Source organism: Mesorhizobium sp. M5C.F.Ca.ET.164.01.1.1, from assembly GCF_004792125.1.
In the GTDB taxonomy this organism is placed as follows: Bacteria; Pseudomonadota; Alphaproteobacteria; order Rhizobiales; family Rhizobiaceae; genus Mesorhizobium; species Mesorhizobium wenxiniae.
Genome location: NZ_SRTG01000002.1, coordinates 397,242 through 454,912 on the forward strand (window position 1 = coordinate 397,242; position 57,671 = coordinate 454,912).

Sequence of the window (57,671 nt, forward strand, 5' to 3'; positions counted from 1 at the left end):
GGAAGTGGGTGCCATTGCTGGTCGACGGGAGCTGGAAATGGTTCGACCCGGAGGTGGCCAAGGCGATCGCAGCCGAGAACGTGGCGATTGCGAACTTCGGTGAGGCAGAAGCAAAGGCTGCGCAGAGCGCGGCACAGCTCGACGTCTATGCGCTGGACTCTGAATTCAAGAACGCCATGGAGGGTGCCGAGTCAACGCTCGACGAGGCGTTGGCGCCTTATGGACTGGATTGGAAGCCGCCCGAGCCGAAGGGCACGCTGGCAGATGCGCAAAGCCGGTTGACCCTCGCCAACAACGCGCTTGAAAGCGCCAGCACCGCCCGGGCCGAATACGAGCAGGGCCAGACGTCACTTCTCGAAGCGATCGACAAACAGGCAGACCTGCCGACGCTCAGCGATCCCAACCAGACGGCTGTCAGCAGCCCGGATGGCCCCAGTGCCGAGGAAACCAACCAACAAGGAAAGGCCGCGCACGCGGAGGTCGCCGAGCTCTTTACAAACGTTTCGCTACACACCGCCAACGGCAACAAGGCCACGATCGACCTAATGATCAGCTCGACCGAGCTGGAGCTGAAGCTTACCGATGCCAAACCTGGAAGCCCCGAATACACGGCCATCGAAGAGCGGCTTGAAGGTCTGCAAACGCTCCAGGGGGCCGCGGCCAATCAGGTGACCCTGGCCGAGGCATATCAGGAGTATGGGGTTGCACAGGCAGAGGCGGCGGACCTTGCCGTAACCATGGAGCCTCTCAAGCAGCAACTGCTTGCGCAGGCGCAGGAAAGAAACCCGCACCATTTCGATTGGGAAGGGTATACCAATGGACGTGGTGAGTTTACCGGCAAGATAAAATCGCAGGACATAGTAGAGGAGAACGGTCAGCTCTATGTCGTTACCGTCTATGAGAACGACACCTTCACCGACGAGAACGGTGATGACACGAACGTACATAAATCAGCCCTGACATACGACCTCAACGACGAGGATATCAGGGAAGATTTCCGTAACGATCCACTGAACAAGCAGTGGCAGGAGATGCTGGCCTCGACACAGGACATATCGTCGGCGCCGGTATGCACACCCAACGGCACGGGATCGCAATCGGCGCTGGACGCGGCCAAGTCGAAGGTTGTCGGCGTGCAGGTCGATCAGCTTGATGCCGGGCTGAGAGATGCGAAGACGGCGCTCGTCGACGCGACGACGGCACGCGACCAGGCGATCACCGACTACGGGCCGGGAACCGTAGAGGCGCCCGCTGGCACGCTCAAGCCGGGCGAGACGGCGGTGAAGATCACGGTGAATGGCCGCGACCTGTGGGTCGCACCGGAAGTTGCCGCGGCCTACGAAGAGCAGGGGCCGGGCGCAATCGGCGACAGCGGCAAGTGGGTCCAGATCGAGATGGACGGCCAGAAGCTGTGGGTGCACCCCGAAGTTGCGGCCGCGGAAATCGATCGAGGCCAGGCGGAGACCGAAAAGAACCAATTGGAGGACTGGGAAGAAAACGTGCGGCCGGCGATGGTGGCTGGGCGCGACTGGTACGCTTTTTCCGCAAGCCACCCCAAGCTTCTCGAATACGGTTCCGCCGAGCATGAGGCGAAACTCAAGTACGAGTATTTTGAAGAACACAAGGACCAGGCGCTGGCTGGATATCAGGTCCAGTTCGAGAACCTCTACGAGGCCGGCTACACCGGCGAATACGAGACATACACGCCGGACCAACTCAGCACTGCCGTTGGTCAGACCCTCGGGCTCGACGCGCCGAGTGAAGACGTCCAAAAGGTCACCGAAGAAATCACCGACCGCGCCGGCGACGACGCCGAGGTCAAGATCGTGCCGGTTTTCTCCCTCGACGGCGGGAAGGAATCGACGACGGCTTTGTTCGCGATCAAGAGCGGCGGCGACGAAATCGGCTATGTCGACAGTTCTGGTAAATATTACAGCAGCTTCGATGAATTCCAGCACGAGAACCGCATCTTCAGCGACAAGGGCAATCTGGTCCTGGCCAAGGGCGGCGACATGTCGCTCGGCGAGGATGGTTTTTCGCTCGACGAATTGGAAGTGGCCGACGCGCGCAAGGTGGATTTCTGGGACAAGGCTACCGACATCGGCCTTGGCATCGTCGCCGGTGTCTCCACTATCGTCTCGTTCGTGCCGGGCGGCCAATGGGCGATTCCCATCGCGATCGGCTCCGGTTCGATCCTTGGCGGCAAGGCTCTGATCAAAGAGGGTGATCACCTCCTGCAGGGCGGCGACTTCGACAGCCAGTCGGCCTGGAATGTCGCGACCGGCGTAACCGCATTCCTGCCCGTGGGCGCGGGTGCCCTGCGAACATTCGGCTTGGCAAAGACAAGCCTGTCCGGATCCCAGGCTTTCGCGGGCGGCTTCGGGATGACCCGCATGAAGGATGCCAGCTGGGGCATCGGCAGATTCCAGGTGAACGTAAAGGAGGCCTCTTATGCTGGTAAGGTCTCGGAGTTTATGCAAGGCGGCAACAGGCTGACCACCGCTGCGTGGCGCCTCGATGCCGGCGCCGTGGTTACCGGTGTTCCGTTGCTCGGCAAATCGGTGGAAGATCTCGCGGCGCATGGCGGCGAGATGTCCCTGCTCGAGCTCGCGAACGCAGTCGTGGGCATAGGCGTCGGCACTGTCGGCACAGGCCTGGGCGGCCGCTCGTTGTTGTACAACATGCCTGGAACGGGCGGTACACGGAGCGGAACTTTTCCTGGCGGACCCGATTCGGGGCCGCAACCGCGGGCCGTCTACGAGATGGGCCCCGACGGTGTCTACAGGCCCACCGGCGAACAGGTCATGCCGGATCCAGATGAGATCATCATCGATGGCGACGTGGTCGGCGAAACGTCCGGCCAGCAGGGACCTGGCTTCGGTGCCCCAGAAGGTTTCCGCAACGCGGCGGAGGCCGGAAATCCCGGTCAGCGCGCGCTGCCGGCCGGCGAGTCCGATGGTCCGAACCCGCCGCCACCCACGGGCGGCAACGATGATCCATCAGGCGGCGGCCAGCCGTCGCGGTCGATGGTCGTGCATGAGCAGGGGCCCGACGGCGTCTATCGCCCGACCGACAAGCTGGTCTTCCACGATCCCAGCCACCCCGTCGTCGAGGGGACGGTTATCAACGTCCACGATGAAGGGCCGAGCGCCCCGGGCGAGCGCGGCGATCCCGAGAATGCCAGCGACCGAGACGCCCAGGCAGCGCGTGAGCAGAATGTGCGCCCCCCCGCCGACGGCGATCCGATTGTGGTTCCGCCGGTCCGCGGCGACGGAACGACGCGCCCGGCCGAGAGCGGCTTGCGGCTCGTCTGGGACCCGGCGACCAAGACGTTCACCGGCATGCCAAGCCCCAATCCCGCGGAATACGTCTACACCAGCGGCAAGGATCCGCAGCAGACGGGCTACCTCGACGGCGCACGCCCTTCTGACCCGGCCGTGCTGGCCACCCCGGACGAGCTCCTGCTCCAGTCCGAGACGGAAATACGCGGGGCGGAAGGCACCCGCCCGTTGATGCGCTACACTCTCGGCAACCGCCATACCGGCGAGATGCTCGTCGATTTCAACCTACCGGAAGGGCAGAGGGTTGTCGCCATACCCGAACCCAAGGCGATCACGGCCGCGCCGGAGCCGGTGCCGGCTCCTGTCGAGCTCGACCCTTCCTTGCCGGTGCTTTATCTCGGCGCCGACGGCCGCTGGACAGCCGATCCGAACGCCCGCACGCAGCCGCCGGCCGTGACGGAAACCGGGCATCCCAGTCCGGCTCGGCCCGACGGCACGCCGATCATCAACGATTTCTCGTCAAACCCGTACAGCTTCGGGCAGACGTTCAATGCCGTCAAAGCCGGCCTGCGGCGCATCGGCACGCGTTACCTGAATACTGAACCCCGCTATGACTATCCGAAGCTCGGCGAGTTGGTCGACAGCATCTATCACCGGCCGGTTCCGCAGGACGGCGTCACCGCCGGACAGGACATCTATGTCGAGGCCGGCGGCGAATATCTCCCGGCCAAGGTCATCGTGGCCGGCCCACAGGCGAGCATGACCCGCGACACCGTCCTGCCGGGCGAGCATGCGACGGATGCCGGCTACCTCAGTTCCGGCCCGACCGTCGAACGCGCCAAGCGCGGGTCCATAACCACACCGAACGGCCAGCTCAGGGTCAACACGCCGGCACGGGAAGTCCATACGTTCGATCCTGCCGACAATCCGGAAGTCAGCCATCGCTCGGCGCTCGGCGACACCCTGGCCGCGACCTTGCCGGCGCTTCCCGACGATGCGCCGACCTGGATGCCCGAGCAGGTGGAACTCGTCGGCGACTACCTCCATTCCCTCGAAGGTTCCAGCGATCCTGTCGTCCGCGATGCGGTGACCATGACCAGAGTGCAACTCGGGGGCAGGGGCTTGCCTCAGTCCGGCACGGCAATGACGCAGGCTCAGCATCATGCGCTTGGCGAAATGCTCAACGCCGACCGGAACAGTCCGTTCACCGGCTCCAAGCCGGTCGGCCAGCTTTCGATGAACGGCTTGACGACCCTCCAGGTGTTCAGCGCTCAGGGCAAGCTGCCGCATCTGTCGCCAGGAGAAGTGATCGATCAACTCGGCCTGTCGTCGGACGGCAGGCTGCCGCGCGGCGAGCAGTTCCTTACCGCCGGGGCGCTGCCAGGAGAAGCCGGCTGGACCGACGCCGGCCGTGGCATCGTCGGCGATTACCTCAAGGCTGCGTCAGGCTCCACCGATCCGAACCTTGCCGCCGCGGCAAATGCCGCCTCGCCGTTTTTCAAGGGGCGCGCCACGAAGCCCGGGAAGGCCGTGACCGCCGCGCAGCAGGATGCGCTCATGCAAGTCCTGGAGGCCGACAGCGGCAGCACGTGGGTCTACGGTCCGAAGCTTCAGCCGGAGTCCTCGTTCAAACCCGCCGGCAAGCTTTCGCCGGAAGGCCGCTACAATGCGAAGGTTCTGTCCGGCCACGAGACCTGGACACCGTATCTTTGGCGAGAGATGCGCGGTTACGCCGCCAACCAGCAGAAGTCCGCGGACCCCGCGGTCCAATCGCTCGCCCGCGCCTTGGAGAACGCGCTGCCCCCAAGCAAGCCCAAGGCCGGGACCGAAATCAACAGCGAGGTGCCTGTCCTGCTGGAGCGGTTGCTGGATGTCGACAAGGCGAGTTCGTGGCGCGTCCCGACATTCTTCACGGATGCACAAGGGGTCTGGCGGTCCGACCGCGCGACCGTTTCCTGGTTCCTGCAGGAACACGAAGCCAATGTCTTGGGTGGACCCGTTCTGAACGATATGGCCACCAATACAGTTGGCCTCGGCGGATCGATGCTCGGCATTAAGGTGCCGCTGCCCAGCCGGCAGGTCTATGGAGAACTCAGCCTGAAGAACAACGGTCCGGACGGCACTGGCTTTCTTCTTCCCGTCCACCCCAATGACGCAAAAGGCCATAAACTCTTCGCCAATGGATTCCGGCCGAATTTCGCTTATGACGATGCGGCGGCTCCCTCCGCCCAGTGGGTCGCATCGGCGCCGATGCTGTCGAAGAACACGTTCCAGAAAGAAAACGCCGCTGGCGTTTCCATATCCATCTTTGGCTTCTCTGTGAGTGGGGCCTACGTCAAACGCACGCTGCTCTATCTCGGTGGCGAAGGTGGCCGGCCGGGATATACGCACAGGGAGCCTGGCCCGCTGAGCCAAAGGGCAGCCTCCTTCTGGGAAGAAGCTGCGAGAGGTGGTGCCAGCCACTATAGCTCCGAAGGCAAGGTGCCCGGTTTCGAGGATCGTCTCCTCTACCGGAACTACAACGTCATTCCGCCCTTCGGAGGCGGCAAGGAACCCTGGCGCGGTAGCCCTGCCTTCGAGGGCGTTCCGCGCGAGACGGGCGCCGGGCCGCTCAACCGCCTGGATCGCACGGACCACGGCGCCGGTCTCGCCGTGAACTTTGGGCAATGGCCGGTAACGACGGTAGAACTCGGCACGGTGCGGAAGGACCTGGTGCCGCATACCCGTACCGCCCGCGCGCACCCCGGATCCTCCGAAGGCGCGCAAAAGGTTTTCTCCGCGCTGGAGATTTCGGATGGGCGGCTGACGCCGGACGTCCTGCAGCATCTCGACGCCTATCTCGCCGAGGTTGCTGCATCGCCGCACGGCGATTTAAAGTTCGCTGGTCAGCGCGTGTTGGATGTGTTCCCGGAATTGGGCGTGGCGCCATATCCGGACCAACTCGCCACCACCGGCGGACGGCCCGACTGGATGGGCAAGCCAGCATGGAAAGCATTGCGGCAACAGCTGGATCAGCAGGCCCGCGGCGAACTGACGCCCACGCAGGCCCACTACCTCAACCGGCTGCTCGAGCTGCACAATTCGCCGCCGGCAAACGGCTTGCCGCCGGCTGGCGAGGGCCCGATCGCTCCCCGCAGTCCGGCGCCAAGGCCGGTGCGGAATAGGCAGGATTTTGCAGCAGATGGGTCATTGGGCCGGTCATTCGCCAAGCCGCTGACGCAGGCCGAAATCGCGGCCAACCGCCAGGAGGCGGCGAGCCTGCTCGACGACATGCTCCATCAGAACCTCGGCATGCCGGAAGTCACCAAGGCCAATCTTACAGATCAGCTCAGCCGATCGCCGACGCTGATGGAACTCCTGCGCGGCGCTCACGCGAAAGGCGTACGCATCGTCAACCCGGCGCGGCACGACCTCCGGATTTTCGACGCCAACTCCGGCGACGATCTGACGGCGACTGGATCCCAATACGTCCGCGACGTGGGAGTAGTCTTTGTCGATGCTGAGACATTCCGCGCAGCCGATGCGGACAGCGATATCGTACTTGCCGAATTCGTCGACATGCTCGGCCACGAGTTGTCCCACGTTGCGGACGCTAAAATCGAGCTTCATCCCGACAATTTTCCAGATCGGCAGGCATATAAGGATGCCGTGGTCTCAGCCTATTTGAACGTCGAGGGCGAAGCTACATTTGTTCAATATGCTGCTGCCGACGAGCTTGCGGTTAACAGCGGCAAGCCTGCTGCTATCCTCGGCGCCGAGTGGAATTCGGCCCAGGCCGATATATTCGCCCGGTTCAAGGCTGGCGAGATTGGTCGATCGCAAGCCGTTGAGGAAATGGCGACGCTATTCACGGACAAGCAGCCGAGCGCTGCGGACGGAACGTACGGGGAGTTTTATGGCCGGTACGCGGATGAGCGATACGACCACTACGCGTCCACTGGTTCCCACTCCCCGGCTGAAACTCGCCATCCCGCACCAGCAAACAAGGGCCAATCCGCTCCGAACAATGGACCGCTCACCCGAGATGGCGTCAGAGCGACCCCGCTTGACCAGGTGCCAGATCTCGTCATGGGCGATTTCCAGCCGACCCAGATTCCATGGCTTAAGCGCGAGCAGGTGGCCGAGCTGACGGAACAGCAGTTCCGCGACATGGATCAGGCCGGCTTGCTGCCCTATCTGACCAAGAGCCAACTGCGCGGCATCCCGAAGGCAAAGATAGGCCAGGTCAACATCGCGGGCCTCGACGGGAAACAGATTCCTTGGCTGACCGAGGGCCACTTCCGGAATGTGACCGACCAGCAGTTCCGGGATCTCGGCAAAGCCGGTTTGACGCCTCACCTGACGAAACCACAGTTGCGGGTGATAAAAGGAGACATGGTCGAGCTCGTTGACGTGTCGAAGTTGGAAGCGCGCCAAGTTCCATGGTTCAAGCCCGGCCAGGTTGCGAAGTTCACGTCACAGCAATTCAAGGATCTGGGCGAGGCCGGATTGCTGAAGAACCTCACCGAGCCCCAGGTTCCGGCGATCCCCGAAACCATGGTCGATTCCGTGGACGTGGCGAAGCTCGATCCCAAGCAGGTGCCGTGGCTGAGCGAGAAGCAGATTCCGGTGCTGAACCGCGATCATTGGGGTGCCTTCACGATCCACCACACCGAAGCCCTGACCCAGCCGCAGATCGAAGCGGTGACACCAAAACAGTTCGGGGAAATGAGCCCCGGCCAGTTCCGCAAGTTCACGCTTGAGCAGTTCGAGTGGATGAGTGGGGATCAGACGAACGCCCTCTCCGTGCTGCAGCTGACCACTTATCGGGCGACCCATAAAAAGGCGATGACGCCGGATCAGGCCAACAGCGTTGATCTGGCCCTCAGCCATGCCAGGACGCGGGAAAACACTCAGGCACTCGCCACCTTTGGCGGCATGTCGACCACCTCCGTCATGTTGTGGAGTTCGCTGCCGCCAACCTGGACCGCCACCGCCGGAGCGGTGGCATTTGGCGTGCGAGGCGTCGTTTTCGGTGCGCAGGCGCTCTTCCCCAACGCAACCGCAAGTCACAAGCCGTTCGGGCGATTCCTCAACGCGCTCGGCGGAGCCACATTCATTGTCGCAGCGCCAGGTGCCGCGACCGGGATGATCCAAGGCAAGGATCTTGTCGTCAACAGCACGTTCACGCTCGGCAACATCGTCTATGGCACGAAGTCGATGCTGCAGTCGTTCACCGGCAGACCGGTGATCCGAAACCTGGCCGAATATCTGGCTGGACCCGGCTATGTGCTTGGCTGCGCCTTCTATACGGTGCACTCCTGGCCGGCGCCGATCGCCACAGTCGCCGGCACCATGTTCACCTTCGGCTGCGCGGAATTCTGGGCGTCGGCTATAAGGACGGACCGGATGAATCGCCGTTCAGTACCGCGAACCGATGCTGATATCGCGGCGGCGGAAAAGTCCGACAGAAAATGGGCTGCATGGGACCGGTGGACTCTGGGCATCACCTTCGGCGTTGGGATGCTTCTTTTCTCACTGGACGCCCTGCTCGCAGAGCCTTGGGAGGGCGCGAAGACGACTCCTCCACCCGATCCGAAAAAACCGGATGGCGATGCATCGTCCCAGCAACCCGATGATCCTTCGGATGTCCCGGATGAGCCGCAAACCCCGCCGGAGGATTTCCCGCAACTTGTCGTGGTCGCCGATGACGGTCTGAATTTGCGGGCCCAGCCTGACGGGGATTCGACTGTAGCGACGGTTCTGCAACCCGGGACATTCGTCGAGCAGACCGCAAAGCCTTCGACCGATCAGTCAGGAGAGACCTGGATACCCGTCGAAGGTTTTGGGCCGGACGGCGACATCCATAGCGGCTGGGTTTCCGGCGATCATGTCGAGGCTCATCCCGAGGGCAGCAGCAATCCTGAGGGCCGCACGAATCCAACGTTGGAGAAAGACGGCTACCAGTGGGTCGAAGTCCAGAATGGCGACAGCATTCGCCTGATCGCCAAGACCCATTCTGCGGATGTGGCGGAGACGGTGGTGCTCAATATGGATCATATCCTGAGCCCGGATGTGATCTTCTCAGGCGACCGCATCTACCTGCCGGCCACTTTCGTCGGCTGAGAAACCGCGGGCCTAAGCTTATCGGTTCTCGCAGCATATGCGTGCGCAACACAGCCGGCCAACTTTGCCGCCCGCTCCGCAATCGGATTGGATGGTTCGGAGGAGTAGGAGGCGGTAAACTGCAGGTCGGACGGGTGCCATTCGCATTCGACGACGCGCAGTTTACCGCTTGCGATATAGTCTTGGACGACTCCCTCAGGCAGGGAGGCTATTCCAATTCCGTTGAGCGTCATCTTGATGGAAGCGGCCAGCGAATTGGCCGGAAAGATGCGCGGCGTTTCTTCGAATTCGCCGGTGAGCTTGCGGTAAAGTTCGCTATAGGGTCGCGTGGTGCGCGCGTAGCTGATGATTGGAAACTGCATCAGGTCGTTGAGCGTCACCTTGCGTCGGTTGGGCAATTCCAATTGCGGCGAGCAGACCCAAACAAGAGGAAACGACGGCATATCGATATTCTCGATGCTGTACTCCAAGACAGGGCCCATCAGCACCGCAAGATCGAGCCGGTGCGACATGAGTTCGTTGCGAAGGGTCGTCGTTGCATCGACGACGATATCGGTCTCGACAAGCGGATAATTTGCTTTCAGCGCCTTGAGGAAATCCGGCAGCCAAGTGTGCACGATCGTTTCGGCAACCCCAAGCCTCAACACCCTCGTCGTATCTGAAGTCTCTGAAAGAGAGCTGGCCATCAGTTGCAGCCGCTCCGCTACGCGCAGAACTCGTTGGGCAGGTGGTAGCAGCCGTTGTCCCTCGGCGGTCAGCCTGACCGTGCTGCTCTGCCGCTCGAACAGCTTGGCACCAAGCGCTTCCTCCAAACCGGCAATTCGGGTGGACACCGCCGGCTGCGTGGTGTTCAGGCGTTCCGCCGCCTTTCGAAAGCTTCCAAAGGTGGCCACCAGGAGAAAGGTTTCGAGCTGCTTGATGTTGAAAGGTATCACGACGGCAGGTCACTCATTTGCGGGCTTTCGGGGAGGGTGCGACGAACCATCAATGCCGTACAATGATCTGGGCACCGATCTTCACTCGGTCATAAAGATCGATGACATCCTCGTTGGTCATGCGAATGCACCCGGAGGAGTTGGCCTGTCCGACGGTCCATGGCTGGTTGGTGCCGTGGACGCGATAAAGGGTGTTGCCGATATACAATGCGCGCGCGCCCAATGGATTGTTCGGTCCTCCCTCGACATGCGCGGGCAGGAAGCGGCCTTTTGATGCTTCTCTGGATCGCATTTCGGCCGGCGGCCGCCAATCTGGCCAGTTCTTTTTGCTCGAAATCGTGGCGCGGCCGGACCACTCCAATCCCTCTTTTCCAACGCCCACCGTGTATCGCAGTGCCCTGCCGCTCCCCAGGATGTAGTAAAGCCGCCGCTCCGTGGTGTTGATCACGATCGATCCCTTCGGTTGAGCCTCGCTGAAATGTACGATCTCCCTAGGGATTGCCGACCACTCGGGCCGGATTTCTCCATCCGAAGTCTGGTCGGGAGCGGCAGGGGAGACCAGCACATTTCTTGCCGGATCGTAAGTCCAGCTTCGTGGGTCATAACCGCTATTCGATTGGGCCTGGGCTGGCGCCATGGCGGCAATCGATGTGGCAGCTATCAGAACTGATGCGCACAATCTCCGGATAAAGCGCGGGCTGACCAGGACTTTGCGTCCCGCAACGCTGACGGGAACAGGCAAGTTCGCAAGCCGGATCATGATTGCCGCCACCAAGAACGATCCCTTCTGCCTCCAGGCGTTCAGCCGGCGATCACCTGATTCCAGCGCGCACCATATCGCTTTGCTGACGGTTCGCAACGTTTGGCACCAAATGCTCGTGCGCAATCCAATTGGACTTCCAATTCTGCGATGCGCACGATAGAGTGAATCGGCGGATCAACCATGAAACAAGCGACGCGGGCCATCGCTCGTGCGTCCCTTTGCGATAGGACCGATTTTGACGGGACGCGATACCTGCCATGCGGATCGGTGCTCGGGAGCCAGGGCTGCTTTCTTTGCTTGCGGTCTTTCGACGATCCTGGCGTTCGGCCTTGCCTCGTCGCAGGCCAACGCCGCCGAACCGCGGTGGCCTGCCGGCCCGTACAGCTATATCACCGTCGATCAGTCGGTGGCCGACGCGCTGGTCGAGCTAGGCCGCAACATGCGGACGCCCATGCGTATCAGCAAACTCGTCAAGGGGCGTTTAAGCGCCGGCATGCCGGTTGGAACGGCCCGCGAGTTTCTGCAAGAGATCTGCAATCGATATGGGTTGGTCTGGCATTTCGACGGTATCGTCATGAACGTCGCGACCGAAGCTGAAGTCCGGACGGAAATGATCCCGCTTGATGCCAATATGGCTGCCAGTGCGGAAGATCGGCTTTCGCGGCTGGGGGTCATCGACCCGAAGTTTCCTATAAAGGTGTCCAAGCAAGACGATGTTGTCTCGGTATCGGGGCCGCCGTCCTACGTTGAACTTGTCAGGAAAACGCTGGGAGTTCCTGCGGCGCCGAGCACGAAGCAGGATGATGGCAAAGTTGTTCCGGTCCGCGTTTTCCGCGGAAGGCAGGCGGAGGCGCAGAATGTTCCCTCCGGCAAACCGAACTAAGGAAGCAGGAGGGCAGGTTCATGCAAATCGCGCCGATTGGAGCCCTGGAAGCTACACTGGCAAACTTGACCACCAGCATAGCTTCGCAGCAGCAGATCACCGCCGGCACGGCAGCGCAGCCGGGTAACCGAATGGTGGGTGCCAATCAGGAAAAGCACGATGCCGCAAAGGTTACGATGCCTGAACGCGGTGATGTCGCTACACGGGCAGGCCAGCAGGTGGCGCAGGCATCTTCAGGAGCCAGTCCTGCAATGGCCGGACAATCCTCCAAACTGGAAAGGACCGAACCGGTCGCCGAACACAAGCTGTTCGACTATCTGGCCGAGGTGGAAAAGGCAGGGGGCGGGGCGTTTGAGGATCCGTCGGCATTGTTCGGCTCTGCGGTTCAGTCGCTGGAAGGAACCATGCAGCAGGTCCAGAAGGCCCTTGGCCAGGCAAATGCCCCAGCGAATGCTGAAACGGCCGCCATGCAGGATGGCGCTGGCAAGAACGCCCCATCAGCCAAGGAAGGCGAAAACGCCACCGCAAAGAATGCCGAGCAACTCCTCGAACGATCCATTTCGGTGATGTGGGCAGCCGCCAATCTCGAGGTGGTCACGAGCAGCGTGACGGCCGTCACGTCGTCCACCAGCACGCTGATCAAGCAACAGTAAGCCTACGGAGTGTTCGTGCACACGCTATCCTTGCCGCGGCGGTCAACACTATTGAATCGATGCGGCGTCCGGTGCCGCGTCGCGCTCGTTGTGGTGGGCATGCTTGTGCTCCAGGCGTGCTCGGTTGAGCTGTATTCCAACCTCAACCAGCGGCAGGCCAACGAGATCGTGGCCACGCTGATGCGTCACGGGATTCCGGCCCAACGCGAGGCCGGCAAGGACGGCAAAATGACGGTTTCCGTACAGAAGGACCGTTTCGCCGAAGCCATGGCGATTCTCGACGAAAGCGGATTGCCCAAACAGGAATTCCAGACGCTCGGCGACGTGTTCAAGCGAGACGGGCTTGTATCCTCGCCGGTCGAAGAGCGGGCGACGATGATCTATGGCCTAAGCCAGGAACTGTCGCAGACGATTTCGGACATCGACGGCGTGCTTTCCGCACGCGTTCATCTCGTCCTGCCCGAAAACGATCCGCTGAGACAGCGACTGGTGCCATCGTCCGCCTCCGTCTTCATCCGGCATCGCGCATCCGTTCCGATGAATGAGCTGATCCCGCAGGTCAAGATGCTGGTGGCCAAAGGCATCGCCGGGCTGACCTATGACAATGTATCCGTCACGCTCATTCCGGTGACCGCTGCAGTCCCCGAGCACGCAACCGGCGAGGCAGGTTTCACGACATTCCTCGGCCTCTGGCTGCATCCGGACAGCGTCGTCACCGCGATGTGGCTGTTTTACGGCATGACGGCGGCCATACTCGCCCTGGCTGCCCGGCTAGCTTACGTCCAGTTGTATCGACGGCCCGGTGTCTATGCGCTCGACGCTTCGGCAACGCCTGTGAAGAAGACATGATCCAGACCGGCCCGAAGCAAACTGCCAGCCCGGAATGGCGGACATTCATGTCCAATCCTGCAGGCTATGCGGATGCGTCCCGGCTGGCGCAATGCTTTGACGGCACGATCGGCGAGGCTGCCTGCGAGCGGATGTTGCGGTCGCATCGCCTGCATGAGCGATTGTCGAAGCTTCTGCTCGACCATTATGGACTCGCTCGCGCAGTTTCCGACGAGCCCGCCGACGAGGTGGACCGGGCGATCGCTTTGTCGTCGGGTGAGGAGTTGGAGGAACTTGCGCTTCGCGCGGGCGCGATCTACTGGGCCGGCAGTCTGGCCGCCGTCATTGATGGACGCGAGGCGGCCGCGTTGCAGGCGGCACTCGGCGCGGATCTCTGCGCTATCGCCGTCGCCAACCGCGATCTGGCCGGTCCAATGCAGCCGTTGGAGCCGATGGAAGATATCCATCGTCGTGTCTATGCCGACGGCTTGAGTTGCCTTGGCGCCTGGTGTCAGGCGATGCACGGCGATACGAGCAAGCGGGTCCGCCTCAAGCTATTGCCGCATGAGCATATTGACAAGACGACTGCCAAACCATTTTCCGAAGCTGGCCCGGCGATCGTTCGACGGGCGATGAGTTAGACGAGATGGTCGAACCGGGCAAAGCGACCACTGGCGTGCCGAGGCGTCCTAACGGTCGCATCCTGCGCGCTGCTGAGGCACGCGCCTGGCAAGATGGGCACGCCTTTCTCGACGAAGCCAGGCGTGATGCGCAGCAGTTGCGTGACGCCGCTCGTCGAGCCTATGCGGCCGAATATGCGCAGGGCTACGAAGACGGCAAGGCGCACGGCGACGCGGATGCCGCGCGTTTGGTGAGTGAGACCGCGGTCAAGGTAGATCGCTATCTTGGTGGGCTGGAAGCCGAAATCATCAATCTAGCCCTCGATGTCGTCAGGCGAGTGCTGGGAGAATTCGACGTCAGCATGCTTGTCGCCAAGGCGGCCAGGCAGGCGGTCGCTGAAATTCGCCGCGCCAAATATCTGAAGGTCCGACTTCATCCCGCTTCCGTTAAAAAAGTTCGCGACGAACTGTACGTGGTCCTGCGCGAGAGTGACTTGGGCATGACGGTCGAGATTGATGCGGATGATACGCTCGCGAGGGGCGCCTGCATCCTCTTGACCGATTTTGCCGTCATTGACGCCAGCATCGACGCACAGCTCAGTGCCTTTGCCGCTGCGATTTCATCAAAGGCCGAGGCGCCGACATGACAAGTCCCGCCATCGAGATCGAGAGCCGCCTCGCATCGATCGTTCCGAACCTGCGTTCCGGTCTGCGTGACGATGCCAGCCGACCCAGGAAAGGGCGTGTACGGCGAGCGACCGGCACGGTCATTCATGCGACGGTGGAGGAGGTTCGGATCGGCGAGATATGCGAACTCGTCGATCCCAGGACCGGCACGGCGACCAAGGCGGAAGTCGTCGGGCTCATGGACGACATGGTAATCCTTGTCCCGCTTGGCGATCTCACCGGCCTTTCAAGCCTCACGGAGGTTATTGCGACCGGAAAGACCCAAACGGTTTCCGTCGGGCCCGGCCTGCTTGGTCGGGTGATCAACGCGTTCGGCGAGCCATTGGATGGCAAGCCGCTTTCGCCGGGTGGCATTACCGGCAGCTATCCGGTCAATGCCTATCCGCCATCTCCGCTGGAGCGCAGTTTGATTTCCGAGCCTATCCAGCTCGGGATCCGCGCCCTCGATGGGCTTCTCACCTGCGCGCGGGGGCAGCGCGTCGGCATCTTCGGCGAGCCTGGTGTCGGCAAGTCGATCCTGCTTTCGGATATCGTCAGCGGCACGGACGCAGATGTTTCCGTGGTTGCTCTTGTCGGCGAACGCGGACGTGAGGTGCGCGAATTCATCGAGCATCAGCTCGGGCCGGAAGGGCTGGCGCGGGCAATCATCGTCGTCGCGACGTCCGACCGGCCGGCGATCGAGCGCGTCAAGGCCGCCTATGTGGCAACCAGCATTGCCGAATATTTTCGCGACCAGGGCAAGCATGTGTTGCTGGCAATGGACAACATAACGCGGTTTGCCCGTGCGCAGCGCGAGATTGGCCTCGCTTCAGGCGAGCCGCCGACGCGTCGCGGTTTTCCGTCTTCGCTTTTTGCAGTTCTGCCCCGATTACTCGAGCGCTCAGGGCCTGGCCGCGTCGGCTCCATTACAAGCCTCTACAGCGTTCTTCTGGAGGGCGATGGCACGCTGGATCCGGTTGCCGAAGAAATCCAGGCGCTTCTCGACGGTCACGTCTTTCTGTCCAACGAACTGGCGCAGCGCAATCATTTCCCGGCCATCGACGTGCTGCGCAGCCGCAGCCGCCTCATGGACACCGTGGTGCCGTCTGAGCACCGGTCGGATGCCGGCCGCTTGCGGGAGCTGCTCGCCCGCTACGCCGACGTCGAATTGCTGCTGCGCGTCGGTGAATACGAGAAGGGCAGTGATGCGGTGGCGGACGAGGCGGTGGCGAAGATCGACACCATCAACGCCTTCCTGCGACAGCCGTCCGCTACACACGAGACCATCGAGAGGACACGCGAACGCATGCGGGGGATCGTCAATGAAAGATCGTGACATGATCGCACGATTGCACGACCTCAGGCGCCGCGGTGAAAAGCGCGCAAACGAAGCGGTCATAAGGAGATACGCCGCTGCGCAGCGGGCCGCCGGTGAGGTTCAGAAAGCGGCCGCCACGGTCAGGGAACACCTGCAGCGCACAGCCGACGCCGAGGATGCAGCTTTCGGTTCGCTTGTTGGACAACCGGTGAAGGCCACCAGCCTTTATAGGCTTCAGGGACAGTTCGAGATCGCCGCCAGGCAAACCGAGCAGCTCCGGGAAAACGAGAAGATGGCCGGCGTCACCGAGCAACAACGCAAAGCGGAGTTATCGGCAGCCCGCAATGATCATCGCGCGAGCATGAAGGCCGTGACGAAACTGGACGGGCTGCTGGAGCACCTGACCAAACGCACTGCGCGTCACCGCCTCGCACTTGCCGAGCTTTCCGAGGAAGACGAGGGCAGTTCGCTGCGCTTACCTACACAGCGATAGTCCAATCCGTGATCGTGAATATGGAAGTGTGATGCCCCAGGCCTTGGCGTCGGCAAAAAAGAAAGCGCGCGTAGAACCGGTGAAACGCACGCGCTCGAGCGTTGGCGAGCCGCTGACTTTGGAATCTGTTGCGGCTGTGGAGGTTGAGGCATTGAACGCCTTCTACCGCCGCCGTGCTCCCGCACAGATTACGATCGCGGGAATAACCATGGCTATCGCGGCCGTCTGGCCGGCACCGAACCCTGGGGACCAGGCGCTGTGCACTATTGCGTTCACCGTCGCAGACACGGTGGGCAAATTGCGCCTGCCGCTTTCTGTTGTCGAACGCGGTCTTGCCAAGGCTGACGAGCTAGTCGACGTGAAACGACTGGCACCCGCTCACGCCGCACTGCTGCTGGAGTCCATATTCGAAGAAGATCTCGAATGGATCGAGAGCAGGCTGGGCGAGAGGATCGCTATCACCTCGATCGAACCAAGAGACACCGTTTTGGATAAGAGCGCGTTCGCGTTCGCCCTGACCAGCAGAGACGAAACCATAGATTGCGCCTTGCACACAGATAGCGTCGGCCTGGCTGTGCGGGCCGGGGGCTTTCTCGACGAGATCGGGAAAGCGAGGCCCCCGGTTCCTGCCGAATTCCCGTTGCCGGTCTGCCTTTGGCGCAACGCGCTTACAATCAGCCTTGGCGAGCTTCAAAGTCTGCAGCCTGACGATGTGGTGCTTTTCGATGACGAAGAGGAAGAGGCGGCATTCGTCATTGCCGAGCGGCTTTATGCCCCGGCCATCCTGACTGCCAGTGGGCCGCAACTGCTTGCCGCCCCGACTGCAATCGCTGGATCGAAATGGGAGTGGACCATGAATCAGAACACACCGCCGCACGCCGACCAGACATTGGAAGAGTCAACCCTGGACGAGTTGCCGGTTGCGCTTGCCTTCGAGCTCGGCCGCACGGCAATGCCTCTCGGCGAGGTAAGGCAGCTTGCGCCCGGCGCCATCGTTCCGCTCGCCAATGTGACGAAGGAGACGGTCGACATCATCGCCAACGGCAAACGCGTAGGCCGTGGCGAGATCGTGCGGATTGGGGAGAGCCTGGGCGTGCGGATCGCCCGCATGTTCGACAATGCTTGACAATTCGCCCAACCTGCTTGGGATTCTGATTGCCGTCGGCTTCGTCGGTTTGCTGCCGCTGGCAGTCGTCACCATGACCGGATTCCTGAAAATCTCGGTCGTGCTGTTCCTCATCCGCAATGCGCTCGGCGTCCAGCAGATGCCGCCCAATTTGGTCCTCTACGGCATAGCGCTCGTGCTCACGGTCTATGTCACGACGCCATTGCTGAGCGAGATGACGGGCCGGCTTCAGGAAGGGCAGGTTCAGTTCCAGACTACAGACGACCTCGCCAGGGCGGCGCAACTGGTCAGGGAACCATTACAGCAGCACCTCATCAAATTCACGCAGCCGGAAGAGCGGCAGTTCTTTCTTGACGGAACGAACCGCCTGTGGCCGGAACAGGCACGTCAAAATCTGAAAGACGACGATCTTTCGATACTAGTCCCTGCCTTTGTCGCGTCCGAGCTTACGCGCGCGTTTGAAATCGGCTTTCTGCTTTATCTTCCCTTCCTTATCATCGACATCGTTGTTGCAAACATCCTGATGACGCTCGGCATGATCATGGTCTCGCCGGTCCTCATTTCGATCCCGCTGAAACTGTTCCTTTTCGTCGCCATAGATGGCTGGTCGCGGCTGATGCACGGCCTCATCCTGAGTTACGTCTGACGCCGCTAGGAGGTTTGCATGAGCAATGACTTCATCCTGGCGAAGGTCCAAAGCGCGCTTCTGACAGTACTGTTCGCGTCGAGCCCGGCGATCATCGCGGCGATGGCCGTCGGCATCCTTGTCGGGCTTGCCCAGGCGCTGACGCAAATTCAGGACCAGTCCCTGCCGCAGACGATTAAGCTCGTCGTGATCCTGCTGGTCATCATCGTCTTCGGCCCGCTGCTTGGCCAGCAGATCGCGGAGCAGGCCTCAACGGCGCTGGACGAATTCCCCGTCGTCACGCGTTGAGGCACGCAGATGCCGGTCGAACCATTCTTCGCGTCGGTCAACGAGCTTCAGTTCTATCTTTTGGCCGGAGCTTTCGCGCTCGCACGCATGACCGGGTTCATGCTCCTGATGCCGCTCTTTTCTCGCGTGCCGCTTTCGGGCCTTTTGCGCAACGGCGTTGCTCTGGCGCTGGCGGTCCCGGTCTTTCCGATGATCGTGAACAAACTGACGAACACTGACATCGCGACGACGATGATCGTCGTGTACATGCTCAAGGAGGTCGTGGTCGGGGTAACGCTCGGGCTGGCGATGGGCATACCGTTCTGGGCGGCCGAGGCTGCCGGCGATATCCTGGACCTACAGCGCGGCTCCACGATGGGGACGCTGATCGATCCGATGATGACCCATGAGACGAGTGCCACCGGCACCTTGCTCGCCGTTATCATGGTCACGATCTACCTGGCTGCCGGCGGCCTCGAACTTTCTTTGACCAGCCTCTACGACAGCTATGGCCTGTGGCCGATCGACCAACTTCTGCCCGTGTTCAGCAAGGATGCGGCCGGAATCTTCCTCGATCTGCTGAACCGCATTCTGATGATGGCATTGACCCTCGTGTTCCCGCTCATCATCAGCATGCTCTTGTCCGACATTGTGCTGGCCTTCTTGGCGCGCGCCTCACCGCACCTCAATGTTTTTGCGCTTTCGCTGATCGTGAAGACGCTGGTGTTTAGCCTCGTCTTTGTACTCTATTCTGCTTTCCTGCTCTTCTACATGAACCGGGACCTTGGCTTCCTGCATGAGGCAGCCCGACAGATAGAAGCGATCGGCTGCCGCAGCTGTCAATGAGAACGGGAAGGTCTGCGCAAAGCGTCGGTCGTAAGATGACGCAATCGTTGGCCGGCCAATAAATACAATTTATCGTTGAGGAAAGATTCTGACAATTTGACAAGCAGCCGAGCCGCCAACGATCTTACGCCCTCCCGACTTGTCTCTGAAACGCGCATACCCCCTCGGAAGCCATGGCTCGCCTGACCACTTCACCAATCTTCGAGGACCTGCGACTGGTCGATGCGGATAGGCTGCGCAGGCTTGTCAGAATGGGCGCCTATGAGGGGCATACAGGGGGGCTGGCGCGCGGCAAGCTCCAGGCCAATGTTGTGATTGTCCCCCGCAGCTTTGCCAGCGATTTCCACCAGTTTTGCATCCGCAACCCCAAATCCTGTCCATTGGTCGGCGTGAATCGCGCCGGCAGTCCATTGATCCCGGCGCTGGGCGACATTGACATCCGCACCGATGCCCCCCAGTACAACATCTATCACTTCGGGGAACTGACCCGTCAGAGAACGGACATCATCGACCTTTGGCGAGATGATTTTGCCGCTTTTGCGCTCGGCAGTTCGCTGACCGTCGAAGCCGCACTTGCCGAAAAGGGCGTGAAACTCCGCCGCATCGGCTGCGGCAAAGCCTCACCAAAGTTCCGAACCAGAATCAGGACTTGTCGCGTCGGACCGTTTGGTGGCGAAATGGTCGTCTCGATGCGTCCGATAAGCCATTGCGATGTCGACAGGGTTCGCGCCGTCACCGCACGCTTCCCGCATGCCCACGGCTCTCCCATCCATGTCGGAGAGCCCACGGTCATCGGAATAGCCGACTTGATGGCTCCAGACTGGGGCGAAGCGGTCAAAATCATGGACGGGGAGGTCCCTGTATTCTGGGCCAGCAGCATAACCGCACAAGTTGCACTTACTCGTGCCGAACTCGCGACCTCGATCACGGTATCGCCGGGGCACATGCTGATCACCGATGTGGATGCGCGAGCCGATGCGGGCGCTTTCAAGATCTATTAGCAGTTCATCTGGCTTCGAAGTTGCGAGAGCAAGAAAGCAGGGATGCGCGACGCTCATCGAATGCGCGACCAACGCTCAAGCCTTAGCGCCTAGGTTTCGCGGCTTTCGCGCCCTCAACCACGCGAGCAATACGCGCCACACCATCTGATACGTTTCCACGACATTCCCGGCATCAGCATGGGCACGGCCGGCGCCGCCGTCCTCGTCGAGGCGTGGATTGTAGATGGCGAAACCGAGCCCGATCGCCTTTCCGCTCGCTAGGATGATCCAGAGCGCCGCCGACAGTTCGTCCCACTACAGCCCGCCCGCTACGCGGAAATCGACCGCCGGCATTATCGTATCGTCGGGACACCCGGCGTCTAGATGGATGAAGACAGCGTTCTGGAGCGATGTCATCGTGATGTAGATTCGATGGTCGGGAGACGAGCGTTACTTCGGGAAGGATGGGGAATGTCGACTTCGAACGGCAGGCTGCCGTTGTCGAAAAGCCTGTTCGAGATCGGGGTGTTTTCCGCTGCCGTCAATGTATTGCTGCTCGTACCTCCACTTTATCTCTTACAGATTTACGATCGGGTTCTGCCGTCGTCGAGCATGAACACGCTCATCTATCTGTCGCTGTTTTCGGTCGCCGGACTTGCGGTCCTTGGGATTTTGGAAATAGTCCGATCGCTCTATGCAAATCGGCTGGCCGCACGCTTTGACGCTCGATTGGGATCTGCGGCATTTCTCGCAGCGATGAATGGTCCGGGAGCCGGCTTCGGCGACGTCCAACCGTTACGCGACTTAGCGACAATCCGCACTTTCGTTGCCTCGCGTTCCTTGTTTTTCCTCTTCGATTTGCCTTTCGGACCGCTTTTCCTGGTTCTGCTCTACTTTGTTCACCCATTACTGTTTGCGATCACGCTTGTTGGTGTGGTCATCATGGTTATCATCGCGCTGCTCAATCAGGCAGTTACAGGCCGAAGCGGCAGGGAGGCTGGCGACAAGCTCGCCGCCACGATGAATGCCGCACAGACTTTTGCGCGCAATTTCGAAACCGTGCGAGCGCTTGGGATGGTCTCTAGCATCATCGAGTTCTGGGGCGATCGCTTTGCACAGTCGCTGCGCGCGTCAGACAAAGTCGCGCGAAACAATGCGTTCTATAGCGGTCTGTCACGAACGGTCCGCATCTTGCTGCAACTGGCCGCGCTTGCCGTGGGCGCCTATCTGGTCCTGGCTGACGAAATGACGGCGGGGATGATGTTCGCGGCTTCGATCATCTCGGGGCGTGTACTGCAACCCATCGACCAGATCGTCGGCAACTGGCGGCAAATCGCTGAAACCGGCCAGGCCTGGAAAAGAGTCACCGCGTTGCAAAAACAGGTCTTCGGCGAAAGGCACGCCGATGTGGAACTGCCCCCGCCGGTCGGAGCGCTGACGCTCGACCAGGTTGTCTACTTCCTGCCCAATACCGACCCTGGCGATCTTCCACTGATCAAGCGGTTGAGTTTCTCTGTCAACGCCGGCGAGTGCATTGCTATCATAGGACCCAGCCAGGCCGGCAAGTCGACGCTTGCGAGATTGATAGTCGGCGCTATCCAGCCTCGCTCTGGCGTCGTGCGGATAGACGGCGCTGACATACAGAATTGGCGGCCAGACCAACTCGGTAAGCATCTCGGCTATCTGTCGCAGGAAGTGGAACTTTTTCCCGGAACGATCGGCCAGAATATTTCCCGTTTTGAAGCTGATCCGTTCGATCGGGAGATCATAGCAGCTGCACAACGCGCTCAGGTGCACCAATTGCTGCTCGGCCTTCCCCGCGGCTACGCAACGGTAATCGGCCCGATGGGAGTGAGGCTCTCCGGCGGCGAAAGACAACGCATCGGGCTAGCCCGCGCGTTTTTCGGCGACCCTAGAATTCTTGTGCTCGACGAGCCAAACGCAAATCTGGACGCAGAAGGTGAAGCTGCCCTCGAGCGAGCGATCCTTAATGCCCGTTCAGGCAAAAGAACAGTTCTGCTCATCACGCATCGCCCGTCGCTTGCTGCGAAATGCGATCGGATCCTGATGCTTCGAGATGGACAGATCGAGTTATACGGCCCGGCCCAGGATGTGCTGCACCGATTGGCTCAAGGACAAAACAAACCCGTGACACAGTCTGCGGCCGCAAATCCCGCTGTTGGAACGGCGAACGAAAGCCGAGGCTTGCTGGATCAATCGACACCGTCCCGCCTGCAGAACTGAGCCACGGCGTTTGGGCTCGGCTGCCCCAGGACATTGTATGCAAAAGGAAGCTGAAAATTTCCGCTGGCATAGAAACATTCCCACGCAAACTGGGAAGATCGCCATCGCCGGCTACTCAGCGCTAGCAGCCCTCATTGGTGGATTTGGCGTGTGGGCAGCCACCGTGCCCATAGCCGGCGCGGCAATTGCGCCAGGTGTTGTTGCCGCTGCCGGCAAGAACATCATGATCCAACATCTCGAGGGCGGAGTCATACGAAAGATCCACTTTAAGGAAGGCGACGGAGTAAAGAAGGGAGACCCGCTTTTCGTTATCGACGCAACAACCGCCGAGACGCAGGTCAACCGTCTTGTCAAACAGTTGATATCCCAGAGAGCCAAAGCAGCGAGGCTTGAAGCTGAGCGCGACGGATTGTCCGAAATCGACATGCCTCCTGACCTGCAGCGCCCATCGGGCGGACTCGATGTCCAGGATGTTATCGCCCAGCAACGAAAGGAATTTGAGGCACGTCTGGCGCGCTATCATGCCGAGCAGGAAATTCTGCGGCAGCGGATCGAAACTTTGAAGGAATCCGTAACCGGGCTTCGGGCACAAAAGAAGGCTTCTGAAGAACAGTTGACGATCGTGCGAGAAGAAGCCGAGCGCAAGAAGCAACTGCTTGAAAAAGGCCTGACAAACCGCAGCGAGTATACCGAACTCTTGCGAACCAGTGCTTCGCTTGTCGGTCAGGCTGGGGCGATAGAATCGCAGATCGCTGGAACTGCAACGCAACTTGCGGAGGCCAGTCAACAAATCGAGAGACTAACGACATCGCGAGTGGAGGAGGCCGTCAGCGAACTGAATACGGTCCGCTCATCATTGGCCGACCTCGAAGAACAGATCAACGCTGCCCAATCCGTTCTTCAACGGACGATTGTGAAGGCCCCGACCGACGGCATCGTGGTTCACTCATCACATAATGTCGAGGGTGGGGTTATCCGGGCCGGTGAAGTCGTAATGGAACTGCTGCCCACTACTGATGAGTTGGTTGTCGAGGCACGCATCTCTTTGCAGGATATCGACTCGATCAGGCTGGGGCAGGACGCGCATATGATGTTGAGCGCGCTGAATGCACGGATTACGCCGCGAGTGCGTGGAAAAGTCATCTACATATCAGCCGACCGCCTCGTCGACGACAAGACCGGCCAATCCTTCTATGCAACAAGGATGAAGATAGACGAGGAACTTCCGATGGAGATCAAGCGAGAACAAATTTATCCTGGTATGCCTGTTGAAACCTTCATCGGAACCGGCGACCGAACCTTTCTGGATTACCTCCTGCGGCCTTTCCTAGACTCTTTCGGCAAGGCGTTTCGCGAAGAATAGCTCGTCCGCCGCGGTGATAAGTCGCCGATCCCAATTCGCGGAGACTAGTCCTTCGTGATTATTGCTCGCTCTAGCCTGGCAGCTTAGGACTGTGATGGGTCGGGGAGGTTCAACAGGAGAGCGTAAAATGTCTAAACGCGTTCCCTTTACTCCCGGTGATCTAGCGAATCGTCAATGGGGTACCGATGACATCCTTTCTGGCGATCTAGCTACCACTATCTTAATCGGCGATGCTGGCGGCAGCCTGTTCGATTTCTCGAGGGGCGGCAACGACACTTTCACGGAAAACGAACCCTCGACCTACACCCTTTACGGTGAGGCGGTTGGCAGCATGTTCAATTTTACCCGGGGCGGCGACGACACCTTCACCACGGGGCTGTCGTCCTCCACCACCACTGCTTACGGTGACGCGGGCGGCGATCTGTCGGACCACAGCAAGGGTGGTAACGATACCTTCAGCAGTGAGAGGAGTAGGCAGGTAGACAACACTTTCTACGGTGACGCCGGCGGCAACATGTTGGGCCATGCTCAAGGCGGTGACGACACTTTCCTGACCAGCACTGCACAAGGAGCTACCCACACCTTCTACGGTGATGCGGGCGGCGAAATGTCGGATCACAGTAAGGGCGGCAACGACACCTTCCAGGGCTCCAGACAGGCCACCAACACTTTCTTCGGTGACGCCGGCAGCAACATGTCCGGCCATGCGCAGGGCGGCGACGACAGTTTCACGAGCAGGACCGACTCCCTCAACATTTTCTACGGTGATGCCGGCGGCGATATGTCGGACCACAGTAAGGGTGGCAATGACACCTTCACGGGCAGCTTCTTTTCCACCGCTACTTTCTTTGGTGATGCCGGCGGCAATATGTCTGACCATGCTCAGGGCGGCGACGACCTTTACACAGACTCGGGTGGGGAGATCCCGAGCAAAACGCTCTATGGCGACGCGGGCGGCGATCTTTCCGGTTTCGCCAAGGGCGGCAACGACACCTTCACGAGCACGGGGGGGGCCCGGGTAACGTTCTACGGTGACGCGGGCGCCAACATGTCCGACGATGCTCGGGGTGGCGATGACGTGGCTGTGCTGCAAGGCACCGATAATCTGGGCTATGGCGACGCTGTTACGATGCTCGGCAGCGCCGTGGGCGGCGATGATAACCTAACCGGCGGCAATAAGAACTCCTTTCCTGATGTTGTAAACGAGTTGTACGGCGACGCATTCGCTATGTCCGGATCCGCCACGGGCGGCAACGATATCCTTACCGGGGGCCAGAACAGCGAAAGCGGCGAAGTCAGTAACTTCTTATGCGGCGACGCTCTACAAATGTCGGGTGCGGCCACTGGCGGCAACGATATCCTGTACGCTGGGAACGCGGCGCCCGGCTGTACGGTCATCAATGACATGTGGGGTGATGGGCAACTGAGCGACTTCGCTGAGGGCGGCCAAGATCTGTTCATATTCAAGGACGACGGTCCAATGACGGTCGGAACCCAAAATACCATCCACGACTTCAGCCAGGACCAAGGCGATAGTATCATGTTTAGTGGTGTGGAGGACGTGCAATCGTTCAATGATCTCACTATTGCCCAAAGTGGGACGAGCACCATCATTACAGCTGGAGTCGATCAAGTTACTCTCGAAAACTTTACGAACGTGCTGACGGCGGATGACTTTTTGTTCGCCTGAGAGCGAAAGCCTTTTCGCTCTGGAGCGGCGATCAGGAGTGCTCGATTCAACCCCAAAGGTGTGCCGGCGCTTTATCTGGCGCTGGCCGTCATGACGGCGGCCCAACCAGGGTTTCGCACATCGGATCGACCCTTCCGTGCTGTGCTCCTACGAAGTCGATTGCGACGATGTTGCGGACCTGACGATAGAGCAAGGAGCGCCTGGGCGGCTCTCGTGATGAGAATCGCCCAGCGTCATGGTCCATCTATGACCGACCTCAAGGCATTGCTGGTATTCTGGTTCCGAGTTTTGCTCCTGGTGTCGACACGGAGAATTGCATCCTGACGCTTTGGGACTGGGGTCCGGATTTCCCCCACAGGTCCCACGACTCCCACGACGTGTTAAGCTTTTGGTAACTCTCCTGAGTCGAAAGCCAAAAAATACTGGCTCCTTTTGCCCTCGATAAATGTTAGGGCTGCCATCTAGGCGAGACAAAGGAGAAAAGACCGGGATGGCCACGGTACTGAACGCCAAGGGCGTTCCAATTCCTTACAGCGGATCCTCCGTAAAGTGGTATTCGGCGACGAATTCCGGCCCAACACTTTATGGCAGCACGTCCAACGACTCGATGTATGGCGACGGCAGCGTCACCGTCACAATGTATGGCGGCAAGGGCGATGACATCTATTATCTGTATGACCCTAAAAACAAAGCGGTCGAGCGGCCCGGCGAGGGTGTCGACACCATCTCGACCTGGATGAGCTATAAGCTCCCAGCCAATTTCGAGAACCTGACGGTCACGGGCGACAAGCGATATGCTTTCGGAAACGAGCTGAACAACATCATTACCGGCGGCTCCGGCCAACAGACGCTGGACGGCTTACGGGGCGATGACGTTTTGAAGGGCGGATCGGGGGCGGATATTTTCGTCGTAAACCCCGGCAACGGCAGTGATCTGATCCTGGACTTTGGCGCGACGGATACCGTTCGCGTCGGGAGCTACGGCTTCACCTCCTTCGAAGAGGTGCGCGCCAACATGGTCCAGTCGGGAGCAAACGTCCGACTCAATCTGTCTGACGGCGAGTTTCTCGTCTTCGCCAACAAGACCATCGGCGAGTTCACCGCAAGCCAGTTCAAGCTGGCCGTGGACAGGTCGGCTCTGGAACTCACCTTTTCGGACGAGTTCGACACGCTGGACCTGTGGAATGGTTCGAGCGGCACCTGGGACTCGAATTTCTGGTGGGGGGCCGCAAACGGCAGCTCGCTCACGAGCAACAAAGAGCTTCAATGGTATATCGATACCAACTACGCCCCGACAAGTTCCGTCAATCCGTTCAGCGTTGAGGACGGTGTTCTCACGATTACCGCCGCCCGGGCTCCTGAGGCGATCCGGCCCTACATAAACAATTACCAATACACGTCAGGTTTGCTGACGACCTACGAATCGTTCGCGCAGACCTACGGCTATTTCGAAATTCGGGCCGACATGCCCGAAAAACAAGGGGTATGGCCTGCCTTCTGGCTTCTCCCGGCGGACGGTTCCTGGCCGCCGGAACTGGACGTCGTCGAGATGGTCGGGCAGGATCCGAACAAGCTCATTTTGACGGGCCACTCGAACGCGACGGGGACTCATACAAAAGTGTCCTCTACCGCCTATATCGCGGATACCGCAGGGTTCCACACATACGGGGTGCTGTGGACAGAAGACGAACTCGTCTGGTATTTCGACGACGTCGAAGTTGCCCGTGCCGCAACGCCTGCCGACATGCACGAGCCAATGTATATGCTGGTCGATCTGGCGGTTGGCGGCATGGCGGGAACGCCTGCCGACGGGCTTGCCACGCCTGCAGAAATGCAGATCGACTACATCCATGCCTATGCGTTGAACGATTGGGTTATCTAGGCGTAACACCTGACGGTGGGCTCGGCACGGACACGTTCGTCATCAGGCCTGATTTCGGGCGCGGTCATTGCCGCCTGAGACTGAACCGTGACTGATGTGAAGGCGATGTCGCATCCCCATCCATCCGAGCCGCGAACGACCCTCGCAGCGGTTCTGGCTTCCTTCCGGCGAGCGTTGGCCGGAATTGCGTTGATGAGCGGCGTCGTTAATGTCCTGGCGCTGACCGGCTCGTTCTTCATGCTGCAGGTCTATGATCGCGTCATACCTGGCCGCAGCGTGCCGACGCTCGTCGGGCTCGTCGTGTTTGCCGGCACACTTTTCGTCTTTCAGGGCGCTCTTGAGCTCATCCGGTCGCGTTTGCTGGTGCGCATCGGGATGGCGCTGGACGCGCGCTTGAGCGGACAGGTCTACGCCGCCCTCATGCGTTTGCCGTTGCGCACCAAGCTCGCCGGCGACGGCCTTCAATCGTTGCGCGATCTTGATCAGGTGCGTTCGTTTATGTCGAGCGCCGGTCCGACCGCGCTTTTCGACCTGCCCTGGATGCCGCTCTACCTCGCAATCTGCTTCCTGTTCCATTTCTGGATCGGCATGACGGCGCTGGCCGGCGTGGTCATTCTCTTCAGCCTGACATTGCTTGCCGAAATTCGCACGAGAGCGCCCGCCAGAAAGGCAAACAGTCAAGCGGCGGCGCGCAATACACTTGCCGAAGCGACACGTCGCAATGTCGAGGTTCTGCAGGCCATGGGCTTTGGATCACGCATCGCCGAGCGCTGGTCAGGAATCAATGCTGACTATCTCGACACCAATGCAACAGCGAGCGACCTTGCTGGGACACTCGGAACGATCTCGAAGATCCTGCGCATGATGCTGCAATCGGGCATCCTGGCGATAGGCGCGTATCTGGTCATCCATCAGGAAGCGACCGGCGGCATCATGATCGCCAGCTCGATCATGATGAGCAGGGCGCTCGCACCGATCGAACTGGCTATCGCGCACTGGAGGGGTTTCGTCACCGCCCGCCAGGCCTGGGCGCGGCTGACCCAGCTTTTGGTCCTGCTTCCCGAAACTGCGATAAGTGTCTCGCTGCCTGCGCCGAGATCTGCTCTGTCGGTCGAAAGTATCAGTGTCACGCCGCCGGGGGAGCGTCGTATGGTCGTGCAAGACGCCACCTTTGCATTGGAAAAGGGCGTCGGCCTCGGCATTGTCGGGCCGAGCGCTTCCGGCAAGTCATCGCTCGTGCGCGCTATTGCCGGCATATGGCTCCCAGTTCGCGGAACCGTCAGGCTGGATGGCGCAACGCTCGACCAGTGGTCGCCGGAAGAGCTGGGCAACCATGTCGGCTATCTGCCGCAGGATGTGCAACTGTTCGATGGCACCATTGCCGAGAATATCTCACGCTTCGAACCGCAAGCGCCCTCGGACAAGATACTGGCGGCTGCGCGCGCGGCCGGCGTTCATGATCTCGTCATCCACCTGCCGGAAGGCTACGAGACGCGGATCGGCGAGGCCGGATCGGCGCTTTCGGCGGGCCAGAAACAGCGGGTTGCGCTTGCCCGGGCTCTCTACGGTGACCCGTTTCTTGTTATTCTCGACGAGCCTAATTCCAACCTCGATGCGGAAGGCGAGGCCGCGTTGACGGAAGCAATTCAAGGTGTTCGCGCGCGAGGCGGTATTGCCATCGTGGTCGCCCACCGGCCGAGCGCGCTGGCGAGCCTGGATCAGGTTCTTGTGATGGCGAACGGCCGTATCCAGGCCTTTGGCCCGAAGAATGAGATCTTGAACAAGATAACTCGCCCAGCAGGCGTTCCCTTGAAAGTCGTTTCCGGACTTGAAGAGACGGCATCCTGATGGCGCAACGCACGATATTCGCGGCGGATCGAACCATTCGACGCTATCTGCTTGGCGGTGTCGCAACCTGCATCCTGCTGGTTGGCGGGGCGGGGAGTTTGGCCGCCGTCACCGAGCTTTCCGGAGCCGTTATCGCTTCGGGAAAATTGGTCGTCGATTCCAGTGTCAAGAAGGTACAGCATCCAACCGGTGGCGTGGTCGGCCAAATCTTTGTCCGGGAAGGCGATGCCGTGCAATCGGGCAAGGTTTTGATCCGCCTGGATGAGACGATCACTCGGGCCAATCTGGCGATCGTCACGAAGAGCTTGGACGAATTCGAGGCGCGCCTGGCTCGCCTTGAAGTCGAGCGCGACGGCAAAGGAAGCATCATTTTTCCAGCTTCGCTTGTGTCACGGCAGGATGCCCCCGAGGTTGGTCGGGCGATGGCCGGCGAGCAATCTCTGTTCGAATTTCGCCGACAGGCACGCGCCGGTCAGAAGGCTCAGTTGGAAGAGCGTATTGCGCAGCTTGCCGAAGAAGTTTCCGGCTTGACCGAGCAAAGAGATGCCAAGAGCCAGGAAATCAAGTTGATCGGGTTTGAGCTCGAAGGCATGCGCATACTTTGGCAACGCAAGCTGGTTTCAATCGATCGCATTACTGCGCTTGAACGCGATGCAGTGCGGCTTAAAGGTGAGCACGGGCAACTGACTGCATCGATTGCGCAGGCGAAGGGTCGTATCGCGGAAACCCGGTTGCAGATCATTCAGATCGACCAGGATTTGCGCAGCGAGGTGGCGAGCGAGCTGCGAGACGTCCAGGCAAAGATCTCTGAATTCGTCGAGCGCAAGGTTTCGGCCGAAGATCAGCTCAAGCGAATCGATATACGCAGTCCGCAGAACGGTGTCGTTCATCAGCTCGGCGTGCACACGGTCGGTGGCGTTATTTCTCCGGGAGAGCTCATCATGCTGATTGTCCCGGTGACAGACGACCTGACCGTCGAGGCGCGCGTAGCTCCGCAAGACATCGATCAATTGACGCCAGGGCAAAGCGCGACCCTGCGGCTGTCGGCATTCAATCAGCAAACAACGCCGGAGCTGAACGGTGCCGTCAGCAAGATTTCCGCCGACCTCAATGTCGATGAGAAAACAGGCGCCAGCTTTTATACGGTGCACGTAGTTTTGCCGCGCACAGAGCTTACCAGGCTCAAGGGCCTCGCCCTGGCGCCTGGAATGCCTGTCGAAGTGTTCTTTTCGACCGGCAATCGCACCATGCTGTCTTATCTCGTGAAACCTCTAGCCGACCAAATCCAACGGGCATTCAGGGAAGAGTAGCTGCGTCTCTGGACGACCCCCACGAGCTGAATTCCGGAACAAGGACGCGATTTTGCCGTTTCGCCTGAAATTGGAAGCGATCCCAGATGTCCGAGTTGACGAATGAAGAGATCGAGGGGCGGCTGACTGCCCAGCGAGAGACTCTGGCGCTGGTCGTCGCGCTGCTTGCCGGCCTCGACGCGACTTCCGAGCGAATATGGGCCGAACTGGAGGCCCGTTTTCAATTCCAGAACAATCAGGAAGACCCCGGCGCTGTGCCAAGCCGTGCATTCGCCATTGAGAGCGCGATGATGCGGGAGTTCAAGCTGATCGCCGACGAAGCGCGAGCACGCAGGGCGGAATGGAACACCGAATAGGGGTGGAACAATCCGTCTCTCCGGATCGATAGCACCAATTTTTCTGACCTGACGCGGAAACATTTCCGCCCTGCCGGTGTTAACGCACTGAGTAGGCGCGAGGCGCAGTTCCTGTCAGTGAGGCGATCCTCCCTTTGGAGTGTGATGATGCCGGCAACCGACATGACGGAGGTCGAGGAGGTCAGGATCGAGCCCGACGGGCTCATAGGGCTGCTGGGCGTGCCGCACGCTGCGCAAGGCATCGTCATCTTCGCTCATGGCAGCGGAAGTGGACGGCTCAGTCCGCGCAACAACCACGTGGCCGCCGCACTTCGGCAGGCCGGACTGGCGACCCTTCTCGTCGACCTTTTGACGTCGATCGAGGAAGGCGACAGGCGAAACGTCTTCGACATTGACCTGCTCGCATCGCGACTCGCGCTGGCGACGCATTGGGCGGCTGCGGAAGCGCGGACAGGAAAGCTTGTTCCGCTCTATTTCGGAGCAAGCACTGGCGCGGCGGCCGCGCTGGTGGCCGCCTCACGCCCGGATGCAGGTATCGCGGCTATCGTCTCGCGCGGCGGCCGGCCCGATCTGGCGATGGACGCGCTGCCGGCGGTGCTTGCCCCAACACTGCTTCTGGTCGGCAGCCTGGACGGGCCGGTGATCGGGATGAACGAGCGCGCCCTTGCCGCGCTGCAAGGCGAGAAACAGCTGATCATTATCGACGGTGCCGGCCACCTCTTCGAGGAGCCGGGCGCGATGGACGATGTGGTCAGGCACGCCACGCGATGGTTCCTCGAGCATCTCGCGCCTCCGCAAAGGCCGAGGCAATGATCCTCGAAAACCAATCCAGCACCAAGGTGCTGAGCGAGCCGGGGGAGGCCAAAGCGCTTCGCGCCATCGGGCCTCTCTTCCAACGCGGTCGGGCCTGATCATGGCAAATCACGGCACGGCCCTTCCGACGGTTCTTATCACCGGCAGCAGCGGCTTCCTGGGGCAGGCGATCGCGCGAGGCTTGATCGACCGCTATCGCGTCATCGGCCTCGACGTCGCAAAACCCAAGCATGCCCCCGCCGGGATGGAGACGATCGAGATCGATCTCACCTCCGATGAGGGCGTGAATAGGGCTGTGGAGGCGGCACGGGTGCGCAGCGGCGGTCGCATCGCTTCGGTCGTCCATCTTGCCGCCTATTACGACACGACCGGCGAGGACAACCCGAAATATGACGCTGTCACCGTGCAGGGCACGCGCCGGCTCCTGAAGGCGCTGACGGCGGTCGAGACCGAGCAGTTCGTGTTCTCCAGCACGCTTCTCGTCCATGCCCCAAGCCCGGGGAAGGGCACGAAAATCAATGAGGACTCGCCGCTCGACCCGGCCTGGGCCTACCCAAAATCGAAAGCCGAAACCGAGGCGCTGATTTCGAGGCAGCGCGGCGAAATCAAGACGGTGATCCTGCGGTTCGCCGGCGTCTATGACGAAGACTGCCGGGCGGCCTTTATTGCCCAGCAGATCGCTCGCATCTTCGAGCGCTTGCCGACCGCCTATTTGTTCGCCGGCGATATCACCGCCGGTCAGCCCTATCTGCACAAGGACGATCTCGTCGATGCGGTGGTGCGTACCGTCGACCGGCGCGCCGAACTTCCGGCCGAGACCGTGCTTCTGATCGGCGAAGAAGACACACCGTCATACGAGGAGATGCAGAAGCGCATCGGCCGGCTCATTCATGGCGAGGACTGGCGCACCTTGGTGTTGCCGAAGCAGCTGACGAAGCTGGGCGCGTGGGTGCAGACGGAGGTACTCGATCAGGACACCGACATCAAACCGTGGATGATCGAGAATTCGGACGATCATTACGAGATCGACATCTCGCGAGCCAAAACTCTGCTGGGCTGGGCGCCTAGACACAGCCTGTTGGACACATTGCCGGAGATGATCCGCCGACTGAACCAGGACCCCACAGACTGGTACGCGGCCAACAAACTTGATCCGCCCGTTGTCGCGGCTTCGGGTCCTGAGATCGAGCAGGCCGAAAGGCGACTTAAGGGACCGCTCGAACGAAGCAAGGAAGACGTCGAAGCGGCGATAAAGCGGCATCGGTCGAGGACGCTCTGGGCGCCGATGACCAACGCTGCGCTCGGACTGTGGCTGGCCACATCGCCGATGACAGTTGGCCTGTTCGACCCCGTCGCAGCCGCAATACCCCCCGCTCTGGGGCACGCTGTTGCGGAGCCACAATTCCGCAACGCCGGTCTCGGTGTCAGCGAGATCGTTTCCGGCCTGCTCGTGACGGTCTTTGCGTTGATGGGCATGTTCCGGCCCTGGCGCTGGGTGCAGTGGGTCACGGCGTCGCTCGGTCTTTGGGTGATGCTTGCGCCGTTGCTGTTCTGGACGACCAGCGCCGCGGCCTATGCCATCGACACGCTCCTCGGCATGCTGATCGTCGCCTTTGCTGTAATGATCCCGCCGACCCCCGGCATCAGCCGCCGCGCGCTGGCGGCCGACGACGACCGCCCGCTGGGCTGGACCTATTCGCCATCTACCTTCACGCAGCGGATACCCATCGTAGCGCTGGCCTTCGTCGGCCTATTCGTTTCGCGCTATCTCGCCGCCTACCAGATGGGCCACATAGATGGGCTGTGGGATCCGTTCTTCGACCCCGGCGGCGCGCCAGTGCGCAACGGCAGCGAGGCGGTGGTGACGTCATGGGTCTCGAAGGGTTTTCCAATCGCCGATGCCGGGCTCGGCGCTTTTGCCTATAGCCTCGACATCCTCGCCGGCGCGATCGGCGACCGCCGGCGCTGGCGCACCATGCCGTGGATGGTGCTCCTCTTCGGTTTGCTGATAGTTCCGCTTGGCGTGGTCAGTGTGTCCTTCATCATCATTCAGCCACCGCTGATTGGTGCGCTCTGCACGCTCTGCATTTTTCAGGCCGCCGTCACGGTGGTGTTGATTCCCTACTCCGTCGATGAGGTGCTGGCGACGATCCAGTATCTCTGGGGGGCCACGAGGGCGGGCGAGCCGTTCTGGCGTACCTTCTGGATGGGCGGACCGGCGCTGTCGGAGAACCAGACACCTCACACCGACCTCGACCGCCCTGTGTCCGAGTTGCTGAAGGAATTCGTCACCGGCGGCGTTAATTTCCCATGGACGCTGGTAGCCAGCACGCTGCTTGGCGCCTTGCTGATGACGACGCCATTGATCTTTGGCACGCAACCACCGCTCTACTTCAGCGATCACGTTGTCGGCTGTCTCATTGTCATGGTCGCAGTCACAGCCATGGCCGAAGTTGTCCGGCCGGTGCGCTTCTTCAATGTAGTGCTTGGTGCATGGATCGCGGTGTCACCCTTCGTGCTTTCCGGCGGTGGGACCACCGCGATCGTGGCGAACGTTGCGATCGGTCTGGCGCTGATCGTGCTCAGCCTGCCGCGCGGCACGCGCAGCGACCAACATTATGGCGGTTGGGATCGGGCGATTGTCTGAGTAACTCATAGCGAGCGCGCGCGTGACGAACTGCAAGAGCAGGTCAAGGAAGAGATCGAGTTCCCTGAACGAGGCTCGGCCTGACCGGGGCCGGCTAGATTTGTTCGCCGAGTAGGATCCTCGCATCCTTGGCCGCGACGATGAACGCTTGGCGCGCGACCCTGGGCGGCTTTTCGCCGCGGATAACAGCAAGGCAGGCTTCGATTGCAGCGAGCCGCGTCTTGGACGCTGGCGTCGGCCAGTCCCTCAGCAGCACTTCAGCCGCGTCGGAGACAGACAAAACAACCCTGTCGCGATCGATCCGACCGGGTTGAACGACAATTGGCTTTCTGAAACGTCTCGTACGCACGACACTCTCCAAAGCGAGGATATGCTAGCCGTGTCTGATCGTTTTCGCCACCTCAAATGCACTGGTGCGCGGCTCGAACACGTGGTCAACACCGACAGCGGTCACGAGATCCACAAGGATCAATCGCGACTCGATCCGCGAAATGGTCGACGCCGTGCGCGCCGGCAAGACAAGCCTGCAGCCCTGACAAACTTCCGCCAGGTTCGTTATTTCGCCTTTTGAAGCGGTGACACCGTGTAGATCTGATCCAGTATCTTCACCATCAGGGTATTCGCGGTTGCCTTGCCATCGGGCGACAGCGTCAGGTTTGTCCATATGATCAGCGTGACATCGTTGGCCGGGTCATGGCCCATGAAGGAGTTGTAGCCGGGCATCTCGCCGCCATGGAAATAGACCTTGTTCGGCCCGAAGGTGATCGCGGAGATGCCGTATCCGTACTTCTGGCCTTCAGGCTTGCTTGGGTCCTCTGGCTCGGGACTGTCCAGCCACTGGCGCTGATAGTCGGCATTGAGAACCTTGCCGCCGACGAGCGCGCGTATCCAGGTCGCGAGGTCGTCCGCGGTCGAGACGACGGCGCCTGCGGCAAAATACGGCGAAGGGTTTTGCCACGTGTCATCGTTCGGCTTGAGCGTTCCTGCCTTGGCCGCCGCCTGGAGATCGTCCGGATAGGGCGCATCAACCAGAGCGTATGAGGTGCCGCCGTAGAGGTAGCCGTGCGCATAAGGCTCGGGGATGGCGTTCGACGTGCTCACCGGCAGCGCCGTATTCTTCATGCCGAGCGGTCCGAACAAGCGATCCTGGAAGATGCTGGCCAAAGGCTGGCCTTCGATCTTTTCGGCGACGAGGCCGAGCAAGTAATAGTTCGTATTGTTGTATTCGAATTGGGCGCCCGGTTCGAAATGTGTCGGCCGATCGAAGGCCAGGGCGAGTACCTCCTTCGTCGTCCACACCTTGTCCGGATCATGGTCCAGGCTTTCGGCAAGTTCCGGCGCGTTGGTGAAGTTATAGAGGCCACTCCGCATCTTAAGGAGCTGGCGAATGGTTATCTTGTCACCGTTCGGGACGCCCTGAACGTATTTCGAGATCAGATCGTCGAAGCCCAGTTTCCCTTCCTGGACCAGTTGCACGATGACGGCGGCCGTCATCGTCTTGGTGTTCGATGCGGGCCGGAAATGGGTATCGGCGCGCGGCGGGTTCGTGACGCCGAGCTCGGTCGTTCCGTAGCCTAAAGCAAAGTTGCCCTGCGGAGTCTGCAGAAGAACCATGGCGCCCGGCAGCAGGAGTTCCTTAGCCGCACCTTCGGCCATTGTCTGAAGCGCGACCGGGTCGATCGGCTTGAGAGCCGGCGTAGACGCGTCCATGGCGCTGCCCGTTGCACACACCGCAGCCACGGCGCCCAGTGTTCTCGCTATCATTGTCTCACTCCCTGGCCAGATGGACGAGATGAACCGCTTCGGAAACCCTAGCCTCTGTCTGTGACCGGAAATATCAGCAACGGAGGGATGTCGCCGATGACTGGCTCTTATGAGCTGAGATCGGCGAGGGGATGACGAACCGATTGCCGGCCGGCGTGGTTGCGTGTCAGTTGCCTCTGGACTGCTGATCATCTCGTAGCGAGACCCTATCCCGTCCACGGCGAGATAGCCATGGCGAGGGGCGTTACTCGGCGCACTCGTCACCGACGTTTGGGCGGCGCCTCTCCGGAGTTTCTGCTTCTGGCGCGTTCCGGAGATGGTTCAGACCCGACTTCCGGAGTTCAACCAGCGGACTCCCGTTAGCCACAGCTCCCACGTGTCGATGAGCTCACGGCCCAGGTTCTTGCGATCTCAAGGTAATGCCACGAAGGTCCTTGATGGAAGCCCCCGGCCGCTGCCAACACAAGCAGGTGGCCAGAGCGCGCTGGCGCACTATCTCATCGCGCTCGACTGGCTCGACGAATGTATGGCGAGGTTCGGACATTGTCCGCAAAGGCTGTGAACGACTATGATCTATTTCACGGCCGACACACATTTCAGCGATCCCCGCATCCTGCGTATTGATCGTCGCCCGTTCGGCTCGCTGGCAGAACACGATCGAACGCTGATTTCGCTCTGGAACGAAACCGTCAGCCCGGACGACGAGATCTGGCATCTCGGCGATTTTGCGAGGGGATCGACCGAATTCGTTTCATCGCTACTGTCGTCTCTTCATGGCCAGAAGCATTTGATTATCGGCAACAACGATGGCGCGGCGACCATAGAGGCTGCGGGTTGGGCCCAGCACACAACATTATAAGGAGCTGACGATAGACGGCAGGTTGCTGATCCTTTGTCACTATCCTTTTCGCACCTGGAATCAGATCGGCAAGAAATCGATCGATCTGCATGGCCATTCCCACGGCAGACTGAGCCCGGTTACACGTCAATACGACACGGGCGTCGACAGCTGGGATTTTCGCCCGGTCACCCTTTCCGCGATCCTTGCAAGCGGACGGCGACGAACGGTCCGCCGGTATATTCAAGGCAAGTGATCAAAACGCAGATCATACCGGCTATTGCCTAATGGCTGGTATTCTTCGTCGCGCGGTTGAGAAGCGCTTACGGCGACTAGATCTGCCATGAACTCTGCACGCAGTTCATCCTCGTGTCCGAGATAACGGGGCGAAAAGTGCATCGGCACGGCATGTTCAACACCTGCAAGCCTGGCGATAGTGCCGGCTTCGGCTGCCGTGAGATGCCGCTTCGCTGCGGCAAGCTCGCGATCTTCCTGCAGGAAGCCCGCCTCGATAAACAACTGGTTCGCGCCGTGCGCAAGCGCAACGACACGCGCAAGATTCGCCTCATTGAAGGCGAGATCGGTCGCATAGACAATCCTCTGCCCGGGACCGGTTCTCAGGGCTCCGGCACCCAGCAGTTCGCCGACCGAGATATGCCGATCCGCGGTTGGCGCCAGCGTCGTTTTCGGATCAGCCCCGCGCCGGACCGCACGCTTGGCTTCGCTCAACCAAGGTCCGACGCGCAAACCCAATGCTTCCAGTTGCGGTTTTTGCACATTGACCCGGATCTTTTCCTGAAACGCGAATGCAAGGCATGGAACGCCGTGGTCAAGCATTGCTGCTTCGACACGGAAATCGGGATCGTCGAGCAGGACATTTCCTTCGGCTGAGGTCGAGGCAGTATCCTCCCGAGCGAAGCCCGATCGCGCTCGAAACAGGCGGCAATGATGAAATCCGCCCGGCGTCCAGTCGCAGGCCGCTATCATGAAATCGTGGGACTGTTCGTCTAGGAGATTCCACGTGTATGCGTTGAGCTTGGCTTGCACAGCCGCGGTCAACCCAGGCGGGCCGAAGAAATGCACTGTTCTATTCCTGTATAGAAATAACCGCAGGAGCCGATCGAAGCCGGCGAAATGGTCCATATGCATATGTGATACGAATACATGGCTGACGCGCAGGATTTCGCGCGGCGATAGTGGCGACAGATCACCAATGTCGAAAAGCATCGCCCGGTTGCCGAATCGGAAATCCAGAAGGAGCCCCGCATCCGAGAAGGGGTCGTTGACCAGGCGCGGCTGAATCAGCAACGTCACCGAATTCACCCGATACTGTTTTCGAATTTCGCCACTAGGCGCTCACCTCAGACACGATCTGGACCTCACGTCTACCCCTTCAATCGCGCACTCCGGTAGCGGTTCCCGACGTATATCGCTCGAAAGGACGCAGAAGACGGCGAGCCGGCCAAGCCAGGCTGAACGTTTCCGCCATCTTGCGCGTTCTCTTGGGTCGGAGCGAATCGCGGCCCGAAACTTCGGCAATCCGCGGCCACAATGAGGTAGCACCGGAACGAACTAGATGACCGAGCACAGAGGCACTCAGCCGAGCGAGGCAAAAGGCACCGTGATCGCATTCTCCGCGCCGGGCTGCGAGCCCCTCTACGCTCACGAACGGGAAGCTATGGCTGCCGTTGCCCGCACGATTGCGACTCTCAAGGGATTTGCCTTCCAGCAGGGTCTAGGCAACAGCAGCGGCAACGGCTTGTATTTCGTGCCGGACGACAGCTTGCTTGCTCCCGATGCGGCACGGCTAGGTATCAACGGGCCGCAGGATCTCTTCGGCGGCGTGGTGCCTTGGCGCTTCGCAATGACCAAGGCGATAACCCATGAACTGGTCGACGGCTTGGCCAAGCGACCGAAAGAATGGTCAACCGACTTCGGCAGAACTGTCAGCGCAGCAGTATTGCCTGGCTACACGGTATTTTCGCGGCACGATGCGCTGCGAGCAGCGGAACGTCTGCTGAGGCTCGGGCAGGCCCGGCTTAAGCCACCGCTTTCCTCGCGAGGCCAGGACCAGCACATCGTTCGCACGGTCGCTGACGTCGAGGGACTGCTCGAGCGATACCGCTTCCTCGACTTGGACGAGTGCGGTCTGGTGCTCGAAGCGGACCTTCGTGACATCGTCACGCTAAGTGTTGGCAGAACGGAGATCGACGAAATAAGGGTCGCCTACTACGGCACTCAAAGGACGACGACCGATAATGCGGGACAATCCGTTTATGGCGGATCCGATCTCATTGTTGTGCGCGGCGGATGGGAAGCTCTCGAACACCTTCAGCTCCCTCGCGCACTAGCTTTGGCAACGGCGCAGGCGAGGGCCTATGACGCGGCGATGGCTGGCTATCCTGGATTTTTCGCCTCGCGGCGCAATTACGATATCGGCCAGGGGTTCAATTCATCGGGTACCTGGCGATCCGGTGTGCTCGAAGCCAGCTGGCGTATTGGCGGCAGCAGTACTGCCGAGCTTGCGGCAATAAAAATTATGAAGCAAGACCCGGCCATCCAACTCGTCCGTGCGTCCGCAATCAAGGCGTTCGGCAATACCAGCCGGCTACCAGTGAAGGCGGACATTCACTTTCAAGGAGAAGACCCCGATGACGGGCCGATTACGCGCTATACCGTGGTCACCCATGCGACCCGGGAGCCGCCAAGGAAAGCGGCCGATTAGCATCGTAGACTTGCCCTGCGCCATCGATGGTCGCTGCACAACTCTGTGCCATTTGCGCCGGCCAATGAGCGTCAAATTTAGGATCGCAAAACGCTTAAGGGCCAGGGAACATCCGTGGGCGGCTTGAGTTGTTCCGGCATAAAAGGAGCTGCCATGCCAACCATCTACAACAAACGACAGGATTCGGAGGGCTTGTGGGAAGTCTATGACGACGAGAGCGAGGAAGCCGTCGTAGTTGACGGTTTGCCGCTCTCCGGCCTGGATGAAATCGAAGCCGACGAAGCCATTAGAAAACTCAAGCGGGGCGAGGTGACCTCCGACAACATTCCGCCGACGGCTCAGTCTGGGTGGCCTCCTACCAAAGACGGGATATGATGGGCTCAAGCTGTCTTGACTCGAACCGAGAGCGGACTGTTTCAGAGTTTCAAGATCCGGTGTTCAGAACGCACTGGCCAGCGGTAACTATCTGCGCTAAACCCTGCTGTTCATTGGCTTTGAACATTCGGCCCCAGCCAAGACGCGCTCGTTCGTATTCTGGAGGATCGCGACAATCCGTGATGCCGATCGCTGTACATTTTCGGACCAAGCCCGTCGGATCAGCGCGAGCTAGGTTGCAGGGGCCACATTTCCGGTGCATTCTCGCTGTCGTCAATGACCAAACAGTACCTTAACCACCAGTTGGAGTGCCCTTATTGCCTGACAATAAGGCTGAGGATTCCGGCCGACGCCGGTCCCGAGGACAGGATCGTTTGCGACGACTGTGGCGAATTCCTGGGTACATGGGATGATTTGCTTACCGATTTTGAGAAGCAGGGCGGACAGGATGGAGTGTTCCGTCTCGACAAGGGCCGTATCAGACGGATCGATTGAGCCTATTGCCCGGCGCGGGCCGATCGGGGGCGGGCCCGAAAGGCCGGCGCTGCGCCTCCGCTCGCCAGCGTGACCTTTTGCAGCACCTGACTATGCGAGCCCGGGGCCTCGGAAAATTTCCAGCGGCTCGAATCATAGGGAACTTGTTGCCGGCCGGCGGGGTTATCGGACGCCTTCCTAGTTAGGGAGGCTAGCTCCAACCCCAGCGGGAGAAGACCATGCCAACTGCGAAGAAAGCCGCGAAAGCGACAACCAAGGGTCTTGAGGACCTGTTCCTCGACGGGCTCAAAGATCTTTACTACGCCGAAAAGAAAATCCTGAGGGCTCTGCCGAAAATGGCGAAAGGTGCGGAGTCGGAAAAAGTGACTGCTGCCTTCGAAAAGCATCGCATGGAAACGGAAGCTCACGTCGATCGCCTCGAGGAGGTGTTCGAGAAATTTGGCAAGGCAGCACGCGGCAAGACCTGTCCGGCGATCGACGGCATCATTGAAGAAGGCTCGGAAATCCTCGAAGAATATGAAGGTGCTCCTGCGCTCGATGCCGGTCTGGTCGCAGCGGCGCAAGCCGTCGAGCATTACGAGATCGCCCGGTACGGTACTCTTGTTGCCTGGGCAGAACAGATGGGAAAGGCCGATGTCGTCTCTCTTCTCAAAGCGACGCTCGAGGAAGAGGTCGCGACAGACGAAGCGCTGACAGGTCTGGGCGAGGGTGGTGTCAACGAACGTGCCCTTCAAGCGGCCGCGTAATCCCTATGACCTGAGCTTGCGGGTTCCGGCATGAAATCGCCAGGGGCTCCGCTCAGATACGCAGATATCTGGTTTGCCATCCGAGTACTGATTCGGCAGTTGAAGGAGATTTGCCTGCAACTGCCGAGTCAGCCGACAATTCAGAGCCGGGTCGAGGATCGGTGACGCTGCAATTGCTGTTGCTGGGTGGCATGCAAAAACACGCGCGTGTTGGTGCTAGGCGCATACGCGCTCGCGTCCGGTATTCTTAGCGGGTGGGCCCCGAAGCCCTGGCAGCAGCGCATCGCCAGCTGTTTCATCATTAGCCTGGGCGTTGGCATGGCCGTGAGTAGCGGATAGCCGACCCGACGCGGCTATCGGCATCGCGCCTACCAAACACTCGCCAACCAGAAGGCGGGCCGCTGCCCGCCTTCCCATGGTTCAGTTATTTGTCGTCCCGCCGCCGAGCTTTTTGACACTGCTGCAGAATTCAGGATGAGTGTTGGCGGCGTTGGCGTTTGCCGCCTCCTCATCGCAGACTTTTGTCATGGCCATGCGGTCCTCGTCCGTCAGCGCTTTCCAAGCTGCCGTGAACTCGTCGTCGGACCGCAGGGTCGTCATGCTAGTGTCTGTGTAGAACGGCTCCATCTTTGCGGGGTCATCCAAGGCAGACGTGCCTGTGTCGGCGCCTGCCGCGAGAGAAACGCCGCTTACCATAGAAAGCGCCATCGCGCCTAGACAGATCATCTTGTATCTCATGACAAGATCCTTCCGTTGTTACTGGTCGCTAATGCAACGACCTGCTGGCAAACGGCCTGTTTCAGAAAAAGTTCCTTTCTCACTTGCTGGCACGGCACTTGACCCGTGCTTTCTACAACCCGGATGGCCATCGCCAAGAGCGCGCTTACCTCTATCCTAAACTGGGGCGAAATCTGCTAGCGTTCCTTAATGGCTAATCACCAGCTACCATTGGCGTCGAACGAGCCGACGCCATGCCGCGCTCTTCTGTCGGCGAGGAAAGTGTAAGATGAAGCAGAGCGGTGTTGTCTTGCAAGACGATGGCGCGCGGGCGACGCCAGTTCTCGGCTTCGATGTCCATATATGGCGGATCGCCCTCGATACTCCAATTTCACAAATGGACCTGACCGCGCTTAGCCCAGCTGAATTGACCAGGGGCAGTCGGTTCTTGTTTGAGCGCGATCAACGGCGTCACTTGGCAGCTCATGCCGCCTTGCGCACTGTGCTGTCAGTTTACATCGGCCAAGCGCCAGAAGAGCTTGATCTGCGCGAGACCCCCGAAGGAAAGCCGGTCCTTGCAGACGGGCGTCTCGCCTTCAACCTTTCGCATTCGGGCGAGCTTGCCCTTGTGGCCGTGGCCGCCGCCGGGCAAGTCGGCGTGGATATTGAACTCGTCGCCCCACTGAGCGACGAGATGTCCATCGCCCGCTCTCTGTTCGCGCCCAGTGAAGTCACCCAGCTCGAATCCCTGACATCAGACGCCCGTCGCCTGATGTTCTACCGGTTTTGGACTTGTCGCGAAGCTTTGCTCAAGGCGGCAGGCGTCGGCCTCTCCGGAGAAGGACTCGAAATAGGCATGGAGGCGAACGGCGAGGCCTATGTCCTATCACCGCCCCTGGGGCTGATTGAGCCGACCAGGCTCGGTGAGTTCCGCCCAAGCGCACACCATGTGGCCGCCGTTGCCTGGAGTGCACGCGGTCCGCAGGCGGTCGCACGTGTCTTCGACTTCGACAATACGGCTCGCCTTGACGCTTCAGCAATTGGACGTCGGTTAGCGCCTGGTATTAAGCCCAGCGCGGAAGATTGAGCGGACGGTGCTCCTCTCAAAAAAGTAAATCGGCTTAAAAAAGCTGTCGGATCGGCTTAAAAAGCAGTCATATTGGCGCAAAAGCAGTCAGATCGGCTTAAAAGACACATCTTCCGACAAAGATGCTTGCCTGGTGAATTTGCGCTTGGAGCTTCCGCAAGGACATGCATTTAAATGCACCGTGGGTTGTGCAACCCACGGTGCATAACTAGGCGGGGGTCTGGGCATGAACATTCATCGTGGGGGCGATGCGCCTCAGCACGTCATTGATTCTACACAGCCAGTCGCGGTTATCGGGATCGGTTGCCGGTTCCCTGGAGGGATCCAGGACGCGGAATCGTACTGGAACTTTCTCTTGGAGAAGAACTGCGGCATCGTTGATATCCCGGCGGACCGCTGGAACGTCGACGCCTTCTACGATCCGGAGCCCGATGCGCGGGGAAAGATGCGGACGCGCTGGGGCGGATTTCTTGCCAGCGATGTTTTCGGCTTCGACCCGAGTTTCTTCGACATGTCGCCCCGCGAGGTGACAACGATGGACCCGCAGCAGCGCCTGGCGCTGCAAGTGGCGTTCGAGGCCGTCCAGGACGCCCACCGCACATTGGCCGATCTGCGTAGCGCACGCACCGGTGTATTCCTTGGTATCTCGACCAACGATTTCGCGCAGAACCTTCGCCGCGGACGTGTCGGTGGCGGAGATATCTTTGCCGGCACGGGTTCGGCGTTCTCGATCGCAGCTAATCGAATCTCCCACCGCTTCGATCTGAAAGGGCCGAGCATTGCCGTCGACACGGCATGCTCGTCGGCGCTCGTCGCTATCGACCAGGCAGTGCGTCACCTGAGCACGGGCACCTGCGACATGGCGCTGGCAGGCGGCGTCAACTGCATGCTCGATCCAGGTCCGTTCATCGCATTCTCCAGCGCCAATATGCTTTCGCCGACCGGCGGCATCTACACGTTCGACGAAAGGGCGGACGGCTTCGTTCGCGGCGAAGGCTGCGGCTTCGTATTGCTGAAGCCGCTCGACCGCGCAATTGCGGATGGCGACCGGATCTATGGGGTGATCCGTCATTCGATGGTCAATCAGGACGGATATACGCCAACCCTGACGTCTCCGAGTGGGGAAGCGCAGCAAGCGATGCTGGAGGCGCTCGTAGAAGGCGCTTCCATCGATCCGGCGGATGTCGACTATGTCGAGGCACATGGAACCGGCACGCCGGTCGGGGATCCGATCGAGGCGGCTGCCATCGGCCGCGTGTTCGGTGTGAATTCACGGCCAAAGCCGGCCTATGTCGGATCGTTCAAGCCCAATCTCGGCCACCTCGAATCCGCTTCGGGTATCGCTGGTTTCATCAAGACCGTGCTGACGGCGAACCATGCCATCGTGCTGCCGAACCGGAATTTCGAGCGCCCGAACCCGAGCATTCCCTTCGACGCGCTAAACATCGCCGTAGCAACGAAGCCGACGCCAATCGACCATCACGGCCGACCGGCCATGGCGGTGGTCAACTCGTTCGGCTTCGGCGGAACCAATGCCTCGATCGCCGTGGAAGGATGGCGGGGACTGTCGCCGAGCGTCAATCGTGCGCCAAGGCCGGTAATAGCCGGCCATCCGATAGCCGTCCCGATCTCGGCCGGCAGCACGGCGGGACTGGAGCTGTGGGCAGGCCGTCTGGCGGATGCTCTGGAGGAGGGGGGCTCCCTGGCGGAGACGCCTGTCGAAGACATCAATGCCCATTTGAGCAGCGCGCGCGATAACTTCGCCCAACGGGCCGCGCTTATCGTCGAGCCAGAGCGCACCGCGCTCCAGACCCAGCTGCGCGCATTGGCGAAAGGAGCCGTTGAGCAGAACGCGGAAGGGCCGACCATCATCACCGGCAGGGCCTCCTCCAACCGTCGGCTCGCCATCGCCTTCTCGGGCCAGGGCGGCCAGTGGTGGGCCATGGCGCGCCGCCTGTTGAAGGAAGACCGCACGTTTCGCCGAACGGCCGAGATGTTCGACGAGGTGCTGCGTCCGATGGTCGGCTGGTCGACCGTCGAGGAGATGCTACGGGACGAGACGAAGACCCGTATCAACGATGCCGATGTCACGCAGGCCTCCATCTTCGCCACACAGATATCGCTCTACGAGCGCTGGATGAAGATCGGCGTGCGGCCTGAGCTTCTGATCGGTCACAGTTTCGGCGAGGTCGCGGCCACGTATGTTTCAGGCGTCATCGATCTCGAGACGGCGGCCCGCATCATTGCCAAACGCGGCCTCATACCGCTGAAAAGCGAGCGGCGCGGTGCAATGGCCACGATAGGGCTGACGGTCCAGCAGCTCGAGCCTTTCCTGCCCGACGACGAAAGCGTCGTCATTGCTGCCTATAACGGCCCGATCGCTCAGACGATCTCCGGCATGGAGGACGCGGTGCTTGGCCTGCTGGCCAAGGTCGCGGAAGCCTATCCCGACGCGACGGCCCGCCGCATGACCATGGATTTCGGGTGGCACAGCGCGCATCTGGAAGATTGCAAGGAATGGTTCCTCGGCGAACTTGGTCCGGTTGCCTGGAAGGAAGGCCGCCTGCCGATCATCTCGACTGTCACCGGCATATTCGAAACAAAGTTTGACGCTGACTACTGGTGGGCCAATTTGCGCCAACCTGTCAGCTTTACCAAGGCATTGGACTTCACCCTCGATTTCGGCATCAATACTTTCCTGGAAGTCGGTCCGCACCGCACGCTGACGCCGCTCATCCGAGGCATTTCGCAGGAACGCGGGGCAGACGTCGCCGCGGTGAACTCGCTCGATCGCAAAACTGATGATTTCTGGACGCTGGCGCGGGCCGAGGGCAGCCTGCGCGTTGCCGGTGTCGAATTCCACCGGCCGAAACCATCGAGCGGTCGGTTGGCCATTCCCAAACTACCCTGGAACAACCAGCGCCTGCTGAACACGTCCGAGGAGACCAAGAGCTTCCTGTTCGAGGCGCCCCGGCACGCTCTGCTTGGATGGCGCGACTTCACGGCGGGACCGTCCTGGACGAACGAAATTACGCTCAGAGGCTTCAAATTCCTGGCTGACCACCGCGTCAGCGGCGACTGCCTGTTCCCGGCCGTCGGTTACATCGAAATCATGGGTGCCGCGCTGCGCGACCATTTCGGATCCGAGTCCGTGGAGCTGCGCGATTTCAAACTGTACGAAGCGCTTTCCATCGCCGAGGACGACGTCATACTGGTCACGACGACGTTCGATCCGATCGGTAGCAGGCTGCGCATCTCGACGCTCCATCGGGACTCGGAAGACGGCTGGAGGGCGCGTGCCGAGGCCTATGGCTTCAGCCACAAATACGAACTTGCACCAGCTCCCGCTGACCTCCTGCGGGATCGCCCAAGCCTTGTCGAGAAGACGGAATTCTACCGTCTCGCCGAACGGCACGGCCTTGAATACGGCCCCTATTTCCAGTCAGTGAGCGCGCTCGATATCATCGGCGACCGCCTGGTTGCCAGGCTGTCGAGCAAGGATCCCAACCTGTCGAAGCAGTATTTCGCCTTTCCCGGACTGCTGGACGCCGTGCTCCAGGCCGGCATCGGCCTGGCTTCGCATAAAGACGGCGTGTGGGTTCCTGGTGAACCGCTGCCGCCGGCGAATGAAGACAAGGCCCAGTACCAGCTGCGCCTGCCGACCGGGGCGCGCAAGATCCTGCTGAGCGCCCCGATGACACCCGACGTGATCGTCGACATCCGGCCGGGCCTCGATCCGTACTCGATTCGGTTCAGTGTATTCTCGCCGGAAGGGCAGCCGTTGATCGTTCTCGACAACCTGCAGACAAAGGCGCTGGGCAAGGTCAGGGTCGGCCGGACCAAACAGGGCGCCGGCTCCGTCTCCAGCGTTTTCGAGGAGCATTTCGAGAAGCAGGAAGCCAAACCCGCAGCACCCTCATTGCGTTGTGCTCACTGGCTGGTGGTGGGTGACGGAACGCAGCGTCTGGAAGCCACATTGGCCGAGTTGGTCAGCCGCGGAGTGACGGTCGAAGTCGCAAATCCCGCGCCGTTCTTGAATCTCGATTCGGATGAAGCGCTCGCCACGATCCGGGCATTCATGACCAAATCGGATGGGAAGGGTGGCATCCTGTTCAGCGCCGCCGTCGCCGAGACGCTCGACGAAAAAGCAGGCGGGGACGCGCTTCTCGCCACGATTACGCCTGTCGTCCACCAGTTCATCACACTTGGAAAGGTCGTCGACCGGCTGCACAGCTCGTCCGAACCGCGGCCCGAACTGGTTGTCTTCACGTCCGGCAGCCGGCTCATGCAAGGTGACCAGCCGATGAGCCTTTCCGGCCTGAGCGAGAGCGCCTTGATCGGTATTTCTCGCACAATGGCAAACGAGTTCAAGGGCTTGAGCATCCGTCTTATCGATGCGGATACCAGGTCGCTGCAGTCAGGGATAACGACTTCGGACGCCGTGCTGGAGGAAACTGCAGAAACGGAATTCGTCCTGCGCGGCGCCGAACGCTATGTCCCGCGTCTGGAACAATTGGCTTTGCACGAAGTCGCGCCGTCGCGGCGGACGCTGGAGACCGCGCGGGATTCTTCCAACTTCGCCGTCACCATGACGGGACCCGGCACCATAGACAACATAGTACTGCGCGAAATCGCCGATCCCGAATTGGCGCCGAACGAGGTCATGGTCGAGGTCGCCGCGGTCGGCCTGAATTTCCGCGACATTATGGCGGCTACCAGCATCCTGCCGGACGAACTGGAGAATGACGAGGCGTATTGGCGCAATCTCGGGCTGGAGTTCGCCGGGACCGTTCGCAAAGTCGGTGATCGGGTGACCAATCTCAAGCCCGGCGATCGCATCATGGGCATGGGCAAGGGCTATCTCAGACGCTTCGCCAAGATCCGGGCGGATCTCGCCATGCGCGTGCCCGACGGCATCGATCTGATCGAGGCCGCGACCCTCCCGACAGCCTTCCTTACCGCTCACTACGCTCTCACGCATATCGGCAGATTGGCGGAGGACGAAACCGCCCTCATCCATCTGGCTTCGGGTGGCGTCGGCCTCGCCGCCATCCAGGTCGCGCATGACGTAGGCGCTCGAGTCTTTGGCACTGCCGGCAGCGACACGAAACGCGCCTTCCTGAAGAAATGGGGCGTGGACGAGGTCATGAACTCGCGCGCCCTCGATTTCGCCGACGAGGTGCGTTCCCTGACGCGCGGCCGCGGCGTCGACGTGGTGTTGAACGCGCTGTCTGGCAATGGCATCGACAAGAGCCTCGAGTGCCTGGCGCCGTTCGGCCGCATGGTCGAGATCGGCAAGCGCGATCTCGCCGACGACAAGCCGATCGGACTTCGCTCGCTCTATCGCAACAACGCCTATTCGGTCATCGATCTCTCGACGCTACCCGTGGAGAGGGAGAAGCTCTTCAGGCAATTGCTGGCGGAGGTGGAGGCAAAGGTTGCCGCCGGGGCTTACAAGCCGCTGGAGGCGAGCCGTTTCCCGGCATCGCGTGCTGCGGAAGCCATGCGCATGCTTTCGCGAGCGCTGCACATCGGCAAGGTGATCGTCACTTTCGACGAACCTTCCGTGGACATCGAACTTGACCTCGGCGCACAGTTCGCCGTCTCCGCTCAGGCCTCCTACCTCGTCACCGGTGGACTCAAGGGCTTCGGCGTCGCAATCGCCGATTGGCTGAGTCAAAAGGGCGCGGGAACCATCATCCTTGCCAATCGAAGCGGTGTTCCCGATGCCGAAGCGGCTGCAGCCATTGATATAATGGAGCAACGCGGCACGCGGATCATTCGCGCGGCTTTGGACGTGACCGATGCAGCAGCCGTCGACAGGCTGATCGAGGAACATGCTGCGGGAGACGCCCCACTGCGCGGCATCGTGCATGGCGCTGCGGTGATCGAGGATGCCTTCGTCTCGCAGCTCGATGCAGGCAAGATCGACCGCGTGCTGCGGCCGAAGATAACCGGCGGATGGAACCTGCACGTCGCCGTCGTCGAACATGATGTTCCCCTGGACTTCTTCGTGAATTTCTCCTCGATCGCGCAGGTTATCGGTTCGTCGGGGCAGGCCAACTATACGGCGGCCAACTCTGTTCTGAACGCAATCGCCACGTATCGCAGAGGTCGCAACTTGGCCGGCTCCTCCGCGGCCTGGGGCATGATCGCCGGCAGTGGTTTCGTCGCCAGGTCGGAAGCAATGACCAACTATCTCGACAGCGTCGGCATCAAGCCTGTGCAGGATTCCGAAGCGGCGGCAGCCTTGTCCTATCTGTTGCGCGCCAGATCGGAGAACCTCGGCTTTGCCAACATCGACTGGGCCGCGATCGCACGTACGAACCCGGGCGCGGCGACGAACCCGAGGATTTCGCCGCTGCTTGGAGACAGAACCGGAGGGCGGTCTCGCATTCAGGCCGAGCTGGCGGCCGCGCCACGCGAGGCGTGGGACGACTTGCTTGCGGACATGATCCGGCGCGAGGTGGCGAAAGTCCTGAAGGTCGAGGCAATCGCCCTGGCTGATGACCGCAAGCTCAGCGAACTCGGTCTCGACTCTCTGTCGTCGTTCGAGCTGAAGAACCGCGTCGAGGCCCAGGTCGAAGTCGACATCCCTGTCGCCAAGTTCCTGCAGGCGCCGACTATCGCGGGGCTCGCCCGTCTCGTGGCGTCCGCCTTTGAGGCGAAGCTCAAGGCGTCCGCGTTGCTGGTCTCGGCCGCACAAGTGAGTTCCGACGCCGCTGCAGTGCAGGAAGCCTTCCGGCCTCTTGGCCGCCAGGTCCATGCGATGATGCTGGATGGACGGCCGATGTCGTCGGCCGTCGCAAAGGCTGACAATCAGATCCTGGTCGAGACGAGCATCGCGCCTGGCGTGTCGCTGGCCACGCTTGCGTCAAGACTGGCTCGACTGGTCGAGAGCCACGATGCGCTCCGGATGACGGGTGCGACATCGGCGTCCGGCGCGGTGGAGATCGGCTTCGAGGCCCAACTTGTTGTTGAAGTGCTTTCGCCGGGCGGTCGTTTGGGCGATGTCGCGTTCCCTGGTCCGCTGTGGCGCATCGGTGCGTGGCAGCGGCAGGATGGCGGTCACGAGCTACAAGTCCGGGCTCATCGCGCGGCTGCCGACGCTTTGTCGGTTCATCTTCTGCTCGCGCTGCTCGCGCAAGACGAGGAGGAAGCGGTCGATGCCAGGCCCAGTTTTGCCGACCACGCACGCAGGGTCCATCCGGTTCCTGGATCGAGCGAGTACCGTCGCGATCTCGCCTACTGGAAGGAGATCCTTCACTACGCGCCTGCGATCGTACCGATACCCGGCCGCAGTCGCGCCGCGTCTCCCGCCGGTATGGGATCGAACCGGGGCCGTGTCGGGTTGCTGGAGATCACGCTTCCCGCCGCAGCGTTCGCGCCGAAATCGGAGCTGCTGGCCGCGCGCTTCCTGACCGCCTATGCCAAAACCTTGGCAAACCGCTTCTCCCGCCGGTCGTTGGTCGTCGACCGCTGGTATAGCGAGCGCGGGGAGGGGACACCAAACGGATTGATAGGCCCCCTGGACGGGTCCTACCCGGTTGTCCTGCGAGCCATGGATGAACCCGGTTACGATCTGCTCAGGAAGGTCGAGCGCGCCGACGCAAACGGTCACGCGCACCGGTCAATGGATACGTCGTCCCTGGAACTGGCGCTCGAAGAGGACCTGCGCGTTCGCCACATTTCGCTGCGCCAATTCGGCTTCGCTTTCCTCGATGGGAGCCAAGTTACCGCGCTCGCCGCTCTCGTCCATCCTCTCGACGCGATTGCCGCATCCGCGCACGAGATCCAATTGTCCGCAGCGGTCAGCGAAGCCGCTGTTGTCTGCCGGCTGACCGTGGATCTCGACGTCGTCGAGGAAGCAACGGCGCGGTTGCTGCTCGATGAGTTTCTCGGCGAGCTCTCCTCCCAGCTTGAAACGTCAGGCCCCCTGGTGCCCGAGGCAATGCTCTGGAGGGTGCGCGAGTGGTCCGGCCAGCCGAGTGCAAGCGTGAACGTCGAGCGCTCGTTGCTCGATGGCGTGCCCAACGTCGAAAGAGAGATTGCGGTGACCAGCACGCAATTGGGATTGCTGCGTTTCCAGGAACATCCGGACGCGACTGCGCATGCCCGTGCCGCGTTCCTGGTGAGCAAAGAGTTCAAGATCCGGCCGCAGATGGACGCCGAACGTCTCAGGCGAGCGATCGAAACGATCATGGCGCGCCACGAGGTGATGCGAACCCGGTTCTTCCGCAAGGGGGCTGGATACGGCGCATATCTGGAAAGGACGCCGACGGAGTTCTTCAGGGTCGAGCAAGTTGCCGACGAGGCCGAAGCAATGGAGCGCGCAACGGAACTTGCGCAGGAGCGCATAGACATTGAGGCACCGATGTTCCGTGTCACCGTCATCCGGTTCGGCTCCGAGTGCGACCTAATCGTCGCCAAGGCACATCATCTCGTCGTTGACGGCTATTCTCTCGGCCTCATCGTCGAGGAGACAGTCAAGGCTTATCTCGGCCTGCCGCTTGATCCCGTGGAAATGAGCATCGATCGGTTCATCCGGGATTTTGACCATGTCGGAAAACCCGGCTCGTTCGAACGGCGCGACGCATTCCTGCGCAAGGTATTCGCCGAGCCCTTGCCGGATATTCCCAATCTGGGGCGCAAGGCGAAGGGCCGGCGGACGAATGTCAATCTGGTCGATTGCAGCCTCGGCGAGGGCGTGACGCTCTCGATACCCGGCGACCAGCAGGATATGCTGCGCAAGCGTGCCAGGGCAGCCGGCACGACGGAAACGGCCATGATCATCGCGGCCTTTGCACACACCATTGGTGTGCGGGGTGGCGTCGATGATATGGTCCTGCAGATCCCAGCTGCCTTGCGCCACGACCGGAGGCTGGAGAACTACGTCAACTTCGTCGCCTCGGACGTGCCCGTACGCGTGCGTCTGTCCCGGTACGAGACGCTCGAAGCACTCGCCGTTTCCATCGGAGAAGGGATCGACGAGGCCATCCAATTCGCGCCCTTCATGGATTCGAATTACTTCGGGGACGTTCATGACGATGTCGTGGCCAAGGGGTCCTACACTTCCCTCTTCGTCGTCGGCACCCAGACGGTCGAAAGATGGACGCAGGCCACGCAGTCGGCCCCGCTTCAAAGGGCCAATGCAACCGGCGAGCTCGACCTCGGCATGTTCAAAGTAACGCCCCTGCCTGACATGCGGCGAGAAAAGCCACGCACCAGCGAGCTAGACCTGCGTACCTATCCGAGCGGGACCGGTCTTGGTCTGTTCATGACATACGATCTGCTTGGCTATGACGATGCGGAGGCGCATGACATTCTGCGGGAGGTCATCGAACGGCTGGTGGCCGGCCAATCGACAGTCGATGCCGTCGAGCAGGCGGCGGTGTAGTATTGCGCGATTCTTGGGTTGACGGGGCCGGCCGAAGCCGGTGCGGGTAAAGGCACGTGGTTCGCTTCATCTTAATCTTGTTTGCCGTTCTGGCGGCAGTCGGGCTCTTTTCCGGATGGTACATCTGGCCTGCTCAGGTCGAGTCCTATGTCGCCCAGCAAAGGCTGATCGCGCGTGAGATCGCCGGGCCTGGCCTGCTTGGCGCGACCAATCAGGTTGTCGTGACGGCACGGATCCAGGCGTTCCTGGCCGAGGTCCGCGTCGATCGGAATGACGAAGTGAAGACAGGCGATATACTCGCCACCCTCAACGCGACCGAACTCGAGTACCAGCTTGCCGCCGCGGTCGCCAACGACCGGGCCGCTGCGGAGAGCGTGCGCGAGGCCGAGCTGGAGCGCGACCGGCTGGCCATCGCCGCCGGCACCGCTCAGGCCGATCTGGGGCGCAGGAAGCTCCTCCTGGCCAGCAAGTCGATTTCCAAATCCGACTTTGACCTCGTCGAGGGCACCCACAAGCAGGCTGAGGCCGCATTGGCGCGAGCGACTGTTACCATCGAGCGTGCAAAGGCCCAGGCCGCGGCCTCGGCCGCCGAGGTCGAGCAACTGCGGAGCCGCGTCGGCGAAACCTCCATACGCTCCCCAGTTGACGGTGTCGTCGTTTCCCGCAGTCGCACAGTCGGCGACCTGCTTTCGCCGGGCGTCGAACTGATGCAGATCGTCGATCCGAAATCATTGCTGGTCTTTGCACGCTTCGATGAATCCGCAATGGGGTCACTTCGGCCTGGGCAGGTCGCGAAGGTCACGTTCTCATCAAATCCGCAGCGGCCCTATGCCGCTTCGATCCTGCGGATCGGCCGGCAGGTCGACCAGGAGACGCGTGAGTTCACGGTCGATCTGAAACTGGACGAGGTGCCTGCGAACTGGGCGGTTGGGCAGCGTGCGAGCATCATCATCGAAGCGGAATCGCCATCGCCGGGCATCGCCGTGCCACAGCGTTTCCTAGCCAGGAACCAGGGGCGGGTGGGTCTATGGGTTGCCCGCGAAAGCCGGGCCTTTTGGGCGCCCGTTTCACTGGGCTATTCCAGTGGTACCGATATCGAGATCACGCGCGGCCTGAAAGTCGGGGATGTGGTACTCAGTCCGACAGGCCGCTTCCAGTACCAGGCGGTCAACATACAGGCATCAGGCGGGTGAACCTCGCGATCAAAGATATCAGGCACAACCTGTTGAGGTTCGTCCTGACTGTCTTCGGCGTTGGCCTGCTGATGGCGGCGACGATCGGCATGCTGGGCATGTATCGCGGCATCGTCTACGAAGCACTCATCGTGATCGATGGCATTGGTGCCGACCTCTGGGTCGTCGAAGGGGGAAAGTCCGGACCGTTCGCCGAATCTTCCGCCGTTCCGGCCAATCTCGATCGCCGTGTGGCCGGCGTGGCCGGCGTTGCGGCGACGCGGCGGTTCATCCAATACAATCAGCAGTTCGATGTCGACGGGGCTCCCCTGCGCATGTCGGTCACCGGAGTAGACTATCCAAGCGACAGTGGTAGTTGGATACCATTGACGGCGGGCCGTCACGTCCAATCGAATCGTTACGAGGCCATAGCCGACAAAACGCTCGGCCTGGCTGTTGGCGACGAGATCCGGCTTGGACGGGACAGCTATACGATTGTCGGCGTGTCGACCGGGCAGGTCGACATGGGTGGCGACGGCCTGCTGTTCGTCACCATCCCGGACGCGCAGGTCATCAATCAGCTGCTGCCCAGCGAAGCGATCCTCCTCAACCGCGCCGCCAAGGGCAAGACCCGCATGGGTCTCGGCGACGATTCCGGAAGTGTCGCCGCGGTGATCGTCGAAACTCTCCCGGGCGCCGACAAGGAGGTCGTGCGGGACGCGATCAAGCGCTGGGGTGATGTCGAGGTCCTGACTCAACAGGACCAGGAAACGCTTTTGCTGGACGGCCGCCTCGGCAAGCTCCGCGTCCAGATCCTGGCTTTCACGACGATGACGCTGCTCATCTGCTGCGCCGTCATAGCGCTGACCATCTATACGATGACGATCGAGAAGGTCGCGCAGATAGCGCTTTTGAAGCTGATTGGGGCTCGTGACAGGGTGATCATCGGCATGATCGCGCAGCAAGCGGGGATGATCGGGTTTTGCGGCCTCGTTCTGGCCATCGCCATCTCGTTCACGATCTATCCGAGATTCCCGAGAACCGTGCTGATCACCCAACCCGACCTTGGCGTGTTGTCGTTGGTGCTCATGGCGCTCAGCCTTGCGGCCAGCTGGTTTGCGATCCGTCGTGCGCTCGCGGTCCGTGCCCAGGAAGTGCTGGCCTGATGTCGCAGCGCCGCCTCGCCACGCTGGAGGTCCGCAGCGCCAGCAAAGTCTATGAGAGCGGGGGCTCTCCGGTCACCGCGCTGGCTGAAGGTTCGCTGACCTTGAGCCCGGGCGCCGTTAGCGGCATCGTTGGCCCCAGCGGCTCGGGCAAGACGACACTGCTGATGATCGCCGGCCTGCTGGAGGCTCCGACTACCGGAGAGGTTCTGTTCGACGGCAAGGTGATTTCGCGTCCCGGTGCTAAGCTCAACGAGCTGCGGACCTTCAGGCGGACCCATCTTGGCTTTGTATTCCAGAAGGCGAATTTGATCCCTTTTCTCACGGCAGCCGAGAACGTCGCCATCGCCATGCACGTCAACGATGTCGGCCGACAGCAGGCCCAGATGCGAGCCGCGAGGCTGCTCGATGCGTTGGGCATGGGACATCGCGGCTCCAACTATCCGTCCCAGCTTTCCGGCGGCGAGCAGCAGCGCGTTTCGATCGCGAGGGCCCTGGCTAATGATCCAACCGTCATTTTGGCCGACGAACCCACCGCTGCGCTGGATGGGACGCGGGCGGAGATGGTGATGAAGGTCTTCAGGCATCTGGCGGACAGTCGCAATGTCGCGATCTGCGTTGTGACCCACGATACGCGCTGGATGACTTACTTCGATTCGACGCTCGAACTCGAAGACGGCCGAGCACGGAGGTAGACACCCGCCGCTGCGAATGACCGATAGCCACCGGCATTTTCGCGCTTGCGGCATTCTCAACCAAGCGCTCAAACCATCCCGGTCGCACGTTACCGCAGTTTGCCGCATCTACAGGCCAGAAATCGCGTCGACCAGTATGCGTTGCAGCGATAGCGGCGGCTCGCTGAACAAGAGCTATCGCATCAGTGCCGGGTGAATGGAACATCTGCCGACCATTGCCGTTGATATACTCGTCAGGCGAAAGGGCTGCATATGTCAAAAATTCAGGCGGTAACTCCAGAGCATTTGCAGCGGCTCAAGCTCGAAGCGTCTGCTTATTTTGGTCCGAAAGTGCTCCACGAAGCATTATTGCGTCTTTGCCAGGCTTGCGGAAGCGAAAGCCTTGACCGGTTCGAGAAGACTATGGTCGATCAGATCGAGGCGATGAATGATGAAAGGGCCGATTTCGAGACAATGAAGGAATTTGCCATCGAACAGCTTTACGCCTGCGTTCGAGAGGTCAGTTGTTCGCCGAAAATGAAACAGCCGCTGGAGGAAGCAGAAACCCGTAGGACACTTGGTCGGTCGGAAGAGCCGAAGACCTTGGAAGACCAGTTGCAGGCCGGACTTGAGGATTCCTTTCCCGCGAGCGATCCGCCGGCCGTGGTGTCCACAGCGATCTCCGGCGGGGCGAAAAAGCTGGTTGGGACCGACGAAGTGCTGAAAAAGCGGCGAGAGGAAGCGGCTAAGAGCAACGACCGGTCATAAGGTGACTCCCGAGCGAAAGGGATGCTTCCGCCCACTTGGTCGCCGCGGCTCCCGTAACCATACAGATGGCCTGCATGCACCGGCGCCGGAGCTTGCCGGCCGCCTGTCGCGCCGACAGCCGCAACTTCCGGCAGGCCTGGACAATTGCTTAGCCGTCTCTTTTATTCCAACCTTATCAGCCTTATCAGACTTATCAGTCTTCATCCGCATCGGCACCTGCCTTGGCCAGAAGCGGCTCGGCTTGCGAGGTGAAATCGATGAAAGGGCGGGGACATTTCCCTTGGCCGCTCCGATAAGGCGGGCGGGGATTCGCCGCTACCAGCTCAGCCCAAAACGCACGGCCTGCGCGTATTTCGGCCAATCCAAGATTTTCTAGCGACTTATTTCTATGTCCGGAACGATCCAAACCTTCATGCATTTAGCTAGGTCTGCGTTCATCAACTCTTTCTTGCTGGGAGCTGGACCATTGTCCTCCAGGGGCTATGCCTTGGCCAACCGGGAAACGGATGAAGTTTCCATCGTTGACCTGATACCTGCCTTGCGAGCTTTTGCGCGCAGTTTCTGCCGTGTTCCTGACGATGCCGATGACTTGGTCCAGGAGACATTAACCAAAGGGCTCGCCAACATCGATAAGTTCGAGCCGGGAACGCGTATGAAGTCATGGCTCTTCACCATCATGCGCAACACCTATTATACGCGCATCAAGGCCGCCGATAGGGAAAAACCCGGCCTGCTTGACTGTGCCTCTCTGATCCCGATTTCGGAAGCTACGCAGGAGTGGTCCGTTCAGAGCAAGGAAGTCTACAGCGCGGTCCAGATGTTGCCGGAACATCAGCGAGAGGTCCTGATGCTGATCGGGGTTCTTGGTGTCAGCTACGAAGAAACTGCCGAAATTTGCGGTTGCGCGGTAGGAACGGTAAAAAGCCGGCTCAACCGAGCGCGCGCCAGCGTGCTGGAATACCTAGGCGAAAGTTCGTTGCAGACATTGGTAGAAAGACGCAATCACCTGTCCGAAGCACAGGGAAACTTCGCAGTCGACAGGCGTCGATAGCTAGTCCTCTTTCTTCGCTTTGCATCGACGCTTCTCGACAAGCGCGTTCTGCAATTGAACCGCGAGGTTGGTCAAGCGGTCGGGGACCTTTTCCTGCTCGATGGCAGTCAGCAGAGTTGCAATCTGCCGGTCTATT

The 57,671-nt window shown here is 60.7% G+C and carries 40 protein-coding genes and 3 pseudogenes (1 of these 43 only partly in view); 35 read left to right on the forward strand and 8 right to left on the reverse strand.

The genetic code is table 11. From position 1 onward, the window contains the following. A protein-coding gene (locus EN807_RS18635) for a LysM peptidoglycan-binding domain-containing protein (protein WP_135936177.1) crosses the window boundary here: on the forward strand, positions 1–9,386 show its 3' portion. It extends 1,948 nt beyond the left edge of the window; only the last 9,386 of its 11,334 coding nucleotides appear in the window; its start codon lies off the left edge, out of view; the stop codon is at positions 9,384–9,386. Here EN807_RS18635 and EN807_RS18640 read toward each other — a convergent pair. The 3 genes from EN807_RS18640 to EN807_RS35575 are packed head-to-tail and all read right to left on the reverse strand — an operon-like array spanning position 9,359 to position 11,287. Then, a complete protein-coding gene (locus EN807_RS18640; protein WP_135936178.1) occupies positions 9,359–10,321 on the reverse strand; it encodes a LysR family transcriptional regulator in 963 nt (320 codons plus the stop codon). The two genes, EN807_RS18635 and EN807_RS18640, sit on opposite strands and share 28 nt — an antisense overlap. Positions 10,322–10,370: 49 nt before the next feature. Next, complete coding sequence (locus EN807_RS18645; protein ID WP_246684213.1) at positions 10,371–11,093, reverse strand: L,D-transpeptidase; 723 nt, start codon at positions 11,091–11,093, stop codon at positions 10,371–10,373. Between the two features lie 29 nt (positions 11,094–11,122). Then, positions 11,123–11,287: a hypothetical protein gene (locus EN807_RS35575; protein WP_189522498.1), complete on the reverse strand. Its 165-nt coding sequence runs from the start codon at positions 11,285–11,287 to the stop codon at positions 11,123–11,125. A 32-nt stretch (positions 11,288–11,319) separates the two neighbouring features. Here EN807_RS35575 and EN807_RS18650 point away from each other — a divergent pair, with 32 nt between their 5' ends. From EN807_RS18650 to EN807_RS18705, 12 genes are all read left to right on the forward strand, one after another. Beyond that, a complete protein-coding gene (locus EN807_RS18650; protein ID WP_245485966.1) occupies positions 11,320–11,967 on the forward strand; it encodes a type III secretion protein in 648 nt (215 codons plus the stop codon). A 20-nt stretch (positions 11,968–11,987) separates the two neighbouring features. Then, complete coding sequence (locus EN807_RS18655; RefSeq protein WP_135936179.1) at positions 11,988–12,620, forward strand: hypothetical protein; 633 nt, start codon at positions 11,988–11,990, stop codon at positions 12,618–12,620. Between the two features lie 15 nt (positions 12,621–12,635). Beyond that, entirely contained in the window at positions 12,636–13,469 is an 834-nt protein-coding gene (gene sctJ, locus EN807_RS18660; RefSeq protein WP_281405210.1) for a type III secretion inner membrane ring lipoprotein SctJ, read from the forward strand. Between the two features lie 47 nt (positions 13,470–13,516). Next, positions 13,517–14,089: a SctK family type III secretion system sorting platform protein gene (locus EN807_RS18665; protein WP_189522500.1), complete on the forward strand. Its 573-nt coding sequence runs from the start codon at positions 13,517–13,519 to the stop codon at positions 14,087–14,089. 5 nt (positions 14,090–14,094) lie between these two features. Further along, positions 14,095–14,715, forward strand: a complete 621-nt coding sequence (sctL, locus tag EN807_RS18670; protein WP_135936182.1) for a type III secretion system stator protein SctL — start codon at positions 14,095–14,097, stop codon at positions 14,713–14,715. Further along, positions 14,712–16,070, forward strand: coding sequence for a FliI/YscN family ATPase (locus EN807_RS18675; protein WP_135936183.1), 1,359 nt, complete (start codon positions 14,712–14,714; stop codon positions 16,068–16,070). The genes sctL and EN807_RS18675 overlap by 4 nt, the downstream gene beginning before the upstream one ends. Then, the gene (locus tag EN807_RS18680; RefSeq protein WP_135936184.1) at positions 16,057–16,545 is read left to right on the forward strand and encodes a hypothetical protein; all 489 of its coding nucleotides are present in this window, start codon (positions 16,057–16,059) and stop codon (positions 16,543–16,545) included. Before EN807_RS18675 ends, EN807_RS18680 begins: the two co-directional genes overlap by 14 nt. A 31-nt stretch (positions 16,546–16,576) precedes the next feature. After that, a complete protein-coding gene (gene sctQ, locus EN807_RS18685; RefSeq protein ID WP_135936185.1) occupies positions 16,577–17,671 on the forward strand; it encodes a type III secretion system cytoplasmic ring protein SctQ in 1,095 nt (364 codons plus the stop codon). Continuing rightward, complete coding sequence (gene sctR / locus EN807_RS18690) at positions 17,664–18,317, forward strand: type III secretion system export apparatus subunit SctR (RefSeq protein WP_065006906.1); 654 nt, start codon at positions 17,664–17,666, stop codon at positions 18,315–18,317. Before sctQ ends, sctR begins: the two co-directional genes overlap by 8 nt. A gap of 18 nt (positions 18,318–18,335) precedes the next feature. Beyond that, positions 18,336–18,605 carry a flagellar biosynthetic protein FliQ gene (locus EN807_RS18695; protein ID WP_065006905.1) on the forward strand — a complete coding sequence of 90 codons (270 nt, stop codon included), beginning with the start codon at positions 18,336–18,338 and terminating at the stop codon, positions 18,603–18,605. 9 nt (positions 18,606–18,614) lie between these two features. Then, complete coding sequence (gene sctT, locus EN807_RS18700; RefSeq protein ID WP_135936186.1) at positions 18,615–19,430, forward strand: type III secretion system export apparatus subunit SctT; 816 nt, start codon at positions 18,615–18,617, stop codon at positions 19,428–19,430. Between the two features lie 173 nt (positions 19,431–19,603). Continuing rightward, positions 19,604–20,431 (forward strand): DUF1445 domain-containing protein, encoded by an 828-nt coding sequence (locus tag EN807_RS18705; protein WP_135936187.1) that lies wholly within the window; start codon positions 19,604–19,606, stop codon positions 20,429–20,431. Between the two features lie 75 nt (positions 20,432–20,506). Here EN807_RS18705 and EN807_RS37670 read toward each other — a convergent pair. Further along, positions 20,507–20,803: pseudogene (locus tag EN807_RS37670) on the reverse strand (hypothetical protein); the annotation flags it as partial. A 78-nt stretch (positions 20,804–20,881) separates the two neighbouring features. Here EN807_RS37670 and EN807_RS18715 point away from each other — a divergent pair. From EN807_RS18715 to EN807_RS18760, 10 genes and pseudogenes are all read left to right on the forward strand, one after another. Then, positions 20,882–22,654, forward strand: coding sequence for a type I secretion system permease/ATPase (locus EN807_RS18715; RefSeq protein WP_189522502.1), 1,773 nt, complete (start codon positions 20,882–20,884; stop codon positions 22,652–22,654). Positions 22,655–22,691: 37 nt separating this feature from the next. Next, positions 22,692–24,017: an HlyD family type I secretion periplasmic adaptor subunit gene (locus tag EN807_RS18720; protein ID WP_135936189.1), complete on the forward strand. Its 1,326-nt coding sequence runs from the start codon at positions 22,692–22,694 to the stop codon at positions 24,015–24,017. Positions 24,018–24,144: 127 nt separating this feature from the next. After that, a complete protein-coding gene (locus EN807_RS18725) occupies positions 24,145–25,707 on the forward strand; it encodes a hypothetical protein (protein WP_135936190.1) in 1,563 nt (520 codons plus the stop codon). Positions 25,708–25,728: 21 nt separating this feature from the next. Next, positions 25,729–26,102: pseudogene (locus EN807_RS18730) on the forward strand (RES domain-containing protein); the annotation flags it as partial. Between the two features lie 95 nt (positions 26,103–26,197). Then, positions 26,198–27,589: a family 16 glycosylhydrolase gene (locus EN807_RS18735; protein WP_135936191.1), complete on the forward strand. Its 1,392-nt coding sequence runs from the start codon at positions 26,198–26,200 to the stop codon at positions 27,587–27,589. A 105-nt stretch (positions 27,590–27,694) separates the two neighbouring features. Further along, the gene (locus EN807_RS18740; protein ID WP_135936487.1) at positions 27,695–29,437 is read left to right on the forward strand and encodes a type I secretion system permease/ATPase; all 1,743 of its coding nucleotides are present in this window, start codon (positions 27,695–27,697) and stop codon (positions 29,435–29,437) included. Then, positions 29,437–30,747, forward strand: coding sequence for an HlyD family type I secretion periplasmic adaptor subunit (locus EN807_RS18745; RefSeq protein WP_135936192.1), 1,311 nt, complete (start codon positions 29,437–29,439; stop codon positions 30,745–30,747). Before EN807_RS18740 ends, EN807_RS18745 begins: the two co-directional genes overlap by 1 nt. Before the next feature lie 86 nt (positions 30,748–30,833). Beyond that, positions 30,834–31,103 carry a hypothetical protein gene (locus tag EN807_RS18750; RefSeq protein WP_135936193.1) on the forward strand — a complete coding sequence of 90 codons (270 nt, stop codon included), beginning with the start codon at positions 30,834–30,836 and terminating at the stop codon, positions 31,101–31,103. Between the two features lie 147 nt (positions 31,104–31,250). After that, positions 31,251–31,916 carry a hydrolase gene (locus tag EN807_RS18755; protein WP_082982526.1) on the forward strand — a complete coding sequence of 222 codons (666 nt, stop codon included), beginning with the start codon at positions 31,251–31,253 and terminating at the stop codon, positions 31,914–31,916. Between the two features lie 100 nt (positions 31,917–32,016). Next, positions 32,017–34,563: an NAD-dependent epimerase/dehydratase family protein gene (locus EN807_RS18760; protein WP_135936194.1), complete on the forward strand. Its 2,547-nt coding sequence runs from the start codon at positions 32,017–32,019 to the stop codon at positions 34,561–34,563. Between the two features lie 94 nt (positions 34,564–34,657). Here EN807_RS18760 and EN807_RS18765 read toward each other — a convergent pair whose 3' ends face one another. Continuing rightward, positions 34,658–34,912 carry a DUF982 domain-containing protein gene (locus EN807_RS18765; RefSeq protein WP_029356128.1) on the reverse strand — a complete coding sequence of 85 codons (255 nt, stop codon included), beginning with the start codon at positions 34,910–34,912 and terminating at the stop codon, positions 34,658–34,660. A gap of 30 nt (positions 34,913–34,942) precedes the next feature. On the opposite strand from EN807_RS18765, the gene EN807_RS18770 reads away from it, so the two are divergent. Continuing rightward, positions 34,943–35,134 carry a hypothetical protein gene (locus EN807_RS18770; RefSeq protein WP_135936195.1) on the forward strand — a complete coding sequence of 64 codons (192 nt, stop codon included), beginning with the start codon at positions 34,943–34,945 and terminating at the stop codon, positions 35,132–35,134. On the opposite strand, the gene EN807_RS18775 is transcribed toward EN807_RS18770, so the two are convergent. Beyond that, entirely contained in the window at positions 35,119–36,327 is a 1,209-nt protein-coding gene (locus EN807_RS18775) for a serine hydrolase domain-containing protein (RefSeq protein ID WP_135936196.1), read from the reverse strand. The genes EN807_RS18770 and EN807_RS18775 overlap by 16 nt on opposite strands. Positions 36,328–36,895: 568 nt before the next feature. Between EN807_RS18775 and EN807_RS18780 the strand changes: the two are divergent. Beyond that, positions 36,896–37,421: pseudogene (locus tag EN807_RS18780) on the forward strand (metallophosphoesterase family protein). On the opposite strand, the gene EN807_RS18785 reads toward EN807_RS18780, so the two are convergent. After that, positions 37,409–38,479, reverse strand: coding sequence for an MBL fold metallo-hydrolase (locus EN807_RS18785; protein ID WP_210239992.1), 1,071 nt, complete (start codon positions 38,477–38,479; stop codon positions 37,409–37,411). The pseudogene EN807_RS18780 and the gene EN807_RS18785 sit on opposite strands and share 13 nt — an antisense overlap. Before the next feature lie 262 nt (positions 38,480–38,741). On the opposite strand from EN807_RS18785, the gene EN807_RS18790 reads away from it, so the two are divergent. From EN807_RS18790 to EN807_RS18805, 3 genes are all read left to right on the forward strand, one after another. Beyond that, complete coding sequence (locus EN807_RS18790; RefSeq protein WP_135936198.1) at positions 38,742–39,890, forward strand: DUF3182 family protein; 1,149 nt, start codon at positions 38,742–38,744, stop codon at positions 39,888–39,890. A gap of 153 nt (positions 39,891–40,043) precedes the next feature. Continuing rightward, positions 40,044–40,265: a hypothetical protein gene (locus tag EN807_RS18795; protein WP_065006890.1), complete on the forward strand. Its 222-nt coding sequence runs from the start codon at positions 40,044–40,046 to the stop codon at positions 40,263–40,265. Between the two features lie 713 nt (positions 40,266–40,978). Then, positions 40,979–41,506 carry a ferritin-like domain-containing protein gene (locus EN807_RS18805; RefSeq protein WP_135936199.1) on the forward strand — a complete coding sequence of 176 codons (528 nt, stop codon included), beginning with the start codon at positions 40,979–40,981 and terminating at the stop codon, positions 41,504–41,506. 420 nt (positions 41,507–41,926) lie between these two features. Here EN807_RS18805 and EN807_RS18810 read toward each other — a convergent pair whose 3' ends face one another. Then, on the reverse strand, positions 41,927–42,244 hold the full coding sequence (locus EN807_RS18810) for a hypothetical protein (protein ID WP_135936200.1): 318 nt from the start codon (positions 42,242–42,244) through the stop codon (positions 41,927–41,929). A gap of 268 nt (positions 42,245–42,512) precedes the next feature. On the opposite strand from EN807_RS18810, the gene EN807_RS18815 reads away from it, so the two are divergent. The 7 genes from EN807_RS18815 to EN807_RS18845 all read left to right on the forward strand — a co-directional run bounded on the left by EN807_RS18815 (position 42,513) and on the right by EN807_RS18845 (position 57,535). Next, positions 42,513–43,310, forward strand: a complete 798-nt coding sequence (locus EN807_RS18815; protein ID WP_135936201.1) for a 4'-phosphopantetheinyl transferase superfamily protein — start codon at positions 42,513–42,515, stop codon at positions 43,308–43,310. Between the two features lie 226 nt (positions 43,311–43,536). Then, a complete protein-coding gene (locus EN807_RS18820; RefSeq protein ID WP_135936202.1) occupies positions 43,537–52,707 on the forward strand; it encodes a type I polyketide synthase in 9,171 nt (3,056 codons plus the stop codon). Between the two features lie 56 nt (positions 52,708–52,763). Then, positions 52,764–53,900 (forward strand): efflux RND transporter periplasmic adaptor subunit, encoded by a 1,137-nt coding sequence (locus EN807_RS18825; RefSeq protein ID WP_135936203.1) that lies wholly within the window; start codon positions 52,764–52,766, stop codon positions 53,898–53,900. A gap of 32 nt (positions 53,901–53,932) precedes the next feature. Next, the gene (locus EN807_RS18830) at positions 53,933–55,045 is read left to right on the forward strand and encodes an ABC transporter permease (RefSeq protein ID WP_246684215.1); all 1,113 of its coding nucleotides are present in this window, start codon (positions 53,933–53,935) and stop codon (positions 55,043–55,045) included. Then, positions 55,045–55,737, forward strand: coding sequence for an ABC transporter ATP-binding protein (locus EN807_RS18835; protein WP_127317149.1), 693 nt, complete (start codon positions 55,045–55,047; stop codon positions 55,735–55,737). Before EN807_RS18830 ends, EN807_RS18835 begins: the two co-directional genes overlap by 1 nt. Positions 55,738–55,989: 252 nt before the next feature. Next, a complete protein-coding gene (locus EN807_RS18840; RefSeq protein WP_135936205.1) occupies positions 55,990–56,484 on the forward strand; it encodes a hypothetical protein in 495 nt (164 codons plus the stop codon). A 487-nt stretch (positions 56,485–56,971) separates the two neighbouring features. Beyond that, positions 56,972–57,535: a sigma-70 family RNA polymerase sigma factor gene (locus EN807_RS18845; protein ID WP_127317178.1), complete on the forward strand. Its 564-nt coding sequence runs from the start codon at positions 56,972–56,974 to the stop codon at positions 57,533–57,535. The last annotated feature ends 136 nt before the right edge of the window (positions 57,536–57,671 follow it).

Bases quoted from the DNA above. Each gene is read 5' to 3' on its own strand.
- EN807_RS18840 (WP_135936205.1), top strand. From the start codon at position 55,990: ATGTCAAAAATTCAGGCGGTAACTCCAGAGCATTTGCAGCGGCTCAAG.
- EN807_RS18755 (WP_082982526.1), top strand. From the start codon at position 31,251: ATGCCGGCAACCGACATGACGGAGGTCGAGGAGGTCAGGATCGAGCCC.
- EN807_RS18725 (WP_135936190.1), top strand. From the start codon at position 24,145: ATGTCTAAACGCGTTCCCTTTACTCCCGGTGATCTAGCGAATCGTCAA.
- sctQ (WP_135936185.1), top strand. From the start codon at position 16,577: ATGCCCCAGGCCTTGGCGTCGGCAAAAAAGAAAGCGCGCGTAGAACCG.
- sctT (WP_135936186.1), top strand. From the start codon at position 18,615: ATGCCGGTCGAACCATTCTTCGCGTCGGTCAACGAGCTTCAGTTCTAT.
- sctL (WP_135936182.1), top strand. From the start codon at position 14,095: ATGGTCGAACCGGGCAAAGCGACCACTGGCGTGCCGAGGCGTCCTAAC.
- EN807_RS18775 (WP_135936196.1), bottom strand. From the start codon at position 36,327: ATGATAGCGAGAACACTGGGCGCCGTGGCTGCGGTGTGTGCAACGGGC.
- EN807_RS18760 (WP_135936194.1), top strand. From the start codon at position 32,017: ATGGCAAATCACGGCACGGCCCTTCCGACGGTTCTTATCACCGGCAGC.
- EN807_RS18790 (WP_135936198.1), top strand. From the start codon at position 38,742: ATGACCGAGCACAGAGGCACTCAGCCGAGCGAGGCAAAAGGCACCGTG.
- sctR (WP_065006906.1), top strand. From the start codon at position 17,664: ATGCTTGACAATTCGCCCAACCTGCTTGGGATTCTGATTGCCGTCGGC.
- EN807_RS18820 (WP_135936202.1), top strand. From the start codon at position 43,537: ATGAACATTCATCGTGGGGGCGATGCGCCTCAGCACGTCATTGATTCT.
- EN807_RS18675 (WP_135936183.1), top strand. From the start codon at position 14,712: ATGACAAGTCCCGCCATCGAGATCGAGAGCCGCCTCGCATCGATCGTT.
- EN807_RS18750 (WP_135936193.1), top strand. From the start codon at position 30,834: ATGTCCGAGTTGACGAATGAAGAGATCGAGGGGCGGCTGACTGCCCAG.
- EN807_RS18745 (WP_135936192.1), top strand. From the start codon at position 29,437: ATGGCGCAACGCACGATATTCGCGGCGGATCGAACCATTCGACGCTAT.
- EN807_RS18720 (WP_135936189.1), top strand. From the start codon at position 22,692: ATGCAAAAGGAAGCTGAAAATTTCCGCTGGCATAGAAACATTCCCACG.
- EN807_RS18655 (WP_135936179.1), top strand. From the start codon at position 11,988: ATGCAAATCGCGCCGATTGGAGCCCTGGAAGCTACACTGGCAAACTTG.
- EN807_RS18665 (WP_189522500.1), top strand. From the start codon at position 13,517: ATGTCCAATCCTGCAGGCTATGCGGATGCGTCCCGGCTGGCGCAATGC.
- EN807_RS18740 (WP_135936487.1), top strand. From the start codon at position 27,695: ATGTCGCATCCCCATCCATCCGAGCCGCGAACGACCCTCGCAGCGGTT.
- EN807_RS18680 (WP_135936184.1), top strand. From the start codon at position 16,057: ATGAAAGATCGTGACATGATCGCACGATTGCACGACCTCAGGCGCCGC.
- EN807_RS18735 (WP_135936191.1), top strand. From the start codon at position 26,198: ATGGCCACGGTACTGAACGCCAAGGGCGTTCCAATTCCTTACAGCGGA.
- EN807_RS18695 (WP_065006905.1), top strand. From the start codon at position 18,336: ATGAGCAATGACTTCATCCTGGCGAAGGTCCAAAGCGCGCTTCTGACA.
- EN807_RS18810 (WP_135936200.1), bottom strand. From the start codon at position 42,244: ATGAGATACAAGATGATCTGTCTAGGCGCGATGGCGCTTTCTATGGTA.
- EN807_RS18805 (WP_135936199.1), top strand. From the start codon at position 40,979: ATGCCAACTGCGAAGAAAGCCGCGAAAGCGACAACCAAGGGTCTTGAG.
- EN807_RS18715 (WP_189522502.1), top strand. From the start codon at position 20,882: ATGTCGACTTCGAACGGCAGGCTGCCGTTGTCGAAAAGCCTGTTCGAG.
- EN807_RS18705 (WP_135936187.1), top strand. From the start codon at position 19,604: ATGGCTCGCCTGACCACTTCACCAATCTTCGAGGACCTGCGACTGGTC.
- EN807_RS18815 (WP_135936201.1), top strand. From the start codon at position 42,513: ATGAAGCAGAGCGGTGTTGTCTTGCAAGACGATGGCGCGCGGGCGACG.
- EN807_RS18835 (WP_127317149.1), top strand. From the start codon at position 55,045: ATGTCGCAGCGCCGCCTCGCCACGCTGGAGGTCCGCAGCGCCAGCAAA.
- EN807_RS35575 (WP_189522498.1), bottom strand. From the start codon at position 11,287: ATGGCCCGCGTCGCTTGTTTCATGGTTGATCCGCCGATTCACTCTATC.
- EN807_RS18795 (WP_065006890.1), top strand. From the start codon at position 40,044: ATGCCAACCATCTACAACAAACGACAGGATTCGGAGGGCTTGTGGGAA.